Source organism: Streptomyces sp. NPDC001941 (genome assembly GCF_040296945.1).
GTDB lineage: Bacteria > Actinomycetota > Actinomycetes > Streptomycetales > Streptomycetaceae > Streptomyces.
On sequence record NZ_JBEOYE010000068.1, the window covers coordinates 1 to 52,585 of the forward strand.

Annotated in this window: 42 protein-coding genes; 25 read left to right on the plus strand and 17 right to left on the minus strand. The window is 74.1% G+C overall.

Translation table 11 applies throughout. The features are described from left to right. The 4 genes from ispG to ABT160_RS33555 form a co-directional block, all read left to right on the plus strand. A partial coding sequence (gene ispG, locus ABT160_RS33540; RefSeq protein ID WP_351651724.1) for a flavodoxin-dependent (E)-4-hydroxy-3-methylbut-2-enyl-diphosphate synthase occupies positions 1-772 on the plus strand: 772 nt, incomplete at its 5' end. Positions 773-890: 118 nt separating this feature from the next. Further along, the gene (locus ABT160_RS33545; RefSeq protein ID WP_351651725.1) at positions 891-1,736 is read left to right on the plus strand and encodes a GNAT family N-acetyltransferase; all 846 of its coding nucleotides are present in this window, start codon (positions 891-893) and stop codon (positions 1,734-1,736) included. Between the two features lie 56 nt (positions 1,737-1,792). Continuing rightward, positions 1,793-2,341, plus strand: a complete 549-nt coding sequence (locus ABT160_RS33550; RefSeq protein ID WP_351651726.1) for a GNAT family N-acetyltransferase — start codon at positions 1,793-1,795, stop codon at positions 2,339-2,341. Between the two features lie 73 nt (positions 2,342-2,414). Beyond that, the gene (locus ABT160_RS33555) at positions 2,415-4,115 is read left to right on the plus strand and encodes a proline--tRNA ligase (protein WP_351651727.1); all 1,701 of its coding nucleotides are present in this window, start codon (positions 2,415-2,417) and stop codon (positions 4,113-4,115) included. Positions 4,116-4,171: 56 nt separating this feature from the next. Here the strand turns inward: ABT160_RS33555 and ABT160_RS33560 are convergent, their stop codons facing one another. Genes ABT160_RS33560 through ABT160_RS33570 form a run of 3 tightly spaced genes read right to left on the minus strand, consistent with a single transcriptional unit; the run spans position 4,172 to position 6,026 of the window. Beyond that, positions 4,172-5,059, minus strand: coding sequence for an aminoglycoside phosphotransferase family protein (locus tag ABT160_RS33560; RefSeq protein ID WP_351651728.1), 888 nt, complete (start codon positions 5,057-5,059; stop codon positions 4,172-4,174). 35 nt (positions 5,060-5,094) lie between these two features. Beyond that, the gene (locus tag ABT160_RS33565) at positions 5,095-5,511 is read right to left on the minus strand and encodes a ferritin-like domain-containing protein (protein ID WP_351651729.1); all 417 of its coding nucleotides are present in this window, start codon (positions 5,509-5,511) and stop codon (positions 5,095-5,097) included. After that, positions 5,508-6,026, minus strand: coding sequence for a hypothetical protein (locus ABT160_RS33570; RefSeq protein WP_351651730.1), 519 nt, complete (start codon positions 6,024-6,026; stop codon positions 5,508-5,510). Before ABT160_RS33570 ends, ABT160_RS33565 begins: the two co-directional genes overlap by 4 nt. Positions 6,027-6,179: 153 nt before the next feature. Here ABT160_RS33570 and rimP point away from each other — a divergent pair, with 153 nt between their 5' ends. The 11 genes from rimP (at position 6,180) to ABT160_RS33625 (ending at position 21,570) form a co-directional block, all read left to right on the plus strand. Further along, positions 6,180-6,677, plus strand: a complete 498-nt coding sequence (rimP, locus tag ABT160_RS33575) for a ribosome maturation factor RimP (protein ID WP_351651731.1) — start codon at positions 6,180-6,182, stop codon at positions 6,675-6,677. A 2-nt stretch (positions 6,678-6,679) separates the two neighbouring features. Further along, positions 6,680-7,669 carry a transcription termination factor NusA gene (gene nusA, locus ABT160_RS33580; RefSeq protein ID WP_351651732.1) on the plus strand — a complete coding sequence of 330 codons (990 nt, stop codon included), beginning with the start codon at positions 6,680-6,682 and terminating at the stop codon, positions 7,667-7,669. Between the two features lie 126 nt (positions 7,670-7,795). Then, positions 7,796-8,083: a YlxR family protein gene (locus ABT160_RS33585; RefSeq protein WP_351651733.1), complete on the plus strand. Its 288-nt coding sequence runs from the start codon at positions 7,796-7,798 to the stop codon at positions 8,081-8,083. A 149-nt stretch (positions 8,084-8,232) separates the two neighbouring features. Next, positions 8,233-11,295, plus strand: a complete 3,063-nt coding sequence (infB, locus tag ABT160_RS33590; protein WP_351651734.1) for a translation initiation factor IF-2 — start codon at positions 8,233-8,235, stop codon at positions 11,293-11,295. A gap of 147 nt (positions 11,296-11,442) precedes the next feature. Beyond that, positions 11,443-11,736: a DUF503 domain-containing protein gene (locus tag ABT160_RS33595; protein ID WP_351651735.1), complete on the plus strand. Its 294-nt coding sequence runs from the start codon at positions 11,443-11,445 to the stop codon at positions 11,734-11,736. 46 nt (positions 11,737-11,782) lie between these two features. Beyond that, positions 11,783-12,238 (plus strand): 30S ribosome-binding factor RbfA, encoded by a 456-nt coding sequence (gene rbfA / locus ABT160_RS33600; RefSeq protein ID WP_351651736.1) that lies wholly within the window; start codon positions 11,783-11,785, stop codon positions 12,236-12,238. Next, positions 12,235-13,131, plus strand: a complete 897-nt coding sequence (gene truB, locus ABT160_RS33605) for a tRNA pseudouridine(55) synthase TruB (protein ID WP_351651737.1) — start codon at positions 12,235-12,237, stop codon at positions 13,129-13,131. Before rbfA ends, truB begins: the two co-directional genes overlap by 4 nt. A gap of 215 nt (positions 13,132-13,346) precedes the next feature. After that, on the plus strand, positions 13,347-16,880 hold the full coding sequence (locus tag ABT160_RS33610; protein WP_351651738.1) for a S1C family serine protease: 3,534 nt from the start codon (positions 13,347-13,349) through the stop codon (positions 16,878-16,880). Positions 16,881-16,925: 45 nt separating this feature from the next. Further along, positions 16,926-17,879 carry a bifunctional riboflavin kinase/FAD synthetase gene (locus ABT160_RS33615; RefSeq protein WP_351651739.1) on the plus strand — a complete coding sequence of 318 codons (954 nt, stop codon included), beginning with the start codon at positions 16,926-16,928 and terminating at the stop codon, positions 17,877-17,879. 137 nt (positions 17,880-18,016) lie between these two features. Next, positions 18,017-20,089: an ATP-binding protein gene (locus tag ABT160_RS33620; protein WP_351651740.1), complete on the plus strand. Its 2,073-nt coding sequence runs from the start codon at positions 18,017-18,019 to the stop codon at positions 20,087-20,089. After that, entirely contained in the window at positions 20,083-21,570 is a 1,488-nt protein-coding gene (locus ABT160_RS33625; RefSeq protein ID WP_351651741.1) for a type 1 periplasmic-binding domain-containing protein, read from the plus strand. Before ABT160_RS33620 ends, ABT160_RS33625 begins: the two co-directional genes overlap by 7 nt. A gap of 45 nt (positions 21,571-21,615) precedes the next feature. Here ABT160_RS33625 and ABT160_RS33630 read toward each other — a convergent pair whose 3' ends face one another. The 8 genes from ABT160_RS33630 to eccE all read right to left on the minus strand — a co-directional run bounded on the left by ABT160_RS33630 (position 21,616) and on the right by eccE (position 33,049). Further along, entirely contained in the window at positions 21,616-22,620 is a 1,005-nt protein-coding gene (locus ABT160_RS33630; protein ID WP_351651742.1) for an ABC transporter ATP-binding protein, read from the minus strand. Continuing rightward, positions 22,617-23,612: an ABC transporter ATP-binding protein gene (locus ABT160_RS33635; RefSeq protein ID WP_351651743.1), complete on the minus strand. Its 996-nt coding sequence runs from the start codon at positions 23,610-23,612 to the stop codon at positions 22,617-22,619. Before ABT160_RS33635 ends, ABT160_RS33630 begins: the two co-directional genes overlap by 4 nt. Continuing rightward, positions 23,609-24,496: an ABC transporter permease gene (locus ABT160_RS33640; RefSeq protein WP_351651744.1), complete on the minus strand. Its 888-nt coding sequence runs from the start codon at positions 24,494-24,496 to the stop codon at positions 23,609-23,611. Before ABT160_RS33640 ends, ABT160_RS33635 begins: the two co-directional genes overlap by 4 nt. Then, positions 24,493-25,545: an ABC transporter permease gene (locus ABT160_RS33645; protein WP_502984348.1), complete on the minus strand. Its 1,053-nt coding sequence runs from the start codon at positions 25,543-25,545 to the stop codon at positions 24,493-24,495. The genes ABT160_RS33640 and ABT160_RS33645 overlap by 4 nt, the downstream gene beginning before the upstream one ends. Positions 25,546-25,548: 3 nt before the next feature. Continuing rightward, complete coding sequence (locus ABT160_RS33650; protein ID WP_351651745.1) at positions 25,549-27,384, minus strand: ABC transporter substrate-binding protein; 1,836 nt, start codon at positions 27,382-27,384, stop codon at positions 25,549-25,551. 180 nt (positions 27,385-27,564) lie between these two features. After that, complete coding sequence (locus tag ABT160_RS33655) at positions 27,565-30,747, minus strand: SCO5717 family growth-regulating ATPase (RefSeq protein WP_351651746.1); 3,183 nt, start codon at positions 30,745-30,747, stop codon at positions 27,565-27,567. A gap of 242 nt (positions 30,748-30,989) precedes the next feature. Further along, complete coding sequence (locus ABT160_RS33660; protein WP_351651747.1) at positions 30,990-31,742, minus strand: hypothetical protein; 753 nt, start codon at positions 31,740-31,742, stop codon at positions 30,990-30,992. Beyond that, positions 31,742-33,049 carry a type VII secretion protein EccE gene (gene eccE / locus ABT160_RS33665; RefSeq protein WP_351651748.1) on the minus strand — a complete coding sequence of 436 codons (1,308 nt, stop codon included), beginning with the start codon at positions 33,047-33,049 and terminating at the stop codon, positions 31,742-31,744. The genes ABT160_RS33660 and eccE overlap by 1 nt, the downstream gene beginning before the upstream one ends. 190 nt (positions 33,050-33,239) lie before the next feature. On the opposite strand from eccE, the gene eccB reads away from it, so the two are divergent. From eccB to ABT160_RS33685, 4 genes are all read left to right on the plus strand, one after another. Continuing rightward, a complete protein-coding gene (gene eccB, locus ABT160_RS33670; protein WP_351651749.1) occupies positions 33,240-34,790 on the plus strand; it encodes a type VII secretion protein EccB in 1,551 nt (516 codons plus the stop codon). Further along, positions 34,790-36,028: a type VII secretion-associated serine protease mycosin gene (gene mycP / locus ABT160_RS33675; RefSeq protein WP_351651750.1), complete on the plus strand. Its 1,239-nt coding sequence runs from the start codon at positions 34,790-34,792 to the stop codon at positions 36,026-36,028. The genes eccB and mycP overlap by 1 nt, the downstream gene beginning before the upstream one ends. Positions 36,029-36,156: 128 nt before the next feature. Further along, a complete protein-coding gene (locus ABT160_RS33680; RefSeq protein ID WP_351651751.1) occupies positions 36,157-36,498 on the plus strand; it encodes a WXG100 family type VII secretion target in 342 nt (113 codons plus the stop codon). Between the two features lie 65 nt (positions 36,499-36,563). After that, positions 36,564-36,857, plus strand: coding sequence for a WXG100 family type VII secretion target (locus ABT160_RS33685; RefSeq protein WP_351651752.1), 294 nt, complete (start codon positions 36,564-36,566; stop codon positions 36,855-36,857). 55 nt (positions 36,858-36,912) lie between these two features. Here ABT160_RS33685 and ABT160_RS33690 read toward each other — a convergent pair whose 3' ends face one another. The 6 genes from ABT160_RS33690 to eccCa all read right to left on the minus strand — a co-directional run bounded on the left by ABT160_RS33690 (position 36,913) and on the right by eccCa (position 45,189). After that, positions 36,913-37,158 (minus strand): DUF397 domain-containing protein, encoded by a 246-nt coding sequence (locus ABT160_RS33690; protein WP_351651753.1) that lies wholly within the window; start codon positions 37,156-37,158, stop codon positions 36,913-36,915. Positions 37,159-37,296: 138 nt separating this feature from the next. Then, positions 37,297-38,328 (minus strand): type VII secretion system-associated protein, encoded by a 1,032-nt coding sequence (locus tag ABT160_RS33695; protein ID WP_351651754.1) that lies wholly within the window; start codon positions 38,326-38,328, stop codon positions 37,297-37,299. Then, positions 38,325-40,064: a WXG100 family type VII secretion target gene (locus ABT160_RS33700; RefSeq protein ID WP_351651755.1), complete on the minus strand. Its 1,740-nt coding sequence runs from the start codon at positions 40,062-40,064 to the stop codon at positions 38,325-38,327. Before ABT160_RS33700 ends, ABT160_RS33695 begins: the two co-directional genes overlap by 4 nt. Further along, positions 40,064-40,708 (minus strand): hypothetical protein, encoded by a 645-nt coding sequence (locus ABT160_RS33705; RefSeq protein ID WP_351651756.1) that lies wholly within the window; start codon positions 40,706-40,708, stop codon positions 40,064-40,066. Before ABT160_RS33705 ends, ABT160_RS33700 begins: the two co-directional genes overlap by 1 nt. Then, on the minus strand, positions 40,705-41,184 hold the full coding sequence (locus ABT160_RS33710) for a hypothetical protein (protein WP_351651757.1): 480 nt from the start codon (positions 41,182-41,184) through the stop codon (positions 40,705-40,707). Before ABT160_RS33710 ends, ABT160_RS33705 begins: the two co-directional genes overlap by 4 nt. A 48-nt stretch (positions 41,185-41,232) precedes the next feature. Beyond that, complete coding sequence (eccCa, locus tag ABT160_RS33715) at positions 41,233-45,189, minus strand: type VII secretion protein EccCa (RefSeq protein WP_351651758.1); 3,957 nt, start codon at positions 45,187-45,189, stop codon at positions 41,233-41,235. Between the two features lie 173 nt (positions 45,190-45,362). On the opposite strand from eccCa, the gene eccD reads away from it, so the two are divergent. The 6 genes from eccD to ABT160_RS33745 all read left to right on the plus strand — a co-directional run bounded on the left by eccD (position 45,363) and on the right by ABT160_RS33745 (position 52,481). Next, positions 45,363-46,850, plus strand: a complete 1,488-nt coding sequence (eccD, locus tag ABT160_RS33720) for a type VII secretion integral membrane protein EccD (protein WP_351651759.1) — start codon at positions 45,363-45,365, stop codon at positions 46,848-46,850. 212 nt (positions 46,851-47,062) lie between these two features. Continuing rightward, complete coding sequence (gene rpsO, locus ABT160_RS33725) at positions 47,063-47,353, plus strand: 30S ribosomal protein S15 (RefSeq protein ID WP_081219736.1); 291 nt, start codon at positions 47,063-47,065, stop codon at positions 47,351-47,353. Positions 47,354-47,626: 273 nt separating this feature from the next. After that, positions 47,627-49,846, plus strand: coding sequence for a polyribonucleotide nucleotidyltransferase (locus tag ABT160_RS33730; RefSeq protein ID WP_351651760.1), 2,220 nt, complete (start codon positions 47,627-47,629; stop codon positions 49,844-49,846). Beyond that, positions 49,843-51,222 (plus strand): M16 family metallopeptidase, encoded by a 1,380-nt coding sequence (locus ABT160_RS33735; protein WP_351651761.1) that lies wholly within the window; start codon positions 49,843-49,845, stop codon positions 51,220-51,222. Before ABT160_RS33730 ends, ABT160_RS33735 begins: the two co-directional genes overlap by 4 nt. 42 nt (positions 51,223-51,264) lie before the next feature. Continuing rightward, positions 51,265-52,017 (plus strand): 4-hydroxy-tetrahydrodipicolinate reductase, encoded by a 753-nt coding sequence (gene dapB / locus ABT160_RS33740; protein ID WP_351651762.1) that lies wholly within the window; start codon positions 51,265-51,267, stop codon positions 52,015-52,017. Positions 52,018-52,022: 5 nt separating this feature from the next. Next, positions 52,023-52,481 carry a hypothetical protein gene (locus ABT160_RS33745; protein WP_351651763.1) on the plus strand — a complete coding sequence of 153 codons (459 nt, stop codon included), beginning with the start codon at positions 52,023-52,025 and terminating at the stop codon, positions 52,479-52,481. Positions 52,482-52,585: the final 104 nt, after the last annotated feature.

Genomic DNA, 52,585 nt, shown 5'->3' on the forward strand with positions numbered 1-52,585 from the left:
GGAGATCGCGCGGGCCGCCAAGGACGCGGGCACCCCGATCCGCATCGGCGTGAACGCCGGCTCCCTGGACGCCCGGCTGCTGAAGAAGTACGGCAAGGCCACCCCCGAGGCGCTGGTGGAGTCCGCGCTGTGGGAGGCCTCCCTCTTCGAGGAGCACGACTTCCGCGACATCAAGATCTCGGTCAAGCACAACGACCCGGTCGTCATGGTCGAGGCCTACCGCCAGCTGGCCGCCCAGTGCGACTACCCGCTGCACCTGGGCGTCACCGAGGCGGGCCCGGCCTTCCAGGGCACCATCAAGTCCGCCGTGGCCTTCGGCGCACTCCTCTCCCAGGGCATCGGCGACACCATCCGGGTCTCCCTCTCCGCGCCCCCGGCCGAGGAGATCAAGGTCGGCATCTCCATCCTGGAGTCCCTGAACCTCCGCCAGCGCCGCCTGGAGATCGTCTCCTGCCCGTCCTGCGGACGCGCCCAGGTGGACGTCTACAAGCTCGCCGAGGAGGTCACCGCGGGCCTGGAGGGCATGGAGGTGCCGCTGCGGGTGGCCGTCATGGGCTGCGTCGTCAACGGGCCCGGCGAGGCCCGCGAGGCCGACCTGGGCGTCGCCTCCGGCAACGGCAAGGGCCAGATCTTCGTCAAGGGCGAGGTCATCAAGACCGTCCCCGAGTCCAAGATCGTGGAGACCCTGATCGAGGAGGCGCTGAAGATCGCCGAGCAGATGGAGAAGGACGGCATCGCCTCCGGCGAGCCCCAGGTCTCCGTCGCGGGCTGACACCCGCACCACGCGTCGAGGGCCCCGCCGCGAGGCGGGGCCCTCCGCCGTGTGCGGCGCCCGCCGGACGCGGCGGGTACAGTGCGGAGATCAGCAGACCGCATGGTGAGGCCCCCTCGTGTTGACGCAGACCACCACCCGGGTCCTCGACCCCGGCGACCTCGGCGCCGCGCTCGCCGTCCTGGAGAGCGCCCCCGTCGAGAACGCCTTCGTCACGTCCCGCGTCCAGGTCGCCGGACTCGACCCCTGGCGCCTGGGCGGCGAGATGTGGGGCTGGTACGAACACGGGCGACTGCGCTCCCTGTGCTACTCCGGCGCCAACCTGGTCCCCATCTGCGCCACCCCCGAGGCCGTCCGCGCCTTCGCCGAGCGGGCCCGCCGGGCCGGGCGCCGCTGCTCCTCCATCGTCGGGCCGGCCGGCCCGACCGCCCAGCTGTGGCGCCTGCTCGAACCCAGCTGGGGCCCCGCCCGCGACGTGCGCGCCCACCAGCCGCTGATGGTCACCCAGGAGCCGTCCGCCGACGTCGAGGCCGACCCGCTGGTGCGCCGGGTCCGCAAGGACGAGATGGACCTGATCATGCCCGCCTGCGTGGCCATGTTCACCGAGGAGGTCGGCGTCTCCCCGCTGGCCGGCGACGGCGGACTGCTCTACCAGGCCAGGGTCGCCGAACTGGTCGGCTCGGGACGCTCCTTCGCCCGCTTCGAGGACGGGCAGGTCGTCTTCAAGGCCGAGATCGGCGCCGCCACCGCGCAGGCCTGCCAGGTCCAGGGCGTCTGGGTGGCCCCCTCGCACCGCGGCCGCGGCCTGTCCGAGACCGGCATGGCCGCCGTGCTGCGCCACGCCCTCGCCGACGTCGCCCCGGTGGTCAGCCTGTACGTCAACGACTACAACGCCCCGGCCCGCGCGGCCTACCGCCGCGTCGGCTTCCGGGAGACCGGCGCCTTCATGAGCGTGCTGTTCTGAGGCGGCGTGCCGCTGCCGAGGTTCTGAAGCGCCCCCGCGAAAGCTAGGGTTCCGGCATGGATGACGTCGTGGTCGGCCCCCTTGACCTCGCGGCCCGGGTCGACGAGGCCCTCGCCGTACAGGCCCTCGCCTTCGGCCTGGGCGAGGACGAGGTCGCGGTGCGCCGCCACATCGTGGTCCGCCACCTGCTCAGCCCCGGCGCCCGGGCCTACGGCGCGACCACCGCGGACGGCCGCCTCGCCGGGTTCGTGTACGGGATGCCCAACGACCGCACCCACTGGTGGTCCACCGTCGTCGAGCCCTACCTGCGCAACACCGGCAGCACGTACTGGCTCCAGGACTCCTTCGTCATCACCGAGCTGCACGTCCACCCCGCCCACCAGAACCGGGGCGTGGGCCGGGCCCTGATCACCACCATCACCGACACCGCCGAGCAGCCGCGCTCGATCCTGTCCGCCATCGACACCGACAGCCCCGCCCGCGGCCTGTACCGCTCGCTCGGCTACACCGACCTGGCCCGCCAGGTGCTCTTCCCCAGCGCCCCCAAGCCGTACGCCGTGATGGGCGCGCCGCTGCCGCTGCTGCGGCGCGCGCACGGGAACTGATTTCCGCGCGCGGGGCCGCCCCGGCTAACCTCCTTGCACATCACCACACTTTCTTGCACGCAGGAGTACGCCCATGGCAGCCCAGGTCCAGCGCATGTCCCGGTTGATGGTCAAGACACTGCGCGACGACCCGGCGGACGCCGAGACGCTCAGCCACAAGCTGCTGGTCCGCGCCGGGTTCGTCCGCCGCAACGCCGCGGGCATCTGGTCCTGGCTGCCGCTGGGCATGCGGGTCCTGGAGAACGTGGCCCGGGTGGTGCGCGAGGAGATGGACGCCATCGGCGCCCAGGAGGTGCTGCTCCCGGCCCTGCTGCCCAAGGAGCCCTACGAGGCCACCGGCCGCTGGGAGGAGTACGGCGCCGAGCTGTTCCGCCTCCAGGACCGCAAGGGCGGCGACTACCTGCTCGGCCCGACGCACGAGGAGATCTTCACCCAGCTGGTCAAGGACCAGTGCACGTCCTACAAGGACCTGCCGGTGATCCTCTACCAGATCCAGACGAAGTACCGCGACGAGGCCCGCCCGCGCTCGGGCATCCTGCGCGGCCGCGAGTTCCAGATGAAGGACTCGTACTCCTTCGACACCACCGACGAGGGCCTCGCGCAGTCGTACGCGCTGCACCGCGAGGCGTACGTGCGGATCTTCGACCGGCTCGGCCTGCGCCACAAGGTGGTCTCCGCGGTCTCCGGCGCCATGGGCGGCTCGGCGTCCGAGGAGTTCCTGGCCCCGGCCGCGGCCGGCGAGGACACCTTCGTGTACTGCCCGTCCTGCGACTACGCGGCCAACACCGAGGCCGTCACCTTCGCGCTCGCGCCCGTCGACGGCGCGGAGCACCCGGCGGTGCGCGAGCTGGACACCCCCGACACCCCGACCATCGAGACGCTCGCCGCGCACCTGGGCGTGGACGCCTCGGCGACCCTGAAGAACCTGCTGGTCAAGGTGGACGGCGAGATCGTGGCCGTGGGCGTGCCCGGCGACCGCGAGGTGGACCTGGGCAAGCTGGGCGACCACCTGGCCCCCGCCACCGTGGAACTGGTCACCGCCGAGGACTTCGAGGGCCGCGACGACCTGGTGCGCGGCTACGTCGGCCCGCAGGGCCTGGACAAAGTCCGCTACCTCGCCGACCCGCGCGTCGCCCCCGGCACCGCCTGGATCACCGGCGCCAACCAGGCCGGCAAGCACGCGGAGAACGTGGTGGCGGGCCGCGACTTCGAGGTCGACGACTACCTGGACGTGGTGGTCGTCGAGGACGGCGACCCCTGCCCGTCCTGCGGCGCCGGCCTGAAGCTGGACCGCGCCATCGAGATCGGCCACATCTTCCAGCTGGGCCGCAAGTACGCCGACGCCTTCCAGCTCGACGTGCTCGGCCAGAACGGCAAGCCGGTCCGGGTCACCATGGGCTCGTACGGCATCGGCGTCTCCCGGGCCGTCGCGGCGCTCGCCGAGCAGACCGCCGACGAGCAGGGCCTGTGCTGGCCCGCCGAGGTCGCCCCGGCCGACGTGCACGTGGTGGCCGCGGGCAAGGCCGCCCAGACCGAGCTGGCCCTGTCGGTCGCGGAGCGGCTGGGCGCGGCCGGGCTGCGGGTCCTGGTGGACGACCGCGCGGGCGTCTCCCCGGGCGTGAAGTTCACCGACGCCGAGCTCATCGGCGTGCCCCGGATCCTGGTCGCCGGGCGCCGCTCGGCCGAGGGCGTCGTGGAGCTGAAGGACCGCCGCACCGGCGAGCGCGAGGAGCTCACGGTGGACGAGGCACTGGCCCGCCTCACCGCGAAGTAGCGGGTACGCGCAGGGGCCCGGGACGACTGCCGTCCCGGGCCCCTGCGCCGTACGCCCTACAGCCAGGCCGCGAACTCCAGCAGGACCTCCGCCTCCTGGGCGCGGCCCGCGGTCAGCGAGCGGGTCGCCGACTCCACCGCGCGGAACAGCGTCCAGCCCCGCAGCCGCTCCCGGTCCACCTCCAGGGAGTCCGCCAGCTTGTTCACCCTGCGGCGCGCCGCCGAGGACCCCGCCGACGCCGCGACCAGGTCCTCCACCCGGTCCCGCACCAGCCGCGCCAGGTCGTAGGCCCGCTCGCCCACCAGCGGGTCGGGGCCCACCGCGAGCCACGGCGCCCGGTCGCCCGCCAGCACCTTGCCCTGGCGGAAGTTGCCGTGCAGCAGGAACTCCTCGGACGCCGAGGCCACCAGCTCCGCACGGGCCGCCAGCGCCGCGTCGAGCAGCGCCGCCGCCTCACCGGCCCCGGCCCGCTCCATCGCCTCAGCCTGCCGTCCGGTGCGCCGCTCCACGGACTCGAAGCCGTGGCCCGCGGGCGGCTCCACCCACAGCCGCCGCACCGTCCCGGCCGCCTCCAGGAGCGCCTTGGCCTCCGGCAGCGAGCGCAGCGAGACCTCCGGGTGCAGCCGCTCCAGGAGCAGCCCGTCGTCGTCGAGCAGCCGGGCCGCCCCCCAGCCGTCCCAGCGCTCCAGCGCGGCCCGCTCCAGGTCCGGCGCGGCGAACCCGGGCGCCACCTTCAGGGCCGCCTGCTCACCGTCCGCACGGCGCACCAGCACCACCAGGCTGCTGCGGCCCCCGGGGGCCGTCACCCGTTCGACGTCGAGCCCGCGGCGCTCCACCTCGGCCCGGGCGAGCCCGGGCAGCGCGCCCAGCCACTCGTCCGCGGCGGCCTGCCCGTACGTCTGCCCGAGCGCCCGCACCAGTCGCTGTGGTGGTTCGAAAGCCATGCGCGCGTAGATCCCTCTCGTCCCTGATCGTCGGCTCAGCCCCGCTCGGCGAGCCCAGGAAAGGCTACGCCGCCGCCCCGCCAGCGGGCCGCCCGCACCGCTGCCTCGCGCAGCGCGCCCGCCGCGTCGCGCCGCAGCGGGCCCCGCGCGGCCCGCACCACGTCCGACCAGACGTCCGCGATCCGGTCCTCCAGGACCGCCGCCAGGCGCAGCGCGGCGGCCGCGTCCGCCACCTCGAACGGCAGCGCGTACGCCGCCGCCGACGCCACCGGCGCCCCGCCCAGGTCCCGCACCGTGCGCTCCAGCGCGTCCCGCCGGGCCCGGTGCGCGGCGTGCGCCGACTCCGCCTCGGCCCGCCGGGCGTCGCCGATCCGGGCGCCGACGACCCCGTACCCGTACACCGCCGCGTGCTCGGCCGCCAGGGCCGCCCGCACCGCCTCCAGCGCGCTCACGCCCGGCTCCCCGAGGTCAGCAGGTAGGCCTGGGCCGCGTTCGCCGCCGCCACCGAGGCCAGCAGCCTGGCCAGTTCGCCCGGCGCCTCGACCAGCGCCCGGGTCTGCGCGTCCGCGCTGCGCCGGGCGTGCGCCGCGAGCTCGGCCAGCGCCGCACCCGGTTCGGCGGCCACCGGCGGCGCGGGGGAGGGGGCCTTCGCAGCGGTGGGGGGCGCGGAGGGCGACGGGGAGGTGCCCGGTCCGGCGGGGGACAGGGCGCTCACGTGGGCGGCGGCCGCGTCCCGCAGCGGGCCCACCCGGGCCGCCAGCGAGGGGTGGGCGGCCAGCACCGCGTCGTACCGCGCCAGCAGCTCGCGCCCGGTGGCGCTCGCCCCGCGCCGCACCCGCAGCTCGGGCGGCTCCTCCTCCCGCGGGCGCGCGCCGGGGCGCCCGGCCGGCGCCGCGCACCCGGCGGCCAGGCCCGCCGCGGCACCCGTCAGCAGTGCGCGTCTCCGAATCCGCCCCGTGCGTCCCACGCGCCGCTCCTCACCACAGCTCGCCAAGATCACCGCAGGCGAGCGTACCCGTGGGCACCCCGGGGTGGACGGCAACACCCTCCGGGACCGGATACCCTTTGAACGAACACGCGACGAACCCACAACAGCACACGCGGCCGAGGAGTCACCCGGATGAGCACCACCCAGAGCGAGAGGCTGCGCGGTCTCGTCGAGCCCCTCGCCGGCACCAGGGGCCTGGATGTCGAGGAGATCGAGGTGTCCCGGGCAGGCCGCCGCAGGATGCTGAGGATCGTCGTGGACTCGGACGAGGGCGTCGAGCTCGACGCCTGCGCCGACCTGAGCCGCGAGATCTCCGCCGCGCTGGACGAGAGCGACCTGATGGGCGAGGACGAGTACGTCCTCGAAGTCAGCTCCCCCGGCGCCGACCGCCCCCTCACCCAGCACCGCCACTACGTGCGCGCCACCGGCCGCCTGGTGAAGTTCCAGCTCGCCGAGGGCGGCGAGCTGGTCGCCCGGATCCTGGCCGCGGACGAGGACGGGCTCGACGTGGAGGTGCCCGGCCTCAAGGGCCGCAAGCCCACCTCCCGGCGCCTGCCGTTCGCCGAGGTGGCCAAGGCGCGCGTGGAGATCGAGTTCAACCGCAAGGACAAGAAGGAAGAGGAGGCGTAGCCGTGGACATCGACGTGAAGCTCCTGAAGGGCTTGGCACAAGAGAAGGAGATCCCCTTCGACCTGCTGGTCGAGGCGATCGAGTCGGCCCTCCTCATCGCGTACCACCGCACCGACGGCAGCCGCCGCCACGCGCGCGCCGTGCTCGACCGGCAGACCGGTCACGTCACGGTGTGGGCGAAGGAGGAGGCGCACGACCTGGAGGAGGGCCAGGAGCCCAAGGAGTTCGACGACACCCCGTCGGACTTCGGCCGGATCGCGGCGACCACCGCCCGCCAGGTCATCCAGCAGCGGCTGCGCGACGCCGAGAACGACGTCACCTTCGGCGAGTACGCCCGCCGTGAGGGCGACGTGGTGGCCGGTCAGGTGCAGCAGGGCAAGGACCCCAAGAACGTCCTGGTGAAGCTGGACGACAAGCTGGAGGCCATCCTGCCGGTGCAGGAGCAGGTCCCGGGCGAGGAGTACACGCACGGGCTGCGCCTGCGCACGTACGTCGTGCGGGTGGCCAAGGGCGTGCGCGGTCCGTCCGTCACCCTTTCGCGCACCCACCCCAATCTGGTGAAGAAGCTCTTCGCCCTGGAGGTGCCGGAGATCGCGGACGGCTCGGTGGAGATCGCCGCCATCGCCCGCGAGGCCGGCCACCGCACCAAGATCGCGGTGCGCTCCACGCGCAGCGGCCTGAACGCCAAGGGCGCCTGCATCGGCCCGATGGGCGGCCGTGTGCGCAACGTCATGGCCGAGCTGCTCGGCGAGAAGATCGACATCGTCGACTGGTCGGACGACCCGGCCGAGATGGTGGCCAACGCCCTCTCGCCGGCCCGGGTCTCCAAGGTCGAGGTCGTCGACCTGGCCGCCCGCTCGGCCCGGGTCACCGTGCCCGACTACCAGCTCTCGCTGGCGATCGGCAAGGAGGGGCAGAACGCCCGCCTGGCCGCCCGCCTGACCGGCTGGCGCATCGACATCCGTCCGGACACCGAGCAGCCGGCCGAGTAGGTCCGGCCGGGCGGATTCGGGAATGGATCGCGCCGTCGTCACGTTGTGCGATGGCGAGATCACGACAACAGCCGTTCGATTCTTGCCCCGAAGGGGTGAGGTCGCCGCGGGGAGGTAGACTTCATCGTGTCTGGCCGGACGCACGCCCGCGCCTGCCCCGAGCGCACCTGCGTGGGGTGCCGGGAGCGAGCGGCCAAGGACGATCTGCTGCGCATCGTGGCGGAAGGGGACGCCTGCGTCCCCGACCCTCGCGGTACGCTGCCCGGCCGGGGCGCCTATGTGCACCCCGTTCCGGTCTGCCTCGACCTCGCGGTCCGCCGCCGGGCGTTCTCCCGGGCCTTCAAGGCCCAGGGGCCGTTCGACACCGTGGCCCTCCGCGGCTGGGTCGAGCACGCTGCGCAGGCAGCACCGTAAGAAGAGACGTACGCACGGAACACCGTGCGGTCAGGTACCTCGCGAGTTGGAAGTAGGTCGAGATTGCGATGAGCACTCGATGAGTACGCGATGAGTACGCCCATGAAGTAGCGACGGTCCGGCGGTAACCCGGACCTAAAAGGAGCGAAGTGGCTAAGGTCCGGGTATACGAACTCGCCAAGGAGTTCGGTGTGGAGAGCAAGGTCGTCATGGCCAAGCTCCAGGAACTCGGTGAATTCGTCCGTTCGGCGTCCTCGACGATCGAGGCGCCGGTTGTACGCAAGCTGACCGACGCGCTGCAGGGACCCGGTGGCAACGCCGGCAAGTCCGCAGCCAAGCCGGCCGCGCCCCGCAAGGCGGCGCCGGCCAAGCCCGCGGCACCGGCCCCCCAGGGCCAGGCCGCACGTCCCGCCGCGCCCAGGCCGGCGGCTCCCGCCCCGGCCCCCCGGCCCGCGGCGGCAGAGAAGCCCGAGGCGTCCGCCGCCCCGGGTCCCCGTCCCACCCCGGGTCCGAAGCCCGCGCCCGCGCCCAAGCCGGCGCCCGCGGCTCCGGCCGTCCCGGAGTTCACCGCGCCCCCGTCGGCCCCGGCCGCCGGCAACAAGCCGGCCGGTGGCGCGCCGGCCCCCGGTCCGCGTCCCGCGGCCCGTCCGGGCCAGCAGGCTCCGCGTCCCGGTGGCCAGCAGGCCCCGCGGTCCGGTGGCCAGGGTGGTGCCCCGCGCCCCGGCGGTCGTCCCGCCGGCCCGCGTCCGGGCAACAACCCCTTCACGTCCGGCGGCTCCACCGGCATGGCGCGCCCGCAGGCGCCCCGTCCCGGCGGCGCCCCGCGTCCCGGCGGTCCCGGTGCCCCCGGCCCGCGCCCGCAGGGCGCCGGCGGCGGCCAGGGCGGTCCCCGCCCGCAGTCTCCCGGCGGCCAGCGCCCCACCCCCGGTGGGATGCCCCGTCCGCAGGCCCCGCGTCCCGGTGGCGCTCCCGGCGGCAACCGCCCCAACCCGGGCATGATGCCGCAGCGTCCCGCTGCCGGCCCGCGTCCGGGCGGCGGCCCCGGCGGTCGTCCCGGTGGCGGCCCCGGCGGTCGTCCCGGCGGTGGCGGCGGCGGTCGTCCCGGTGGTGGCGGCGGCTTCGCCGGCCGTCCCGGTGGCGGTGGCGGCGGCGGCTTCGCCGGTCGTCCGGGTGGTCCCGGTGGCGGCGGCGGTGCCGGTCGTCCCGGTGGTGGCGGCGGCTTCGGCGGCGGCGGTGGCCGTCCCGGCTTCGGCGGCCGTCCCGGCGGCCCCGGTGGCCGTGGTGGCACGCAGGGCGCCTTCGGCCGTCCCGGCGGTCCCGCGCGTCGCGGTCGCAAGTCGAAGCGTCAGAGGCGCCAGGAGTACGAGGCCATGCAGGCCCCGTCCGTGGGCGGCGTGATGCTCCCTCGCGGCAACGGCGAGACCATTCGCCTGTCGCGCGGTGCGTCCCTCACCGACTTCGCGGAGAAGATCAACGCCAACCCGGCGTCGCTCGTCGCGGTCATGATGAACCTCGGCGAGATGGTCACGGCCACGCAGTCCGTGTCCGACGAGACGCTGCACCTCCTCGGCGGCGAGATGAACTACACGGTTCAGATCGTCTCCCCGGAGGAGGAGGACCGCGAGCTGCTCGAGTCCTTCGACATCGAGTTCGGCGAGGACGAGGGTGGCGAGGAGTTCCTCGCGCCGCGTCCGCCGGTCGTGACCGTCATGGGTCACGTCGACCACGGAAAGACCCGACTCCTCGACGCGATCCGCAAGACCAACGTGGTCGCGGGCGAGGCCGGTGGCATCACCCAGCACATCGGTGCCTACCAGGTCGCGACCGAGGTCAACGAGGAAGAGCGCCGCATCACCTTCATCGACACCCCGGGTCACGAGGCGTTCACCGCCATGCGTGCCCGCGGTGCGAAGTCGACCGACATCGCGATCCTCGTGGTGGCGGCCAACGACGGTGTGATGCCCCAGACGATCGAGGCGCTGAACCACGCCAAGGCGGCCGACGTGCCGATCGTGGTCGCGGTCAACAAGATCGACGTCGAGGGCGCGGACCCGACCAAGGTGCGCGGTCAGCTGACCGAGTTCGGCCTGGTGGCCGAGGAGTACGGCGGCGACACCATGTTCGTCGACATCTCCGCCAAGCAGGGTCTGAACATCGACAAGCTGCTGGAGGCCGTGGTCCTGACCGCGGACGCCGCGCTCGACCTGCGGGCCAACCCGGAGCAGGACGCGCAGGGCATCGCGATCGAGTCCCACCTCGACCGCGGCCGTGGTGCCGTCTCCACCGTCCTGGTGCAGCGCGGTACCCTCCGCATCGGCGACACGATGGTCGTGGGCGACGCCTACGGCCGCGTGCGGGCCATGCTCGACGACAAGGGCAACAACGTCGACGAGGCGGGTCCGTCGACCCCCGTCCTGGTCCTGGGTCTCACCAACGTCCCGGGCGCCGGCGACAACTTCCTCGTCGTCGACGAGGACCGCACGGCCCGCCAGATCGCCGAGAAGCGCGCGGCGCGCGAGCGCAACGCCGCCTTCGCCAAGCGCACCCGCCGGGTGTCCCTCGAGGACCTCGACAAGGTGCTCAAGGCCGGTCTGGTCCAGGAACTCAACCTCATCATCAAGGGCGACGCGTCCGGTGCGGTCGAGGCCCTGGAGTCGTCCCTGCTCCAGCTGGACGTCGGCGAAGAGGTCGACATCCGCGTCCTGCACCGCGGCGTCGGTGCGGTCACGGAGTCGGACATCGACCTGGCCATGGGCTCGGACGCCATCGTCATCGGCTACAACGTCCGTGCGGCCGGCCGTGCCGCGCAGATGGCGGAGCGCGAGGGCGTCGACGTCCGGTACTACTCGGTGATCTACCAGGCCATCGAGGAGATCGAGGCGGCCCTCAAGGGCATGCTCAAGCCCGAGTACGAGGAGGTCGAGCTCGGCACGGCGGAGATCCGCGAGGTCTTCAAGTCGTCCAAGCTCGGCAACATCGCCGGTGTCCTCATCCGCTCCGGCGAGGTCAAGCGCAACACCAAGGCGCGCCTCGTCCGTGACGGCAAGGTCATCGCCGAGAGCCTCAACATCGAGGGCCTGCGTCGCTTCAAGGACGACGTCACCGAGATCCGTGAGGGCTTCGAGGGTGGTATCAACCTCGGAAACTTCAACGACATCAAGGTCGACGACGTCATCGCGACGTACGAGATGCGCGAGAAGCCGCGCGTCTGATCGCAGCGCCGGTCCGGGGCCGGTCGGCCGGATTCCCTGCGGGGAATTCCGGTCGATCGGCCCCGGCCGTTGCGTGTACGGTTCTGATGTCCCTGCCAAGACCCGGCGGGGCCCTCTAACCCGTACCGGCGGGACATCCGGACACAGATGTATGTGGGGACGCTGTCCTTCGACCTGCTCCTGGGCGACGTGCACTCGCTGAAGGAGAAACGCTCCGCCGTCCGGCCCATCGTGGCCGAGCTCCAGCGCAAGTTCGCGGTGAGCGCGGCGGAGACCGGAAACCAGGACCTGCACCGCCGCGCCGAGATCGGCGTGGCCGTGGTGGCCGGGGACACCGGACACCTCACCGACGTACTGGACCGGTGCGAGCGCCTCGTCGCCGCCCGGCCCGAGGTGGAGCTGCTTGCCGTGCGGCGGCGGCTGCACACCGACGAAGATTGACCGTGCAAGACCGAATTGCACAGCGCAAGAAAGAGGAGACGGACCAGTGGCCGACAACGCGCGGGCGAAGAAGCTGGCGGACCTCATCCGGGAGGTGGTGGCGCAGAAGCTGCAACGCGGGATCAAGGACCCCCGCCTGGGCACGCACGTGACCATCACCGACACCCGGGTCACCGGGGACCTGCGGGAGGCGACCGTCTTCTACACGGTGTACGGCGACGACGAGGACCGCAAGGCCGCCGCGGCGGGCCTGGAGAGCGCCAAGGGCATCCTGCGCTCGGCGGTCGGCGCCGCGGCGGGGACGAAGTTCACCCCGACGCTGGCGTTCGTCGCGGACGCCCTGCCGGAGAACGCCAAGACGATCGAGGGCCTCCTCGACAAGGCGCGGGCCTCCGACGCCAAGGTGCGCGAGGCGTCCTCGGGCGCCGCGTACGCCGGTGACGCCGACCCGTACAAGAAGCCCGGCGAAGACGACACCGACGAGGACTCCGCTTCCGAATGAGTCAGAACAAGACGCCCGACGGGCTTGTCATCGTGGACAAGCCGTCGGGCTTCACCTCGCACGACGTCGTCGCGAAGATGCGCGGGATCGCCAGGACCCGCCGCGTCGGCCACGCGGGGACGCTGGACCCGATGGCGACCGGCGTGCTGGTGCTGGGCGTGGAGCGGGCCACCAAGCTGCTCGGCCACCTGGCGCTGACCGAGAAGGAGTACCTGGGCACCATCCGCCTGGGGCAGGACACGGTCACCGACGACGCCGAGGGCGAGTTCACCTCGTCCACCGACGCCTCCGGGGTGACCCGCGAGGCCGTCGACGCGGGCGTGGCCAAGCTGACCGGCGCCATCATGCAGGTGCCGTCCAAGGTCAGCGCCATCAAGATCGACGGCAAGCGGTCGTACGCGCGGGTGCGCGGCGGCGAGGAGTTCGAGATCCCGGCCCGCCCGGTGACCGTCTCCTCCTTCCGCGTCTACGACGTGCGCGAGGCCGTGGCCGAGGACGGCACCCCGGTGGTCGACCTGGTCGTCTCGGTGGTCTGCTCCTCCGGTACGTACATCCGCGCCCTCGCCCGTGACCTGGGCGCCGACCTGGGCGTCGGCGGGCACCTCACGGCGCTGCGCCGCACCCGGGTGGGCCCCTACGGCCTGGACGCGGCCAGGACCCTGGAGCAGCTCCAGGAGGACCTCGCCGTGATGCCGGTGGCCGAGGCCGCCGCCGCCGCGTTCCCGCGCTGGGACGTGGACGCGCGCCGCGCCGGGCTGCTGCTGAACGGGGTGCGCCTGGACATGCCGGCGTACGAGAAGTCCCCGGTGGCCGTCTTCGGCCCCGAGGAGCGCTTCCTGGCCCTGGTGGAGGAGCAGCGCGGCAAGGCCAAGAGCCTCGCCGTGTTCGGCTAGTCCGCCGGTTCACCGGCCCGTGTGACGGGTGCGCGGGGTGGTGCGTCCGCCCCGCGCCGCCCCGTCGCCGCTGCCCCGTCCGGGGCTCCGTCATCCGCCGCGCCCCCGGGGTTCACCCCCACGGGCGGGCGCTCGGAGCGAACCGGGGGAGTACAGGGGGGCGCTTTCGTCCGGCGTCCTTCTGCCGCTGATCAGCGCCGACCTACCGTCGAGTCATGGGACGCGGGGACCGGACGACGCTGGTGCGGATCTGCGATCTCGCGGGGCGGCCGCGCGGCACCGGCTTCCTCGCGGACGACCGGGGCACGGTCCTCACCAGCCACGAGGCGGTGGACGGGCTGGCCCGGGTGGTGCTGCACGCGCCGGGCGAGCGCACCTGCCTGGCCGGGGCCGACGCGGTCACCGCGCTGCCCGGCTGCGGGCTCGCGCTGGTGCGCACCGAGGGCCTGGGCGGCCGGGCGCTGCCGGTGGCGGCGCGCACCGAGGTGGCCGCCGGGGCGTACGTACGGCTGCCCGCCCGCGGCTGGCGCGAGGCGCGGGTGCTCGGGCCCGCCCAGGTGACCTACACCGCCACCGACCGCTTCCACCTGCTGCCCGACGCCCTGGAGCTGGCGATCGGCACCGACGGGGCGGAGGCGCTGCGCCTCGGCGGCGACGCGGCCGGCGGCCCCGTCGTGGACGCCGCCACCGGAGCCGTCATCGCGGTCCTCGGCACCGCCTTCCACGGCGACCGGCACGCGGCGGGCTTCGCCGTCCCGCTGGCCGCCGCGGCCGCCCGGGACCCGGACGGGCCGCTCGCCGAGCTCCTGCGGCACAACGCCGCGACCGTGCCCGCCTACGGCGAGGACCTCAACCTGGCCGGCGTCCTGGAGCTCACCGCCACCACCACCGGCGCCGTCGGCGGTCCGAGCCCCTGGCCCGATCCGGTCGAACGGCCCGACACGGCCCGGGAGTTCGCCTCCTTCACCGGATCCGGGGCACTGGTCTGCGCGCTCGCCGGGGAACCCGGCACCGGCCGCACCACCGAACTGACCGCGCTGGCCGCCCGCCGCGCCCGGGGCCCCGCCCCCGCCCCGACCCTCTGGCTGCGCGGGGCCGACCTGCGCCCCGCCGACGCCTCGCTGGCCTGCGCGGTGGCCCGGGCGCTCGGCCAGGCGGGCCGGATCATCGCCGCCTCCGGGGCGCGCGGCGACATGGCGTACGCCGGGCCCGAGCGGGTCGCCCGGCTCGCTCGGCAGGCCGGGCGCCCGCTGCTGGTCCTGCTCGACGGGCCCGAGGAGATGCCGCCGGTGCTGGCCCACCGGCTGCCGTCCTGGACCGCCGGGACCGAGCGCTGGCTGCGGGCCTGCGGGGCGAAGCTGGTGGTGGCCTGCCGCCCCGAGCACTGGGAGCAGGCCGGGGCCCTCTACCCCGCCGACGTACTGCACCGGCCCGGGCGCGGGGCGCCCCGGCTGCCGCCCGCGCTGGCCGTCGGCGACCTGCCCGCGGACGCCGCGGAGCGGGCCCGCGCGCGCTACGGGCTGCCCGAGGACGCCCTGGCCCGGGCGGACGCCCGCCACCCGCTGGCGCTGCGGCTGCTGGCCGAGGTGCGCGAGGCGCTGCCGGAGCGGGTGCCGGGCAGGCCCACCCGCGAGGAGGTGTTCGCCGCGCACCTGGACCTGGTGTGCCTGCGGGTGGCGGTACGGGTCGCGGCCGCCTCCCGGCCCGCCGTGCGCGGCACCGCGGTGCGCCGCCTCGCCGCCCGGGTGGCCGGGCAGGTCCACGAGGCGGCCCGCCGCTGCCTGGGGCCCGGCCAGGGCGAACTGGACCGGGAGTCCTTCGAGGAGGTCTTCCCCTGGCGCACCGGCTGGGCCCCGGCCGTGCTCACCGAGGGCCTGCTGGTCCCGGCCGGCACCGGCTACCGGTTCGCGCACGAGGAGCTGGCCGACTGGGTGCAGGGCGCCCACCTGGACCTGGACGCGGCCCTGCACGCGCTGGTGCACCGCTGGCACGAGGGCGCCCCGGTGCGGCTGCCCTCCCGGCCCGGCGCGCCCCGCCCGGCCGGCGGGCACGTGCCGCCGCCCCCGGGTGCCCACGCGGCGCCGGGCGGGGACGGCGCGGGGCGGGGCGCCCTGCCGGTGCCCCGGCACCGGGTCGGGCCCGTCCTGCAGGCCCTGCTGCTCCTGGAGCGCGAGAGCGGCCCGTCCGCCCTGGCGCGCCGGCTGACCGGCCTGGTGGAGGGCCTGGACCGGCTGCACGACCGGTGCGACGACGCGGCCTGGTGGGGTGCCCGGCTGCTCGGCGGGACACTGCTGCGGCTGCCCGAGCCGCGCACCCAGCTGCCGGTGCTACGGCTGCTCGCCGACCGGGTCGCGGTGCGCGGCCCCGAGCCGGGGCCCTACCGCCCGTTCGGCCCGTGGTTCTGGCGGGAGCTGCGCCTGGGCGAGGACGACCGCCTCGACCTGCTGCGCCGCCTGGTGCCCGCGGACGCCGCGCCCGGCGAGGGGGAGGGGCCGCGCTACCTGGACCTGGTGGCCGAGCTGCTCGCCGGGGCGCCGCGCGGGGTGCAGCCGCTGCTGTGCCGCTGGTTCGGCGACGCCCGGCCGCTGCCCGCGACGCCCGACGCCACGGTCGCCGCCGCCGCGCAGGCGCTGCTGTACGCCCGCAGGGGCCTGGCGGTGGACGACCTGTGCGAGGCGCTGGTGGCCACCGCGCACCCGCGCGCCGACGAACTGCTCGCCGCGCTCGCCGAGGACGAGCCGTCCGCGCTGTGCCGGGCCGTGGACCGCTGGGCGCACGACGACGGCCGCCCCGAGCGCCGGGTCGCCGCCGCCGCGTACGGCCCGCTGGTCGCCCGGCACGTCACCACCGACGCCGACCGGGAGCTGCTGCGCTACGCGGCCCTGGCGCTGCTGTCCCGGCCCGGCGACCCGGCCCTGCACGGCCCCGCCCTGGCCCTGCTGGTGCGCGACCCGGCCACCCGCTCGCGCCACCTGCCCCGCGCCCTGGCCGGGCTGCGCACCGGCGAGGTGCCCGCCACCGCGCTGGCCGCCGCGCTCACCACCCACCCCGAGCCGGTGCTCGCCGCCTTCCACGCCCGGCTGCGGGTGTCGCGCGCGGCCGGGGCGCAGGTCCTGGACGCCCTCGCCGAGGTGCGCACGCCCGCGCTGGCCCGGCGGGCGGCGGCGCTGGTGCGCGAGTACGTCGAGGTGTGCCCGGAGGGCGCCGAGCACGCCGCCGGCTACGTCGACCGCCGCCTCGAACACGGCCCGTCCGCCCGCGCCGTGCTCTTCCCGCTGGTCACTGGGCTGCTGCGGGGCAGTCCGGTGGAGGTGCGGCGGTCGCTGGCCCCGGTCCTCGCGGCGCCCGGCACGCGCGCCTCGCGGCCGCTGCGGGCCGAGCTGCTCGACGTACTCCTGGAGCACGAGCAGTACGAGTCGCGGGACCTGGCGGTCCTGGACGCGCTGCTGCGGGCCGCCGCGCTGGGCTGTGAGCGGCGCGCCGAGGCCCGCACCCGCGACCTGGTGCACCGCACCGGGGTGCTGCTCGTGCGCACCCCGGAGGGCGCCGGCTGCTTCGACCGGCGCCTGGTGGAGCTGGCCGGGGAGCTGCCCGCGTTCGCCGCGCTGCTGCTGCGCTGGCTGGACCTGGCGCCCCAGGAGTGGGCCGCGCTGGTCGGCCCGGGCGCGCGGCGGACCGTCGAGACGCTCGTCACCCCCATGCCGATGCGAGCGGCCGGGCGCGGGCATGGCAGTCTTAGACCTGCGTAAGCAGGCAGACGGAAAACCAGGGAAACGGTTCGAGGAGCGGACACAGTGCAGCGCTGGCGTGGCTTGGAGGACATCCCCGAGGACTGGGGACGCAGCGTCGTCACCATCGGGTCCTACGACGGCGTGCACCGCGGTCACCAGCTGATCGTCGGGCGGGCCGTGGAGCGCGCCCGCGAGCTGGGCGTCCCCGCGGTCGTCGTCACCTTCGACCCGCACCCCAGCGAGGTGGTGCGCCCCGGCAGCCACCCGCCGCTGCTCGCCCCGCACCACCGGCGCGCGGAGCTGATGGCCGGGCTCGGCGTGGACGCCGTCCTGGTGCTGCCCTTCACCGCGGAGTTCTCCCAGCTGTCCCCGGCGGACTTCATCGTGAAGGTCCTCGTCGACAAGCTGCACGCGCGGGCCGTCATCGAGGGCCCCAACTTCCGCTTCGGCCACCGGGCCGCGGGCAACGTCGCCTTCCTGTCCGAGCTGGGCGCCACCTACGACTACGAGGTCGAGGTCATCGACCTCTCGGTGAGCGGCGAGGCGGGCGGCGGCGAGCCGTTCTCCTCCACCCTCACCCGCCGCCTCGTCGCCGAGGGCGACATGGCGGGCGCCGCCGAGATCCTGGGCCGCCCGCACCGGGTCGAGGGCGTGGTGGTGCGCGGCGCGCAGCGCGGCCGCGAACTGGGCTTCCCCACCGCCAACGTGGAGACCCTGGCGCACACCGCGATCCCCGCCGACGGCGTGTACGCGGGCTGGCTGACCGCCGACGGCGAGCGGATGCCCGCCGCGATCTCGGTCGGCACCAACCCCACGTTCGACGGCACCAGCCGCACCGTCGAGGCGTACGCCATCGACCGCGTCGGCCTGGACCTGTACGGGCTGCACGTGAGCGTCGACTTCCTCGCGTTCGTGCGCGGCATGGCGAAGTTCGACTCCATCGAGGCGCTGCTGGAGGCCATGGCGGACGACGTCAAGCGCTGCCGCGAGCTGACCGAGGCGTACGACAACCGCTGACCCCCGCCCCGCACACACGGCCGGATCCGGTCCACGACCGCTCCATGGATGACCCAATCCGCTTGCGGGACGGGGTATTTCACGCATCCTTGTGAGTGGTGCTACCGGTTTTCCGGCAGTGGGCTTCGGGGGGTGCTGTGCCGGGGGAGACAGCGAGGGCGTCCCACCGCGACGTCGCGGTGCGGGAGTTCGTCAGGGAGCGGCTCGACCGCGCCCCGGGCACGCGCGTCGACGTGCCCGTCACCCTGCTGCTCGGCGCCCGCGGCAGCGGCAAGACCGTGCTCCTGGACCACCTCGCGCACTGGGCCCGCCGGGTGCCCGTCGCCCATCTGGACCTGGAGCTGCGCGGCCGGCGCAGCAGCCGGGTCCTCGAGGTCCTCGCCGAGGTCGCCTTCGGCCTGAACGCGCAGAAGCAGGGCATACCGCGCGTCGACTTCCCCTCCTTCGGCCTGCTGCTGATCGCGGTCGGGCTGCGGGTGGACGCGGCCGACCGGGAGCGGGCCGTGCACCAGATGCGCGAGGGCCTGGCCGAGGGCACCGGCTCGCCGGGCTTCCAGCGCTTCCTGGAGGAGACCCTGGACAGCGTCGCCAACGCCCTGGCGGTGCCCAGCTGGGTCTCGGCGGCGCTGCGGCTGCTGCCCACCTGGGAGCGCGGCTGGGGGCGGCTGCGCACCCGGCTGCGGCTCAACCGGCTGCGCGAGGGCGCCGGTTCGCGCTCCACCGCCGACTTCCTGGTCGGCCTGCACCGGCACTACAACGAGCACGGCACCGACCGCGAGCGCCAGCAGGCCGAGCAGGTCCTCTTCGACGCGTTCCTCGCCGACCTGCGCCTCGCCTACACCAGCCGGGGCGGCAACCGGCGCCGCACCACCCGCTGCGCCGTCTTCCTCGACAACGTCGACGGCCCGCTCGGCAGCGCCTTCCTGGAAGGGCTCCTGGAGGCCCGCGAGCGCACCGGGCTGCCCGATCCGCTGCTCGTCGTCGCCACCGCCCGGGCCCGCCCCGACGCGCTGGCTCGCCGCGAGGAGCAGGGCCGGCCCATCGGCGGCTACCTGGCCAGCTGGCCGCAGCCGCGCCAGTTCGCGCCCGTGCGGGTCGGCGGGCTCGCCGTGGGCCTGCTGCGCGACCTGGACCGCGACGAGGTGACCCGGCGGGCCGAGGACGCGCTGCCGCCGCCCGGGCCCGGCGTGGGCGCGGCGGTCGTGCTGCCGCCGGTGGAGGACAGCGAGCGCTGGCTGGGCTGGCTGGCCCAGGAGCTGACCGGCGGCCACAGCGCCGGGACCGCCGCCGTGCTGGACGCGCTGGGCCGATACGCGCCCGACACGCCCTGGGAGGAGCGGCTGCGCAGCCTCTTCGAGCCGCCCGGCACCCTCGCCGAGGACCTGCTGGCCCGACTGCTGCCCGGTGGCCTCGCCCCCGAGCTGGCCGACGCGCTGATGCGCGCCTCGGCCGCCGTGGACCTGGGGCAGGCCGCCGCGGCCGAGGGGTTCGTCGGCCACCCGGGCACCGCGCTGCGCTCGGCGTTCACCGACTTCTCCTCCGACGTGCTGCGCACCCAGTACGTGGGGGCCGGGACGGGCGGACCGGACGCGGTGGCCGGGGAGGCCCGGGGCCTGGGCCCGCTGCACCCGCTGCTGCGCTTCCTGCTGCTGCGCTCGCTGGCCCGCGAGCGCACGCCCGGCGGCGACTGGGACGCCGCGCACGGCGCGCTGGCCGCCCGCGCCCGCAGCAGGCCCGGCGAGGAGTGGCTGGTGGCCTACCACCAACTGGCCGCCGGGGACCTGGAGTCGGCCGCCGCCTGGCTCTACGCCAGCATGCGCGAGGGCGGCGCGCGGGCCTGGTGCGCGGACCTGTGCCGGATCCGCCGGGCGCCGGTGCGCACCCCGGGCGGCGCCTTCGTGGGCGCGCCGCGCGCCATGTACGACGCGATGGTGCGGCCGGTGCTGCGCTCCCACGCGGTGCGCGAGGAGCGCGAGAAGGCGGTGGTGCGGCTGCTCGCGGCCAGCTGGATCAGCGCCGAGCCGCGCGACGACCCGGCGACGGACCGGGTGGGCGACCCGTACCGCAATCCGCTGTGCGACCCCTTCGCGCAGCTCTACCCGGACATCAGCGCCCAGTTCCTCAACCTGCACGGCCTGGTGGACGATCCGCGCGACCAGTTCGTGTTCCTGCAGAAGGCGGAGCAGTACAGGAGGAAGCCCTGGTGGTGAACGACGACGACTACCGGCCGCCCCGGCGGCGCAGGCCCGCCTGGCTGCTCGCGCTCCTCGCTCTGGTGCTGGTGGCGGGGGCCGCGGTGGGGGTGCCGTACTTCCTGGACCGCGCCGACGTGTGCGGGGAGGGGGTGCGCAAGGAGGGCCCCAAGGACGAGTGCGTCGGCGTCACCGACGGCCGCTACGTCTTCGACCCGGCGCTCGCCGGGATCAGCGGCAAGATCGCGAAGGCGAACAAGGACGTGAAGGACTCCGGCAAGCCCTGGGTCTCCGTCGCCTACCTCCAGCCGCTCACCTTCGGCCCCGACGACAAGGGCAAGGACAGCGTCCGCGAGGAGCTGGAGGGCGCCTACCTCGCCCAGCGCGCCCTCAACTCCCACCGCGAGGGCGGCGAGGGCGACGTCCCGCAGATCCGGCTGCTGCTCGCCAGCCCCGGCGCGGGCGCCGCCCAGTGGCAGCCGCTGGTGAAGCGGATCCTGGACATGCGCGGCGGCGACGACCGCGTGGTGGCGGTGGCCGGGCTCGGGCAGAGCCTGGACACCACGCTGGCCGCCGTGGGGGCGCTGCGCGCGGCCCGGATGCCGATGATCGGCTCCACCGTGACGGCGGACAGCCTCAGCGACCCCGCGGTGGCGGGCTTCTTCCGCATCGTGCCGCCCAACGCGCAGGAGGCGTCCGCCGCGGCGAAGTACCTCAAGGGGGGCCAGCGGCCGGGGCAGCGGGTGCAGATCATCAAGGACCGCAACGCCTCCAACATCTACGCCCGTTCGCTGTACGACGGGTTCGTGAAGGCCGCCGACCGGCTCGGACTGGCCCGGGACAGCCGCGAGTTCCCCTTCGAGTCGGGCACCGACGGCGTGGAGAACGCCATGGCCTCCATCGCCGACAAGGTGTGCGACCAGCAGGTGAAGCCGCAGGCGGTGTTCTTCGCCGCGCGCGGCCGGGAGCTGCGCACCTTCATCGAGGCGGCCCAGGCCGGCGGCCGCGTCTGCCCGGTCACGCTGCTGACCGGGGACGACGCGATCGGCATGTTCTACGACATCCCGCTGGACACCGAGCGCGCCGCCCGCGACCTGTTCGACCGGCGCTGGAAGGCCAGCGGGGTGACGGTGCTCAACACCGCGATGGCGCACCCGGCGATGATCCCGCTCACCAGCTCCTTCGTCGCGGACTACCGCAAGGCGTTCGGCGGCGAGCAGGAGCTGCAGAACGGCCTGGCCATGCTCGGCCACGACGCGCTGCTCACCGCGGGCAGTGCCATCCGGGACGCGGCCGGCGACGGCAAGAGCCGGGTGACCCCGGAGAGCGTCATCAACATGCTGCTCCAGCTGAGCGACACGGACGCGGTGGCCGGCCTGACCGGGACGATCCGGTTCGGCCAGGACTCCGGCGACCCGACCGACAAGACGCTCGCGCTGGTGCAGCTGACGTCCGACCCGAAGCAGACCTACCACCACGTCAGGGTGATCACCCCGTAGCGGTCACCCGCCAGTGATCACCCCGTGGCGGTCACCCGGCGGTGATCACCCGGTGGGCGCCCGCACCGCCGCCCAGTGGCAGGCCGCCCCGCGCACCCCGGCGGCCAGCACCGGCAGGTCCTTGGTGCGGCAGTCCCCGGCCACCCCGGCCCGCTCCGCCTCGCCCGACGCCAGCACCTGGCAGCGGGCGTGGAAGCGGCAGCCGGGGGGCACGCGGGACGGGTCCGGCGGCTCGCCGCCCAGCACCACCGGCTCCCCGGGCGACTCCGGAAGGACCGACAACATGGCCTGGGTGTAAGGGTGCTGAGGATTCGTCAGGACCTCCTCGACGGTGCCGCTCTCCACGATCCGGCCCAGGTACATCACCGCCACCCGGTCCGCGATGTTCCACGCCAGGCCCAGGTCGTGGGTGACCACCAGCGCGGCCAGGCCCAGCTCGTCGCGCAGCCGCAGCAGCAGCGCCAGGATCTCGCCGCGCACCGAGGCGTCCAGCGAGGCGACCGGCTCGTCCGCGACGATCAGCTCCGGCTCCAGGACCAGTGCGCCCGCGATCACCACGCGCTGGCGCTGCCCGCCGGACAGCTCGTGCGGGTAGCGCAGGAAGAACCGCTCGGGCGGCCGCAGCCCGGCCCGGGCCAGGGCGCCCGCGACCGCCTCGCGCTCGTCGCCCCGGTAGCCGTGCACCCGCAGGCCCTCGGCCACGGCGTCGTACACCGTGTGCCGGGGGTTGAGCGACCCGCTGGGGTCCTGGAGCACCAGCTGCACGCGCTTGCGGTACGCCTTGAGGGCCCGGGAGGTGTACGCGAGCGGCTCGCCGCCGAAGCGGACCTCGCCCCCGGTCGGCCGGACCAGGCCCAGCAGGGCCCGCGCCAGCGTCGTCTTGCCGCACCCCGACTCGCCGACCAGGGCGGTGATCTCGCCCGCGGCGACGGTCAGGTCGACGCCGTCCACCGCGCGGGCCGACGGGCCGCCGCGCCGCCCGGGGAAGTCGACGCGCAGCCCGCGCGCCGCGAGCAGGGCCTGCGGGAGGTCCCCGATGTCCTCGGTCATGCGCCGCTCCTGGAGTTCGGTACGGGAAGGCCCGCGTGCACGCAGGCCGCGCGGTGGCGGTCCGCCTCGGGGCCGGTCAGCCGCGGCTGCGGGTCCTGGTCCGCGCAGACGTCCAGGGCGACCGGGCAGCGCGGGTGGAACGGGCAGCCGCCGGGCAGCGCCGCCGGGTCGGGCGGGTCGCCGGGCAGGCCGCGCGGGGCGCGCCGGGAGGCGGGGTCGCCGATGCGCGGGAAGGCCCCGGACAGGGCCCGGGCGTAGGGGTGCTGGGCCCGCTCGTGCACGGTGCGGGCCGGGCCCTCCTCGACGATCCGGCCCGCGTACATCACCGCGAGCCGGTCGCAGGTGTCGGCGAGCACCGACAGGTCGTGGCTGATCATCAGCAGGCCGATGTCCTGCTCGGCCACCAGCCGCTCGATCAGCCGCAGGATCTGCGCCTGGACCATCACGTCCAGCGCGGTGGTCGGCTCGTCGGCGACGATCAGCCGAGGGTCGCAGGCCAGCGCCATCGCGATCATCACGCGCTGGCGCTGGCCGCCGGACAGCTCGTGCGGGTAGGCGCCCGCCCGCGCGGCCGGCAGGCCGACCTGTTCGAGCAGCTCCCCGGTGCGCCTGCGGGCGGCGGCCGGGGTGGCCGTGGAGTGCACCAGCATCGGCTCGGCGATCTGCTCGCCCACCCGGTGCACCGCGTTCAGCGAGTGCATGGCGCCCTGGAAGACCAGCGAGGCACCGGCCCAGCGCACCGCGCGCAGCCGCCCCCAGCGCATCGACAGCACGTCCTCGCCCTCCAGCAGGACCTCGCCCTCGATGCGCGCGGTGGGCGGCAGCAGCCGCAGCAGGGCCAGCGCGAGGGTGGACTTGCCGCAGCCGGACTCGCCCGCCACGCCGAGCTTCTGCCCGGCCGCCAGGCTCAGGTCGACACCGCGCACGGCGGGCACGGCCGCGGCCCCCGTCCCGTACGTCACCTTCAGGTCCCTGACCTCCAGCAGGCTCATCGGGCCACCCCCAGCTTCGGGTTGAGGACGCTCTCCACGGCGCGCCCGCACAGCGTGAACGCGAGCGCCACCAGCGCGATCGCGATCCCGGGCGGCGCCAGGTACCACCAGTGGCCCGAGGAGACGGCGCCCGCCTCGCGGGCGTCCTGGAGCATGCCGCCCCAGGAGACCACCGTCGGGTCGCCCAGGCCGAGGAAGGCCAGGGTCGCCTCGGTGAGGATCGCGGTGGAGATGCCGAGCGTGGTCTGGGCGAGCACCAGCGGCAGCACGTTGGGCAGCACGTGGCGCGTCATCACGTGCGCGTCGCCGCCGCCGAGCGCCCGGGCCCGCTCGATGTACGGACGGGACTCCACGGCGATCGTCTGGGCCCGCACCAGCCGGGCCGTGGTGGGCCAGGAGGTGACGCCGATCGCCAGCACCACCGTCCACATCGAGCGGGACATCACGGTGGCCAGCACGATCGCGAGCACCAGCGTCGGCATCACCAGGAACCAGTCGGTGATCCGCATGACGACGGTGGCGAACCAGCCGCCGTAGTGCCCGGCGAGGATGCCCACCAGGGTGCCGATGGCCACCGAGAGCGCGGCCGCGAGCAGGCCGACGAGCAGGGAGACCCGGGCGCCCCAGACCAGCAGGGCGAGCAGTGAGCGGCCGAACTGGTCGGTGCCCAGCGGGAACCGCGCGCTGGGCGGTTCCAGGGCGGTGCCCGGGGCGCGGGTGACGCTGTCCGCGTCGGCGCCCACGAGCAGCGGCGCGGCGAGCGCGACCAGGGCGATCGCGGCCAGGCCGAGCAGGCCGTAGAGCCCGGCCCGGTGGGAGCGGTAGTGCTGCCAGAAGCGCACCAGCGCGGCGCGCCTGCGCCGGGCCGCGAGCGAGGTCGTCATCGGCCCACCCGGGGGTCGAGCAGCGGGTAGAGCAGGTCGGCGATCAGGTTCATCAGGATCATGGCTCCGGCGAAGACGACGAACAGGCCCTGCACCAGCGGCAGGTCGGGCACGCTGAGCGCCTGGTAGAACAGCCCGCCCAGGCCGGGCCAGGAGAAGACCGTCTCGACCAGGATCGAACCGCCCAGCACGTGGCCGAGGTTGATGAAGACCATGGTCACGGTCGGCAGCAGCGCGTTGGGCACCGCGTGCCTGCGGCGCACCAGGTCGTCGCGCAGGCCCTTGGCGCGGGCGGTGGTCAGGTAGTCGTTGCCCATCTCGTCGAGCAGCGCGGAGCGGGTGACCAGCAGCGTCTGCGCGTACCCGACGGCGACCAGGGTGAGGACCGGCAGCACCATGTGGTGGACGACGTCCAGGACGTGCGCGAAGCCGGTGGAGTGGCCGTCCTCCATGCCGCCGGTGGGGAAGAGCCCGGGGACCGGCCCCAGGCCCACCGAGAAGACGATGATCAGCAGCAGGCCGAGCCAGAAGGACGGCACCGACCACAGGGTGAGCGCGATTCCGGTGTTGATCCGGTCGCCGAGCCCGCCGTGCCGCCAGGCGGAGCGGGTGCCCAGCCACAGTCCGAGCGCGGAGTACAGGACCACGGCGGTGCCGGTGAGCAGCAGCGTCGCGGGGACCTTCTGCGCGATCAGCTCGCCCACCGGGGCGTGGAACTGGTACGAGGTGCCCAGGTCGCCGCGGAGCGCGTGCGCGCAGTAGTCGGTGAACTGCTGCCACAGCGGCTGGTCGAGGCCGAACTGGGCGCGCAGGGTCGCCAGTTGCTCGGCCGAGGTGGGCATGCCGTGGGTCATCGCCCGGACCGGGTCGCCGGGGATGATCCGGAAGAGGAAGAAGCTGGTGACGAGGACGGCGAGCAGCGAGACGGCGGCGCCGCCCAGCTTGCCCGCCCCGTAGCGCAGGTACGCGACCGTGGTGCCGGAGCCGCCGCGGGCGGCGCGGACCCCGGGGGGCCGCACCGCCTCGGCGGGAGTGCTTGCCGTGGTCACCGGCTACTCGCGGTCGTCGGCGGAGGAGCGGCGGCGCACCGCGGCGAACAGGCCGAGCGCGGCGAGGGCGACCACGGCCGCGCCGATGCCGATCAGTACGCCGGAGGAGGAGCCGGAGCCCGAGGAGGAGCCCCCGCCGTCCGCGGGCACGGCCGACCACCAGCTCCAGTAGCCGTCCTGGCCCCACAGGTTCCCGGCGGCCTCGGGCATGGTGGTGATGGACTTGATCTGGTCGGTGCGGTACGCCTCGACCGCGTTGGGGTACGCCATGACGTTCATGTACCCGGTGTCGTACAGCCGGGACTGCAGCTGCTTGACCAGGTCCGCCCGCTTGGCGGGGTCGTACTCCACCGCTTGGCGGGCGTACAGCTCGTCGTACTCCTTGTCGCAGATGAAGTTGTCGGTGGAGGCGGTGTCCTTCGGGGTGGCGGGCCGGGCCGCGCAGGTGTGGATGGACAGCACGAAGTCGGGGTCGGGGTTGACCGACCAGCCGTCGAAGGCCAGGTCGTAGTCGCCCTTGAGCCAGGGGTCGGAGACGTTGTCCAGGCACTCGACCTTCAGGCCGACGCCGAGCTTGCCCCACCACTCCTGGAGGTACTTGCCGACCGCCTTGTCGTTGGGGTCGGTGGCGTGGCACAGGATGCGCAGGTCCAGCGGCTTGCCGTCCTTGGCGCGCTTGCCGTCGGCGCCCGCCCTGTACCCGGCCTGGTCGAGCAGGCCCGCCGCCTTCGCGGGGTCGTACGCCAGCTCCTGGGCGCCGGAGGGCTTCCAGTGGTACGCGGAGAAGCGTGGCGGGACGTAGCCCTCGCCCTGGGCCGCGTGGCCCTGGAACACCTTGTCCACGATGGTCTTGCGGTCCACGGCCAGGAACAGGGCCTTGCGCACGGCCGGGTCCAGGAGCGCGGGGTTGCCGCTGCCGAACTTCCGGCCGTCCTGCGCGGCGGCCCCCGGGTTGACCGCCAGGGCGAAGAAGCGGCGCCCGGGCGCGTCGTTGACCTTGATGTCGGGGGTGCTCTTCAGGGCGTTCGCCTGGGCGGGGGTCAGCCCCTGGACGAAGGAGACCTCGCCCTTCTGCAGGGCGGCCACCGCGGCGTCGGCGTCCTTGTAGTACTTGAGCACCAGCTCGTCGAACTTGGGCGCCCCGCGCCAGAAGTCCTTGTTGGGCTTGAGCTTGAGGTACTGGTCGACCTTGAAGTCGGTGAGCACGAACGGGCCGTTGCCGACGACCGGGAACCGCTGGTCGTTGTTGAACTTGGAGAAGTCGGTGACCTTCTCCCAGACGTGCTTGGGCACGATCGGCACGTCCAGCGCGGTCATCGTGGCCTGCGGCTTCTTCAGCTCGATGACGAGGGTGCGCGGGTCGGGCGCGCTGACCTTCCTGAAGTTGGCGGTGAAGCTGCCGTTGGCGGTGGCCGCGTTGCGGTCGGTCATCATCTTGGTGAAGGTCCAGGCCGCGTCCTCGGCGGTGGCCGGCTTCCCGTCGGACCACCTGGAGTCGTCCCGGATCGTGTACGTCCAGGTGAGCTTGTCCGCCGAGGACTTCCAGGACGTGGCGAACCCGGGGACCGGGTGCGCGTCCTTGACGTCGTAGTTCGTCAGGTACTCGTAGGTGAGCCGGTGGACCGTGGTGGAGACCAGCTTCTGCGCCAGGAACGGGCTCAGCGAGTCGACGCTCTGCGAGACCGCGACGGTGAGGACCTTCTTGCCGTCCTCGGCGTGCGCGGGCTGCTGCGGGACGGCCGCGAGCGCGGTGGCCGCGACGGCGGCGGCCGTCAGCAGCCGCAGCGCGCGGGCGGCGGTGGAGCGGGGTGCGGTGCGGGGTGGTGCCGTTGCTTCCATGGAACGTCGACCTCGCGTCGTCTTCGTGGATCTTGGGGCGCCAGTGGTGAAGCGATGGTTTACCAAGAGTGGTCTAGACGTGTCAACGACGGTTCAAACCAGCCATGGGCTGCGGGAACGCCAAGAGGGCCCGTACCACCGCGGTGGTACGGGCCCTCATTGGTCTAGTCCGCTGAAGCCCTACTGCTGAGGGGTTGGCGGTGCCTGCGGGGGCTGCTGGCCCCAGCCGGCGGGGGGCACCGGGCCCTGAAGTTCTGACGGAGCGTCATTTTCGGGCTGCGCCGGGTGTCCGGGCTGTCCCGGCTGGTGCGGCGGGAGCTGCGGCGGCTGCGGCTGGCCGGGCACCGGCTGGGGCTGCTGCTGCCAGGCCGCCGGGGGCTGCCCGGGGAAACCGGGGTGGGCCTGCGGGGGCTGCCCCTGCTGCCCGGGCTGGCCCGGGTACGGCGGGTACGGCTGCTGCGGCTCCTGCTGCCAGGCGGCCGGGGGCTGCCCCGGTGCGGGCTGCTGACCGGGGTACGGCTGCCCCGCGAACGGCTGGTTCTCGCCTCCCGCGGGCCGCCCGGCCGGTCCCGGGTACGGCGGCGCCGGCTGCTGCTGCCAGCCCTGCGGGAAGCCGGGCTGCTCGCCCTGGTGCGGCTGGGGCTGCTGCTGCGCGGCGAACGGCTGTCCCGGCGCCGGCTGCTGGGGCACGGGCTGCTGTCCCGGCACCGGCTGACCCGGCCCGGCCTGCCCGGGGTACGGCTGCGCCTGCTGGCCCGGGTACGGCTGCTGCCCCGGCACCTGCTGCTGGCCCGGCATCGGCGGGGCCATGTGCGGCGGCATGGCGCCCTGGCCGTGCCCGGTCCACAGGCCCTGCGCCTGCTGGGCGCGGGCGAAGTCCTCGGCCACCATCGCCGAGAGGTGGAAGTACGCCTCGCGGGTCTTGGGCCGCATCATGTCCAGGTCGACCTCGGCGCCGGCCGCCAGGTGCTCGTCGAACGGCACCACGACCACGCCGCGGCAGCGCGTCTCGAAGTGCTGGACGATGTCGTCCACCTTGATCGTCTTCCCGGTCTCGCGGACCCCGGAGATGACCGTGATGGAGCGCTGCACCAGCTCCGCGTACCCGTGCGCCGACAGCCAGTCCAGCGTCGTGGAGGCGCTGGAGGCGCCGTCCACGGACGGGGTGGAGATGATGATCAGCTGGTCGGCGAGGTCCAGCACGCCGCGCATCGCGCTGTAGAGCAGGCCGGTGCCCGAGTCGGTCAGGATGATCGGGTACTGCTTGCCCAGCACGTCGATCGCGCGCCGGTAGTCCTCGTCGTTGAACGTCGTCGACACGGCCGGGTCCACGTCGTTGGCGATGATCTCCAGACCGGAGGGCGCCTGCGAGGTGAACCGGCGGATGTCCATGTACGAGTTGAGGTACGGGATCGCCTGGACCAGGTCCCGGATGGTGGCCCCGGTCTCGCGGCGCACCCGGCGGCCGAGCGTGCCGGCGTCCGGGTTGGCGTCGATCGCCAGGATCTTGTCCTGCCGCTCGGTGGCCAGCGTCGAGCCCAGCGCGGTCGTCGTGGTCGTCTTGCCCACGCCGCCCTTGAGGGAGATGACCGCGATCCGGTAGCAGGAGAGCACCGGCGTGCGGATCAGCTCCAGCTTGCGCTGCCGCTCGGCCTCCTCCTTCTTGCTGCCGAACTTGAAGCGCGCGGCCCCGCCCGGGTTCCGGCTGGACTTGGCCTTCTGCTTGCCGCCCCGCAGCAGCCGGTCGGAGGACAGCTCGACGGCCGCCGTGTAGCCCAGCGGCGCCCCCGGCACGGACCGCTCGCGCTGGTCGTGGGTGACCGCCGAGGGCCAGGAGGCCCCGGCCCTGGGGTCCACCGGACCGGCGGGCGGCTGCGGCTGGCCGGGCTGACCCGGCTGCGGGAACCCGTAACCGCCCTGCGGGGCGGGGGAATCGGGCGCGGGCTGCTGCTGCGCCGGGTGCGGGAACCCGTAACCGCCCTGCGGCGCCGGGGAGTCGGGCGCCTGCGGCCCGGTCTGCCGGGGCAGCGGCGCGGGCAGGTTCGGCGTCGCGGGCGCGGGCACCGGCTGCCCCTGGTCGGCGGCGGCCGGGTGCGGGAAGCCGTAACCGCCCTGCGGCGCGGGGAAACCGGGCGCGGGGGCCGACTGCGGGTGCGCGGGCTGCTGGTGCGGGTGCTGCTGGTGGGGAGGCTGGGGCTGCTGCGGCGCGGGCTGCTGGTGCGCCGGGAGCGGGAAGCCGTGGCCCTGGCCCTCGGCCGCCAGGGGCGCGGGGGCCTGCGGCGGCAGCGGGGCGGGCAGCGCGGGCGGCGGCGCCGACTGGTCGGCGGACTGCTGCGGCGCGGGCCACTGGGGCGCGGGCGCCGGTGCGGCGGGCTGGAACGCGGGCGGCAGCGGCGGCAGTCCGGGACCGTCCTGCGCCGGGGCGGCGGGCGGCGGGTTCCAGGACTGCGCGGGCGGCGCGTCCTGCGGGACGGCGTCGGCCGGGGGAGCGTCAGCGGGCACCGCGTCGCGCACCGGCGCGTCCTCGGCGCCGGAGTCGTCGTCCGCGTCCGCGCGCACCGCCTGCCCGGAGTCCTCCTCGTCACCGGCTTCGGTGTTCGCCACAGCGTCCGCGTCCGCGTCGGTCTCCCGGGCGTCCTGCGGCGTACCGTCCCGCTCCTCGTCCGCGGGCTCCTCGTCCGCGTCCGCGTCGGCACCGGGCGCGATGGCGTCCGTACCGTCCGGCGCGGGGGCGTCCTCCGGCTCGGCGGCGGGCTCGGCGGCGGACCGTACGACGGCCTCCTCCGCCTGCGCGGCGGCCTCGGCCTCCGCTTCCGCCTTCGCGGCCGCCTCGCGCTCCGCGATCTCGGCCATCTCGCGCTTCAGGGCCGCGGGCGAGAACCGCATGGTGGCCCCGCTCTCCACGTCCCCGCCGCCGAACGGCTGCCCGGACTCCGCAGCCGCGCCCTGCTGGTCCGCGGCGGACACGGGCGCGGGGGAGACGGGCGCGGGCGGCTGCGGCGCCACGGGCGCGGGGGCCTGGGGGGCCACCGGGCCGGGGGCCTGCGGCGGCACCGGCAGCGGGGCCGCGGGGCCCGGCTGGGGCGGCGCGGGGGCCCAGTTGGGCTCGAAGCCGCTGCCCGCGGGCAGCCCGGGCACGGCCACGGGGGCCGCGCCCTGCGGCGGCGGGGGCGGGGTGAAACCGCCGGAGGCGCCGGGCGCCGCACCCGTACCCGCGCCCCCCGGGGCGTTCTGCGTGTACCAGGCGGGCGGCGTGTAGTCGATGGTGAACTCACCCGTCACGTCGGCGGGATCCGCGTCGGACTGATCGTCGACGGGAGGCTGGTTCCAGCCCCCGCGGATCTCGCCCCGATCGCTGTTCACGTTGCCTCCTGGATTGGTCGAACACTCTCCCCCATGGGACGCCCCGCACCTGCCGAGAGGTTCTTGGAGCGCCTCACCCACCCTAATCGTCAGGTGTGTCAATACGGCAGGGCCGCTCATCCCCCAACGGCTGTCCCGTACGTCACGCGGCATCCCCAAGTGACGTGCCTACGCCACAGAGTGAGGCGCCCGAGGGGTCAAAAACGTACATAGGCGTACGTATTCCAAGGCCGCGCGGAGCCTCAGTCCATCCGGCGGGCGCTCCCCAACAATCCGGTCTCGGCGTCGGTCGCCTGGGTCATCACGAACTGCCGGTCCCGCGGCGTGCACCACAGGGTCACGCCGTCGGCGAGCGTGGAGAGCGCCTCCACCTCGGAGCCGGGGAGGTTCATGATCCGGCCGATCTGCGCGGCCTCGTCCGGCGACACCCGCTGGACGCCCACCAGGGCGGACTTCTCCATCAGGCGCGGCGCGACCGGGCTGAGGAACGGCAGCAGGGTGACGACCGACTGCCAGGCGCCGGAGACCACCCGGCCGCGCGGCGGGCGCATCCCGCAGTCGCGGATCACCACCACCGGGCTGACCGCCGAGGCGCCCTGCGGCGGCACCCGGCCCACGTCGTGCAGCGTGACGCACGGCTGGCCGCCGCCCGCCGCCCGGGCCAGCGCCGTCCAGGCCGGGGACCGGCCGGTCTCCACGGCCACCCGGGCGCCGGTCGCGGCGGCCCGCAGGGCCAGCACCTGGGCGGTCCACAGGCCGCCGATCAGCGTCACCTCGTACGGGGTGGGGCGGTTGATGCCGAGCACCGCGGGCACGCTGTGCGCGTCGACGCCGATGACCACGCCGTCGTCGCCGACCGGCAGGGCCAGCGCGTCGAGCTGCTCCGGGGCGAGCGCGTGCCGGTCGCGGCGCGGGCCGATCAGGCCGAAGCCGACGCGCGGGCGGCCGCGGCGCCCGGTGGGCACCGGCGCGGCGGGGGAGGCGGGCACGGACATCAGCGGGTCCCCCCGAGCGGAAGCGTGGCGAGCATGCCGGGCAGCTGCTCGCGGTCCAGCCGGACCAGGCCGGTGCGCACGCCGCGGGCGGCGCGCTCCAGCTCGTGCCGGGCGGCCAGCAGTTCCTCGTCGCTGCGCCCGGTGATGCGCACGTGGCCCGTGAGGGTGACCTCCTGGCGGTCGCCGCCCAGCGTCAGGCTGAAGGTCGTGGCCAGCGCGGGCAGCGAGGTGAGCAGCGCCACCAGCTGCGGCAGCGCGGCGCCGCCCCCGCCCAGCTGCGGCCAGCGGCCCACCCAGTAGGTGGTGTGCCGGCGGTCGTCCACCCGCCAGGTGCGCGAGGTCTCCTCGGTGCGCCGCACCGGGGCCTGTGCCCGGCCCGCCTGCGCTATGGCCATCGGGCTGGCGCAGGTGGAGGTGGCGAACGCCTGGGTGAGCTCCTGCTCGGTGAGCACGGTGGCGCCGAACCCGGCCCCGGCGAGCCGGCTGGCCAGCTGGTCGGCGACGCGGGCCACGCACTTCTGGGCGCCCTTGAGGCCGCCGCCGCGCGCGGTGACCGCCTCCGGGCACAGCTCGGGGTCGAGCTTGAGCGCGACCCAGGTGACGCGGAGCGCGGGCGAGCCGGTGCGGGCCTGCAGCGGCGCGTAGTTGCGGGCGGCCACCGACTGCTCGGGCAGGTGCGGCGCGGGGGCGGGCTGGGTGTGCTGGACGACCTGCGCGGACTCCAGGCGGATCCCGTCGACCTCCAGGACGTCCCGGACCAGCGACAGCGGCAGCGGGCGCGCGGTGCGCTCGGGGCGCAGCGCGGTGCCCTCGGACTCCACCCGGACCACGGCCGTCAGGAACGTGCCGTCGCCGATCATGCCGACGGGGCGGCGGTCGCGGTCGCCGTGGGTGTAGGTGCGCAGCGCAGGGTCGCACTCCACGACCGGGGCGAGGCCCGGCTCCGTACCGGCGGGCACGGTCAGCGAGGCGGCGCGGCGGGTGCGGGCGCGCAGGGCCAGGACGGTGGCGAGCCACTCGGGCAGCGAGCGGCGGTGCCTGCGCACCACGGCGAGCAGCACGAGCAGTACGGAGACGGCCCCGGCCGGGACCAGCAGCAGCGGCTGCACCACCCAGGCCGTGAGCAGCAGCGCGACGGCCACCTCGATCAGGACGAGTTGTTGCAATCGGAACGATCCGAAACTTCCCGGACGTGCCTTCGGGCGGGGTGCGAAGGACCCCTGCGCGGTCGTCGACCGGTCGTCACCGGCGGCCGGCGCGGCCGGGCGGACGGCGGCCGCGCGCCGTGTGCGCGTGGCGGAAGCCATGATGGAGAATTCCCCCAATTCGTCCCGATCACCCTGGCCCGCCAGGGCATTGGCGGCTGGATCACCCTACCCGCCCCGTCACCGCCCGCGGACAGCAGGCATAGTAGGGGGCCGGTCCGAGGGCCGGGGCCCGGGGAGCCGCCATGCCCCCGTCCCCGCGCGCGACTGTGCCAGACGAAGATGGGGACTCATGGCTTCACGGCGGGACGAGCTCAACGCGTACACCTTTGCGAAGAAACGCACGGTGGCCGCTTTTCTCCAACCCTCTCCGAGCGGTACGGAGGAGGGCGCCCCGCGTCCGCTGCGCGCCGTACTGCCCAGCGTGATCGTCGCCGCCCTGGTGCTCGCGGGCTTCGGGGCCTGGGGCATGTTCAAGCCCAACGCGCCCAAGGGGTGGAACGAGCCCGGCGCCATGGTGATCGTCGGCAAGGACTCCACCACCCGCTACGTGGTGCTCGACACCGGCACCGGCAAGGACCGCAGGACCCTGCTGCACCCGGTGCTCAACCTGGCCTCGGCACGGCTGCTGCTCGACCCGCAGAAGTTCAAGGTGATCCAGGTCAGCGACTCCCTGCTGGACTCCGGCAAGCCGCCGCGCGGCCCGATCCTCGGCATCCCGTACGCCCCCGACCGGCTGCCGGGCGAGAAGGAGGCCGGGACGGCCAAGCGCTGGGCGGTGTGCGAGCAGCCCGGCGGCGGCAAGGGCGCCAGCGTGCAGAAGGCCGCGTTCGTCCTCGCCGACCGCGACTTCGGGCGCACCGAGGGGAAGAACCGGCTGACCGGCGGCCAGGTGATGTACGTCAAGGGGCAGGACGGCTCCCGCTTCCTGGTCGACGCGGGCGGCACCAAGTACGCGGTCGGCGGCTCCGGCCGGGACGCGATCCTGCTGACCAACGCGCTGGTCGGGCTGAACAAGGAGCCGCAGGCCGTCACCGACGACTGGCTGGCCACCCTGCACGACGGCAGCCCGGTGGGCTTCCCCGCGCTGCCCGGCACGGTCGGCGCGGCGGCGGGCGCGGGCGACGGCCTGAGCCGCACCGAGGACCGGGTCGGCATGGTCCTGCAGGCGCAGACCGGTACGGGCATGCAGCAGTACGTCGTGCTGCCGGGCAAGGTCCAGCCGGTGTCCGACTTCACCGCCTGGCTGCTGATCAACTCCCCGGCCACCAGCAAGCTCAACATGAACGGCGAGCCCACCACGGTCGACGCCGCCTCCTTCACCCCGGACTCCGGGGTCTTCGGTGCCGGGTACCGCTGGCCGGAGGAGAAGGCCGTGCAGGTCAACTCGACCGGCGGCGAGGGGACCAGGGACACCGTGTGCAGCGTGCTGCGCTCGGTGGACGACAAGGGCCGGGCCACCGTGTCGACCTGGGCGGGCTCCGCGTACCCGGCGGAGATCACCGCGGGCGGCACCAGCACCTACGTCACCCCGGGCAGCGGGCTGCTCTACACCCAGGTGCAGGGCCGCCAGACGCAGCCGGACGGCTCGCTGTTCCTGGTGACCGACACCGGCCTGCGCTACGCGGTGCAGGCCAACGGCGACAGCGACGCGGCCCGTTCCGACATCGGCGCCGGCGACCGGGGCGAGCAGCAGGACGGCCGCCCCGAGCCCAGCCAGGCGCAGATCCGGCTCGGCTACGAGAAGGTGACGCCGGCCCTGGTGCCCAAGACCTGGTCGGAGTTCCTCTCCAAGGGCCCGCGCCTGGACACCAACGCCGCCCGACAGCCGCAGGGTTCGTGATGCGCGCCCGTGCCACGGCGGCGCTGCTCGGCGCCGCGGCCCTGACGGCGCTGACCGCGCTGCCGGGCACCGCGGTGGCGGCCGGGCGGCCGGCCCCGGTGGGCCTGGACGGCAGCGGTGAGTGCACCTTCCCGATGAAGGAGCAGATCCAGGGGATCCCCTGGCCGCTGCAGCGCGTCCTGCTGGACGAGCTGTGGCAGGACACCAAGGGCAAGGGCGTGCGGGTCGCGGTGATCGACACCGGGGTCGACGACGTCAACCCGCAGCTGAAGGACGCGGTGGACGCCAAGGCCGGCAAGGACCTGCTCAAGCCCGACAAGGAGGGCGGCGACCCGCAGCGCGGGAAGACCGACGGCACCGTCGACCTGGTCGGGCACGGCACCAAGGTCGCCGGGATCATCGCCGCCCGGCCGCGCAAGGGCACCGGCTTCGTCGGGCTCGCGCCCGAGGCGACGATCGTGCCGGTGCGCCAGAACGACGAGAAGAACAGCGGCAAGTCGGACTCCATGGCCACCGCGATCGACCACGCGATCGCGCAGAAGGCCCGGGTCATCAACATCTCGCAGGACACCACGCAGCCGCTGTCCGCCTCCTCGGACCTGGGGCGCGCGGTGGCCAGGGCGGTCGCGGCGGACGTCGTGGTGGTCGCCTCGGCGGGCAACGACGGCATGGACGGCAAGCTGAAGAACACCTACCCGGCGGCCTTCGACGGGGTGCTCGCGGTGGCGTCCTCGGACCGCAACAACGAGCGGGCCGCGTTCTCCCAGGCGGGCACCTTCGTCGGGGTGGCCGCGCCCGGCGTGGACATCGTCTCCACGGTGCCCGGCGGCGGCCAGTGCACGGACAACGGCACCAGCTTCTCGGCGCCGTACGTCTCCGGGGTGGCCGCGCTGCTGCGCGCCAAGTACCCGAAGTGGACGGCGCGTCAGGTGGTGGCGCAGATCGAGCAGACGGCCGAGCGCAGCGTCAACGGCCACGACGACTACGTGGGCTGGGGCGTCGTCGACCCGGTGCGGGCGCTCGACGGCGACGCGGGACCGCCGGACGCACCCCGCCCCGACCGGGCCCCGGCCCGGGCCGAGGCACCCGAACCGGCGCACCTGGCGCTGTCGGAGACGGCCCAGGAGCGGCACGAGCGGTACGCGACGTACGCCGTCGGGATCGGCGCGGTCCTGGTCGCCGTGGTGGCCGGGACGGCCGTCGTGCTGAGGGACGGCGGGCGTGCCCGGGGCCAATGAGCTCCGCCTGCTTTGCAGTTGGAACTGTCGTATCTAGTGACTAGAGTGACCGGCGGGATCACGGGAGTGATCATTCACGGGGGCGGCGAAGCAGTCCTTCCGTCCGCCGCAAAGGAAGAAGGGGCAAGATGTCGAAGAAAGACCTGAATGTAACCAGTTCCGACCAGACTGATCTGGCGAATCGGATCCAGGGCTTCCACGACGAACTGCAGGCGCGCGTCACCTCCCTGAACAGCGTGGTGGACCGCATCCAGGCGGGCTGGCAGGGCGCTGCCAGCAAGGAGTACGACCGGGTGCAGAACGAGCTGAACCTGCGCCTGCGCAGCATGCGCGTCGAGCTGGTCAAGCTCGAGGAGATCATGCGGATGAGCGCCGACGGCTTCACGCAGCAGGAGGACGACCGGATCCGGTCCTTCCGGCAGATGGACGACACGGCCGGTGGCCAGAGCGCCATCCTCGGCATGGCCTGAGCGCGGCCCCGCGCCACGCCCACCGCTGACCTTCCGCTGAACTTCCGCGACCAGGAGCAGATGACATGACGACTGCCGTCAACTACGACACCGTCACCCAGGCGGCGATCGACGTCCGCAAGACGTCCACGGACCTCAACACCAAGCTGGGCGACCTGATGCGCGAGGTCAACCGCGTCGCCGGCGCCTGGGACGGTGAGGCCAAGACCGCCTACGCCGAGATCCAGAGCCGCCTCACCAAGGACCAGACGAAGCTCAACGAGTCGCTGGGCCAGATCGCCCGCCTGCTCGACGAGTCCGTGATCGGCTACCAGGACACCGACAAGGGCAACGCCGCCCGCTTCCGCATGATGATGTGAGACGGCGTACGTGACGCGGGGGCCGCCCGGTCGACCGGGCGGCCCCCGCGTCGTCTCACGTGAGGTCGAACTCCCCGTCCCTGGCCCCCAGGACGAACGCGCGCCACTCGGCCTCCGTGTAGCGCAGCACCGTCCCCGGGTCGACCGAGGAGCGCATCGCGACGGCCCCGCCCGGCAGGTGCGCGATCTCCACCCGCTCCTCGTCGGGGCTGGTCCCCGGCGCGCCCTGCCACTCCACCCCGGAGATGTCCAGGGCGTAGAGCTCCGTCTTCTGCCGTTCCCTGTCGTCCGCGTCGGCCATGGCACGATCCCTTCCCCGGTGCTGTGAACGAGCCTGCCCGCCACCCTACTTGGCCCGGTCAGCCCCGGCGGCCCGATCACCCGTGCGGGTGATCAACCCCCGGAAACGGCCCCGGCGGGCGTCGTCACGGCCATCGGGTCAGCGGCCCTGCACCGCGGCCCGCACGTCGGGGACCGGGATCCGCACCGACACCCGGCTGCCCGGGTTCAGCTTGAGCAGCAGGTCGTCCGGGAGCAGCCGCAGCAGGTCCGCGCAGGCCACCTCGCGCAGGCCGGGCACGGTGGCGGGCGCGTGCGCCGGGTCGGTGAGCACCGGCACGAAGCGGCCCTGCTCGTCGGTGTAGACCGCGAGGTCCGGGCCCTCCTGGGGCAGGTACACGGTCGCCGTGGCCAGCGCCCGCACCACGTTGGCCTCCGGACCGTGGCCGGTGGCCGCCAGCTGCAGCGCCGCGTCCACCGCGTCGGTGGGCCGGGGCAGCCCGAGCGTCACCGGCGAGGGGCGGTAGTCGGGGTTGTGCCGGAACGGGCCCGGCTCGCCCCGGTCGTCGACCTGCCAGGCCCCGGCGATCGCGAACGGCGGGACCTCACCGGCCGGGTCGTACATCGGGTCGATCGAGTACAGCCAGGTCCCCGGCGCCTGCCGGGCCCGGGCCCGCAGCTCCTCGGTGAGCGGCGGCTCGGGCCGCGCCCCCTCCGGGGACGGCTCCCGCCGCGCCTCGGGCGCCGGCTGCGACGGTGCCCGGTCCGGCGTGCGGGGCGGGCCCCCCACCAGGGCCGCGTACGCCGCGTCCTGCTCGGCCAGCGGCAGCACGTCCTCCACGGGCGCGTCCGCGAACAGGCTCACCATGGAGTCCGCGTCGGCCGGCTCGCCCGGGCGCAGCACGTACGCCAGGTCCGTGCCGCTGCCCGCCACCATCCCGCTCTGGCGCACGTCGGGCCGTGCGCCGTTCACCGAGAGGAGCCAGCCCGACCCCTCCAACTGGCCGCGCACGTCGCGCAGCGCGGCCTGCAGGTCGCGGGCCAGCGCCCGGGCCGTGCCCCACGGCCCGGTGGCCTGCACGCCGTACGGCCCGCGGTCCGACTCCGTCCACCACCGCACCGCGCAGCGCGCCCGCTCCGTGCCGCGCACCGCCGTGACGTCGTCCCTGCTGCCCAGCAGCCGTTCGTTCATTGTGTCCATCCTGGGGGTAGCAGGCTCGTCGGGGGTGAGGGAGGTGCCGCCGCGCCCGGGGGAGCGGCGTGCGGGCTGTAGTGCGGATTGGGGATGTACCGGGTGGTGCCGTCGGGCAGCTGCTCGGTGACGCCCTTGATGTTCTCGGTGCGCACACCGCCCGGGAACGCGATCTCCTTCTCGTTGGCGAAGATGTTGTCCGGGATCGACTTGTTGACGTCGATGCCGCCCGGCGCGTCTACGTCGTACCGGTACCTGGTGCTCCACCCCAGGTCCGGGTCGCGGGTGGTGCCGACGTACACGGACTGCTCGTTGTGCCGGACGTAGCCGTCCAGGTCCGTGTTGTGGTTGTTCCACGGCTTGAAGCCGTCGCGGAAGATCTCGTCCGGGGGACGGTTGTCGTTGCGCCACAGCGGCTCGTCCGTGGTGCGCCACTGCGCGTGGTCGGGGATCTTCGACACGTCCACCGACCGGTCGGCCGCCGCGTGCAGCTTGTCGTGGACCGTCGGCGGATGGCTGGGCATGTCCGGCACCCGCTGGCCCGGCAGGTCGTGCGCGCCGCGCCGGGCCGCGCCCTCGACGGCCGCCTCGGCGCCCTCCTTGGTCGCCAGCCGGACGCCCGTGCGCACCGTGCCCATCCCCTTCGTGCCGATCAGCTCGGGCAGCAGCCGGCCCAGGCCCTCGCTGGGGTCCTTCTTGAAGGAGTCGATGAGCGCGCCCGGGATGCGCTCCGGGTGCGCGGCGGTGGAGACCAGGCCCGCCAGCGTCATGTTGACGTTCTGCATGTACTGCGCGGGGTGCGTCAGGTTGTACGGGTCCATCGGGTTCAGGCCCCGGGCGAAGTTCACGATGCCCGCCGTGCCCTTGACCACGCCGCCGACCACGTGCGCCGTCTCGACCTGCAGCGCGCCGTACCCGTCCAGCGCCGTCGAGGCCAGCCGGTTCGAGGCCGGCGGCTCCTTCGGCGCGTGCGCCATCGCCTTCTCCACGGCCTGCTGCGCGGTGCGCGCCGCGTCGTCGCGCTGGCGCCGGGCTTCCTTGAGGACCTCCTGGGCGTGGTCCCGGTCCGCCTTGCCCGGGTCGCTGAACGGCTCCGGCTTCGGCCCGGGGTCGCGGTCGGACTTCAGCGCCGCGTTGTAGGCGTCGACCTTCTTGTTGTACGCGCCCACCGCGTCCTCGGACGCCTTCTTGCCCTTCTTGTACAGCGCCACGGCCTCCTTGGCCCGGCCCTGCGCCCAGGTCACCGTCTCGGCGTACGACGTCAGCGCCTTGCCCGCGTCCTCGCAGGCGTCCGCCGCGTGCAGCCACTGCGGCGGGTGCATCGCGAACTTCTCCCGGAAGGCGTCGGCGCTCGCGCCCTTCCAGTGCGCCGAGTCCAGGCTCCGCATGCCGCCGCCGACCTTGTCGAAGGCCGCCCCGAAGTCCTTCAGGTGGCCCGCCACCTCGCGGATGCGCTCGGGCTTGCCGTGCACCAGCTCATCGGGCTCCTCGGTCTGCCCGAGCTGCTGCTCCTTGACGGAGGCGCCCAGTGAGGAGGCGGTGTCGTCGCCCCAGTCCTCGACCTTGTCGGCCCAGTCGTCGGCGCCCACGTACTCCAGGCCGTCGCCGATCCGGTCCGTCGTCCAGTCGATGCCCTCGCCCAGGGCCTTCTTCCCGGCGTCGATGCCGTCCTCGACCTTGTCCAGGCCCTTGTCCAGGAGGTCCTTGCCGCCGCTGAGCCAGTCGCCCACCCCCATCAGCGCGGACCCCCGCCCTGCTGCTCCGCGGCCTTGGCGCGCTCCTCGGGCGAGGGGCCGAACGTGTCGCGCATCCGGTCGTCCACGTCGTCGCGCAGCCCGGCCGCGTCGATGATCGCGGTGCCCGCGCCGGTGGCGGTGCTGACGTCCCAGGCGGTGTCCTTCCACGCCTGGAGCGAGTTCTGCCGCGCGGTCTCGAAGGACCCGGCGCTGTAGTCCGCGTCGCGGATGTGGGTGAAGGTGTTGCTGGACAGCACCTGGCCCCAGTCCTTGGACGTGATCTCGTCCTCGGTGGCGTACGGATTGCCCATCGCCGAGTTGGTGAGCACCTTGAAGCTGCCCTCCAGGTACTGCTCCTGCTCGTGGAAGACACCGGCCGACAGGCCGACCTGGAGCGCGAACACGTTGCCCTGCTGCACCAGCGCGCGCACCCCCCACTCCCAGCGCTCGCAGTACGACTTCAGCGTCGACGTCAGACCGTCGTGCCCGGTCTCCATCCCGGACAGCTGCAGGTCGGAGAAGCCCCGGCCCATGCTGGCCTCGCCGACCATCCCGAGCTCCTTGAGCTCGCCCAGCGCCCCGTTGATGCCCTGGGTGATCTGCCCCAGGGCCTCCTTGGACGCCGCGAGATCCGGATCCGTCACCGTGCTCCCCCTCCAGCGTTCTCCACGTCGACCGCCGCGCGGTCGGGCACGATGCCCCGCACCGGCGGGAAGACGGCCCCGTCCGGGCCCGCCGCGTCCAGCGCCACCCCGCACGGGAACTCCACGGCGGGCACCACCTCGTCCAGCAGCCGCGCGCCCAGCACCCGGCGGTAGGGCCACTCCCGCTCGCCGTCGCCGCGCGCCTCGGCGAACCGCGCCAGCTCCGGCTCGCCGGAGAACGCGCAGATCCAGGAGATCCCGCCCAGGTCCTCCGTCCACAGCCCGCCCGCCTCGTCGAGCGGGACCAGGACCGCCAGCGAGCGGAAGCGGGCGAGCCGTTCCAGGACGGCCTCGCGGGCCTCCTCGACGGCGTCGGGCGCGAGCGCGGGCTCGGGGGGAGCCGGGGCCGGGCCGCCGCCGCTCACGCGCGCGGTGGCATCGCCCCTGACCTGCCCCCACAGGTCGTCGAAACTCATGTGCCGTGCCTTTTCTGTGGGTGTGCTTCCGGTGGACCGTGCGGTACGTCAGTGCTGCTCGGGCAGCCAGCCCAGCTGGACCAGCGGCGCCCCCCGCTTGCGGGAGACGAAGGTGCCGCGGCCCGGCGGCATCGGACGGGCCCGGACGTTGCCCAGGATGTCGCCCTCGCCCGGGTCGCCGGAGAGGACCACGCCCTGCGCGCCCAGCTCCTTGATCCGCTGCAGGAACGACTCGTACATGCCCCGCGAGGCACCGGCGGCGCTGCGCGCCACGATGAAGCGGATGCCGACGTCCCGGGCGAAGGGCAGGTTCTCGACCAGGACCTGGAGCGGGTTGGCGGAGTTGGTGGACACCAGCTCGTAGTCGTCGATGATGACGAACAGCTGGGGCCCGCTCCACCAGCTGCGGTCGCGCAGCTGCTGCGGGGTGATGTCCGGCTTCGGGGCGCGCTTGGTCATCACCGTGTTGATGGCGTCCATGTGCATCTGCATGGCCGACGCCATCGGCGCGTACTCCAGCAGGTGCGAGGACGGCACCGCCTCCAGCATGGTGCGGCGGTAGTCGCCGACCACGATGCGCGCCTCGTCGGGCGTGTAGCGCTCGGCGATCTGCTTGGCGATCAGGCGCAGCAGCGCCGTCTTGCCCGACTCGCTCTCGCCGAACACCAGGAAGAACGGGTCCGTCTCGAAGTCGACGAACACCGGCTCCAGATTGGTCTCGTCGATGCCGATCGCCACGCCGTACCGCGGGAACTCGAAGCCCTTGGGCAGCTGGTCCGCCGGCAGCTTGCGCGGCAGCAGCCGCACGCCCGGCGCGGCCGGACCGCTCCAGGCGTCCGCGACCGCCGCGACGAACGCGGCCGTGCCCTCGGAGAGGTCCTCGGCCGAGCTGGAGGAGTCGACCCGCGGCAGCGCCCCCATGAAGTGCAGCTTCTCGGGGACCTGGCCGCGGCCGGGCACCCCGGTGGGCACGTTGGCCGCGACCTTGCGGTCGAACTCGGAGTCCATGACGTCGCCCAGGCGCAGCTCCAGGCGGCCGAGCACCTGGTCCTTCAGGGCCGCCCGGACCTCCATGTAGCGGGCCGCGGTCAGCACCACGTGCACGCCGTAGCCCAGGCCGCGCGCGGCGATGTCGGAGACGACCGGTTCGAGCATCTCGTACTCGTTGCGGAAGCCGCCCCAGCCGTCGATCACCAGGAACACGTCGCCCCAGGCCTCGCCCGGCAGCTCGCCGGCCGCCCGGCGGCGCCGGTAGGTGGACACCGAGTCGATGCCGTTGGCCCGGAAGAACTCCTCGCGCCGGTTGAGCACGCCCAGCACCTCGGCCACCGTGCGGCGCACCCGCTCCGGGTCCAGCCGGGACGCCACCCCGCCCACGTGCGGCAGCCCGGCGATCGCGGACAGGCCGCCACCGCCGAAGTCCAGCGCGTAGAACTGCACCTCGTGCGGGGTGTGGGTGAGCGCGAACGACGAGATCAGCGCGCGCATCAGGGTCGACTTGCCGGACTGCGGGCCGCCGACCACCATCATGTGGCCCGCCGCCCCCGAGAAGTCCCGGTACAGCACCTCGCGGCGCTGCTCGAAGGGCTTGTCGATCAGGCCGAGCGGCACCACGAGCCCGCCGGGGCGGGTGTACTCGGTCGCGGTCAGGCCCCGCTCCGCCGTCGGCGCCAGGCCCGGCAGCAGCTGGTCCAGGGTGGGCGCGCGGTCCAGCGGCGGCAGCCACACCTGGTGCGCGGGCACGCCCTGCCCCTCCAGCCGGCGCACGATCACGTCCAGCACGGTGTCCGCCAGCGCGTCGTCCGCCTCGTCCCGGCCCGCCGTCAGGTACGCCGGGTCGGGCGCCGCGTACACCACGGGCACCGGGGCCGCGGTGAAGACCGCGGGGCGCCGCTCCACCGGCATCCGGCCGCCGTCCAGGACCGGGCCGCCGGTGCGGTACGTACCGGAGACGTACGCCGCCTTGAAGCGGGTCATCTCCTCGGTGCCGAACTTCAGGTAGCCCGAGCCCGGCACGGACGGCAGGTGGTAGGCGTCGGGCACGCCGATCGCGGTGCGCGACTCCGCCGCCGAGAACGTCCGCAGGCCGATCCGGTACGAGAGGTAGGTGTCCAGGCCGCGCAGCTTGCCCTCCTCCAGGCGCTGCGAGGCCAGCAGCAGGTGCACGCCCAGCGAGCGGCCGATCCGGCCGATCTGGATGAACATGTCGATGAAGTCGGGCTTGGCGGTCAGCAGCTCGGAGAACTCGTCGAGCACCAGCACCAGCGAGGCCAGCGGCTCCAGCGGGGCGCCCGCCGCGCGCGCCTTCTCGTAGTCGTGGATGTTGGCGTAGTTGCCCGCCCGGTGCAGCAGCTCCTGGCGCCGCTGGAGCTCGCCGCGGATCGCGTCGCCCATCCGGTCCACCAGCGTCAGGTCGTCCGACAGGTTGGTGATCACGGCCGCCACGTGCGGCATCTGCGACATCCCGGCGAACGTCGCACCGCCCTTGAAGTCGGCGAGCACGAAGTTCAGCGTCTCCGAGGAGTGCGTCACCGCCAGGCCCAGCACCAGGGTGCGCAGCAGCTCCGACTTGCCCGAGCCGGTCGCGCCCACGCACAGGCCGTGCGGGCCCATGCCCTCCTGCGCGGCCTCCTTCAGGTCCAGCATCACCGGCTGGCCGTCCTCGCCCACGCCGATCGGCACCCGCAGCCGCTCCGCCGTCGAGCGCGGCCGCCAGGTGCGGGCCACGTCCACCCCGGCCGCGTCGCCCAGGTTCAGCAGGTCGGTGAAGTCCAGGTTCGCGAGGAGCGGCTCGTCGTCGTCCCCGCCGCCCGTCCGCAGCGGCGCCAGCTGGCGGGCCAGCGCCTCGGCGGCCGGCAGCGAGATCCCGTCGGGCACGCCCTCGTACCCGAAGCCGCCGCCCGACTGCAGCCACAGCCGCCCCGGCCGCACGACCACCGACAGACCGCCGCGCGGCTCGTCCAGCTCACCGGGGACCACCTCCACGATGGTCACGCCCTGCAGCCCCTCGGGCGCCGCGAACAGCGAGTCCGGCGGCACCATCCCGCCGTCCAGCACCACCACCACGTGCGGCTGGTCCAGGACCGGCTGGTTCTCCCGGGAGAACCTGGGCCGCCCGTCCAGGCGCGAGCGCAGCAGGTCCTCCAGCTCGGCCAGGTCGTCGCCGAACAGCCGCCGGCTCCCGGCCCCGTCCACCTGGCCCGGCACCTGGGCGTGCGGCAGCCACTTGGTCCAGTCCCAGCGCGGCACCGCGCCCGGCGCCGCCACCACGGCCAGCAGCAGGTCGTCGGGGGAGTGCAGGGTCACCAGCTGGGCCACCAGCGCCCGGGCCGCCGACTGTGCCGCCTCGGCCTCACCGGAGACCGTCACGTGGTAGAAGGCCCGCATCGACACGGCCATCGGCAGCCCGTCCAGCTGGCCGTGCACGGCCAGGAACCGCTGCATCGCGCCCGCGCACAGCGGCTCCAGCTCGTCCACCGGCGCGGTGTCCGGCGCCACCAGCGGCGTCGCCAGCTGCTGCGCGCCCAGGCCGATCCGCGCCTGCCCGAAGTCGTGGTCGCCGACCCGGCGCTCCCACAGCCGCGAGCCCTCCGCGACCACCGACCACAGCTGCTCGGGCGAGGGGTGCAGATAGAGCTGGGCGTCGCGCTGGCGGCGGGCGGTGCGGCGCACCGTGCGCCGCGTCTGCGCGAGGTATTTGAGGTAGTCGCGCCGGACATCGGCCATTTGCCCCTGCGTACCGCGACGGAACCGGACGATCTGCGCGATCACCATCGCGACCGTCGACACCAGCATCAGAACGCCCATGATCCGCATGAAGGGCGCGGCGCCCGGCATGAAGAAGAAGACCACCGACGAGCCCATGCCGAGCATCGGCAGGAACTGCATCACCAGGCTCTCCTGCTCGCCCCGCGGCAGCTCGGGAGGCGACTCCAGCCGCAGCTCCTCGGCGGGGACTTCCGGCGGCAGGGACCGCGGCGGGCGTTTGACGACGATCTGGCTCACCGGAACATCAATCCCTCGTGGTCGACGGAGGACGGCTGGCAGGCCCGCACCGGCGCCCCCGTGGCGCACGGCTCCCTCCGCGCGACGGTGATCCTACTTGCAGGTCCCTGTCACCCCTGCCGGTAGGGTGACGCGCGCACCGTGCGCAACCGCGAATCAGGGGGTCCAGACTCGTGAGCCAGACCGCAGCGACCGGCTTCTGCCGCGTCACCGTCGTGGCACCCGACAGCCGCATCGACGTCGCCCTGCCGGAGGACATCGCCGTCGCCGACGTCTACCCGGAGATCCTGCGGCTGACCGGCCAGGCCCAGGCGGCCGGCACCCCCACCGGCTACCACCTGGTCCGCCGGGACGGCACGGTCCTCGACGGCGCCCGCAGCCTGGCCGCCCAGCAGGTCCTGGACGGCGAGCTGCTCTCCCTGCGCCCCTTCGCCGAGTCGCTGCCCCCGGCCGTCTTCGACGACGTCTCGGACGCCGTCGCCTCCGCCGTCACCCGCGACCGCCACCTGTGGAGCGAGGACCTGCTGCGCGGCGCGGGACTGGCCGGCGGGGTGCTGCTGCTGGTCCTGATGGGCTTCGTGCTGTGGTTCGCCGACCCGGTCCGCCACGACATGCACGGCCTGCCCGGCGTCATCGCGGGCGCCGCCGGACTGCTGCTGACCGCGTTCGCCGGGGTGCGCGCCCGGGTGTACGGGGACCGGGGCACCGCCGTCGCCCTGGGCCTGGGCGCCCTGCCGCTGCTGCTCATCGCCGGCTCCGGGATCATCGGCCCGGACGCCGGGCAGGGCCCGGGCAAGCTCCAGTTCCTGCTCGGCTGCGTCACCGTGCTGGTCGCCTCGGTCGCCCTGGTCGCGCTCACCCCCAGCGGTGACGCCCCCTTCGTCGCCGCCACCTTCCTCGCCGTCACCGGCACCCTGGCCACCTTCACGGCCATCCTCACCGAGGCGTCCGCCACCGCCACCGCCTCGGTGTGCGCCCCGGCCGCCATCGGCCTGGTCGCCTTCCTGCCCGGCCTGTCCGCCCGCTTCGCCCGCCTCCCCATCGGCTACGCCTCGCCGCGCAGCGCCGCCGACTCCTTCGACGAGCACGGCGAGGGCCCCGAAGGCCCCGCCACGAGCGGCGACGACCGGCCCGTGGACGCCGAGCGCATCGCCCTGCAGGCCCGCCGGGGCCACGAGATGCTGCTCGGCCTGGTCGGCGGCTGCGCGGCCGTCGTGGTCGGCTCCGCCGCCGTCCTCGGCTTCTCCGACGACGTCTGGGGCCAGCTCCTGGCCCTCGCCGCCGGCCTGGCGATGCTGCTGCGCGCCCGGCTGTTCCGCTACACCGCCCAGGTCGCCTGCGTCCTGGTGGCCGGCCTGGCCGCCGTCGCCCTGCTGGTCCTCGGCCTCTCCCTGAACCCGCCCCTGGACCTGGTCCGCGAGCTGCTGCTGTACGGCGACCGGGGCGCCCTGGACGTCCGTACCACCTGGCTGGCCGCCGCCGTCGCCGCCGGCGCCGCGCTGCTCACCGCGATCGGCCTGGTCATCCCGCGCAAGGGCCTCTCGCCCTTCTGGGGCCGCCTGCTCGACCTGGCCGAGGGCGCCGTGCTGCTCTCCCTGGTCCCGCTCTGCCTGGCCGTCCTGGACGTCTACGCCTCGGCCCGCGCCCTGACCAGCAGCTGATCCCCGGCCCGCGCCCGGCCGGTCCGCCCGTCAGGACCACCCGGACGGACTGGTAGGCTGTCCTTCGGCCGTTTGTGTACGCGCCCCCGGATCCGCCCCCGCGGCGAGCTGGGAGCTGCGCCCATCGCGCCTTCGCCTCCGAGTCACGGAAGCTCCCCTGAGACCAAGACCAGGGGCACTCGTGGGCGCATCGAACACCCTGAGGAGTACGCGTGCCGCTCGACGCCGCTACGAAGAAGCAGCTCATTTCCGAGTTCGGTCAGAAGGAGGGCGACACCGGCTCCCCCGAGGTCCAGGTCGCCATGCTGTCGCGCCGGATCTCGGACCTGACCGAGCACCTCAAGACCCACAAGCACGACCACCACTCCCGTCGTGGTCTGCTCATCCTGGTCGGTCAGCGCCGCCGCCTGCTGCAGTACCTGGCCAAGAAGGACATCCAGCGCTTCCGTGCGCTGGTCGACCGCCTGGGCATCCGCCGCGGTGCGGCCGGCGGCGCCAAGTAAGCAGCGGTGAAGGGAGCGGTTCCCACTCTTGAGGGGGCCGCTCCCTTTGCTGTACGTGCGCGTTGTCACCCGCTGTTTGTAATCTGGTGAGGACGAGCACCACTCTTTCCAGGAGAGGCGCACCCAGCCGCCGCCGGTCCTCGGTAGTGGCCCCCGGGATCACCCCGGGTGCTTCGATCGAAGACCGGCCCGCACACGAGGCGCGCTCCTCCGCCCCGCTCCCCGGCCACACGGGCCCCGGAGCGAGAAGACGACACGTAGGAGAAACCGCTAGTGGAGAACGAGACCCACTACGCCGAGGCCGTCATCGACAACGGCTCCTTCGGCACCCGCACCATCCGCTTCGAGACGGGCCGCCTGGCCAAGCAGGCCGCCGGCTCCGCCGTGGCGTACCTGGACGACGACACCATGGTGCTGTCGGCCACCACCGCGTCCAAGCACCCCAAGGACCAGCTGGACTTCTTCCCCCTCACGGTCGACGTCGAGGAGCGGATGTACGCCGCGGGCAAGATCCCCGGCTCCTTCTTCCGCCGTGAGGGCCGGCCCTCCGAGGACGCGATCCTCACCTGCCGCCTGATCGACCGGCCGCTGCGCCCCTCCTTCAAGAAGGGCCTGCGCAACGAGATCCAGATCGTCGAGACGATCATGGCGCTCAACCCCGACCACCTGTACGACGTGGTCGCCATCAACGCCGCCTCCTGCTCCACGCAGCTGGCCGGCCTGCCCTTCTCCGGCCCGATCGGCGGCACCCGCGTCGCGCTGATCAACGGCCAGTGGGTGGCCTTCCCGACCCACACCGAGCTCGAGGACGCCGTCTTCGACATGGTGGTCGCGGGCCGCGTCCTGGAGGACGGCGACGTCGCGATCATGATGGTCGAGGCCGAGGCCACCGAGAAGACGATCGAGCTCGTCAAGGGCGGCGCCGAGGCGCCGACCGAGGAGGTCGTCGCCGCCGGTCTCGAGGCCGCGAAGCCCTTCATCAAGGTCCTCTGCAAGGCCCAGGCCGACCTCGCCGCCAAGGCCGCCAAGCCGACCGGCGACTTCCCGGTCTTCCTGGAGTACCAGGACGACGTGCTGGAGGCGCTCGCCGCCGCCGTCACGCCGGAGCTGACTCAGGCGCTGACCATCGCGGGCAAGCAGGACCGCGAGGCCGAGCTGGACCGCGTCAAGGGCCTGGCCGCCGAGAAGCTGCTCCCGAAGTTCGAGGGCCGCGAGAAGGAGATCTCCGCCGCGTACCGCTCGCTGACCAAGTCCCTGGTCCGCGAGCGCGTCATCAAGGAGAAGAAGCGCATCGACGGCCGCGGCGTCACGGACATCCGTACGCTCGCCGCCGAGGTCGAGGCCATCCCGCGCGTGCACGGCTCCGCCCTGTTCGAGCGTGGCGAGACCCAGATCCTGGGCGTCACCACGCTGAACATGCTGCGCATGGAGCAGCAGCTGGACACCCTCTCCCCGGTGACCCGCAAGCGCTACATGCACAACTACAACTTCCCGCCGTACTCCGTCGGCGAGACCGGCCGCGTGGGCTCGCCCAAGCGCCGCGAGATCGGCCACGGCGCCCTCGCCGAGCGCGCCATCGTGCCGGTGCTGCCGACCCGCGAGGAGTTCCCCTACGCGATCCGCCAGGTGTCCGAGGCCCTCGGCTCCAACGGCTCGACGTCGATGGGCTCGGTCTGCGCCTCCACCATGTCGCTGCTGAACGCCGGTGTGCCGCTGAAGGCCCCCGTCGCCGGCATCGCCATGGGCCTGATCTCCGAGGAGATCGACGGCAAGACGCATTACGTCGCCCTCACCGACATCCTCGGTGCGGAGGACGCCTTCGGCGACATGGACTTCAAGGTCGCCGGCACCAAGGAGTTCGTCACCGCCCTCCAGCTCGACACCAAGCTGGACGGCATCCCGGCCTCCGTCCTGGCCGCGGCCCTCAAGCAGGCCCGCGACGCGCGCTTCCACATCCTCGACGTGATGATGGAGGCCATCGACACGCCGGACGAGATGTCCCCGAACGCCCCGCGGATCATCACCGTCAAGATCCCCGTGGACAAGATCGGCGAGGTCATCGGCCCCAAGGGCAAGATGATCAACCAGATCCAGGAGGACACCGGCGCCGAGATCACGATCGAGGACGACGGCACCATCTACATCGGTGCCGCCGACGGCCCGGCCGCCGAGGCCGCCCGCGCCACGATCAACGGCATCGCCAACCCGACCATGCCGGAGGTCGGCGAGCGCTACCTGGGCACGGTCGTCAAGACCACGACCTTCGGCGCGTTCGTCTCGCTGCTCCCGGGCAAGGACGGCCTGCTGCACATCTCGCAGATCCGCAAGCTCGCCGGTGGCAAGCGCGTGGAGAACGTCGAGGACGTGCTCGCGGTCGGCTCCAAGGTCCAGGTCGAGATCGCCGAGATCGACCAGCGCGGCAAGCTCTCGCTGATCCCCGTGGTCGCCGAGGACGAGGCCGCCGAGGGCGAGAAGGACGACGCCGCCAAGTGACGTCCCGTAGTTCCCGCGCGACGGCCCGCACCTCCTCGGAGGCGCGGGCCGTCGCCCGTACCCAAACGCTCCTCAAGGGCAGGGACGGCATCGGCACCGTCCGCAGGACCACCCTCCCGGGCGGCCTGCGCGTCGTGACCGAGACCCTGCCCTCCGTCCGCTCCGCGACCTTCGGCATCTGGGCCAACGTCGGCTCCCGCGACGAGACCCCGACGCTGAACGGCGCCACCCACTACCTGGAGCACCTGCTCTTCAAGGGCACCAAGCGGCGCAGCGCGCTCGACATCTCCGCCGCCCTCGACGCGGTCGGCGGCGAGATGAACGCCTTCACCGCCAAGGAGTACACGTGCTACTACGCGCGCGTGCTCGACACCGACCTGCCGCTGGCCATCGACGTGGTCTGCGACATGCTCACCGGCTCCCTGATCCTCGACGAGGACGTCGACGCCGAGCGCGGCGTGATCCTCGAGGAGATCGCCATGACGGAGGACGACCCGGGCGACTGCGTGCACGACCTGTTCGCGCACACCATGCTCGGCGACACCCCGCTGGGCCGCCCGGTCCTGGGCACGGTCGACACCATCAACGCCCTCGACCGCGGCCGGATCGCCCGCTTCTACAAGAAGCACTACGACCCCACCCACCTGGTCGTCGCCGCCGCGGGCAACGTCGACCACGCCACGGTGGTGCGCCAGGTCCGCCGCGCCTTCGAGCGCGCCGGGGCCCTGGGCCGCACCGACGCCGTCCCGGTCGGCCCCCGCACCGGCACGCGCACCCTGCGCACGGCGGGCCGGGTGGAGCTGCTGAACCGCAAGACCGAGCAGGCCCACGTGGTCCTCGGCATGCCGGGCCTGCCCCGCACCGACGAGAACCGCTGGGCGCTGGGCGTGCTCAACACCGCACTGGGCGGCGGGATGTCCTCCCGGCTGTTCCAGGAGGTGCGCGAGAAGCGCGGCCTGGCCTACAGCGTCTACTCGTACACCTCGGGCTTCGCCGACTGCGGCCTGTTCGGCGTGTACGCGGGCTGCCGCCCGAACCAGGTGCACGACGTGCTGAAGATCTGCCGCGACGAACTGGACCGCGTCGCCTCGGACGGCCTCACCGACGAGGAGATCGGCCGCGCGATCGGGCAGCTCTCCGGCTCCACGGTGCTGGGCCTCGAGGACACCGGCGCGCTGATGAACCGGATCGGCAAGAGCGAGCTGTGCTGGGGCGCCCAGATGTCGGTCGACGACATGCTGGCCCGGATCGCGGCGGTCACCCCGGACGACGTCCGGGCGGTCGCGGCGGACCTCCTCGGACACCGCCCGTCCCTGTCGGTCATCGGCCCGCTGAAGGACAAGCAGGCCGACCGCCTCCACGAAGCGGTCGCCTAGAACGCCTTCGCGCACCTTCGCGCACAACCTAAGGAAGAGCTGATGAGCAAGCTGCGTGTGGCGGTCCTCGGTGCGAAGGGCCGCATCGGCTCCGAGGCCGTCAGGGCCGTGGAGTCCGCCGACGACATGGAACTGGTCGCGGCGCTGGGCCGGGGCGACGACCTCGAGGTGCTCGGCGCGGCGCGCGCCGACGTCGCGATCGAGCTGACCACCCCGGACTCGGTGATGGCCAACCTCGACTACTGCCTGCACCACGGCATCCACGCCGTGGTCGGCACCACGGGCTGGACCGAGGACCGCCTCGCGCAGCTGAACACCTGGCTGGAGGAGTCGCCGGAGACCGGCGTCCTGATCGCCCCGAACTTCTCCATCGGCGCCGTGCTGACGATGCTGTTCGCGCAGATCGCCGCGCCGTACTTCGAGTCGGTCGAGGTGGTCGAGCTGCACCACCCGAACAAGGTGGACGCCCCCTCCGGCACCGCCGCCCGCACCGCCCAGCTGATCGCCCGGGCCCGCGCCGAGGCGGGCGTCGGCCCGGCCCCGGACGCCACCGCCAAGGCCCTCGACGGCGCCCGCGGCGCCGACGTCGACGGCATCCCGGTGCACGCGATCCGGCTGCGCGGCCTGCTCGCCCACCAGGAGGTGCTGCTGGGCGGCGAGGGGGAGACCCTGACGGTGCGCCACGACTCGCTGCACCACAGCAGCTTCATGCCGGGCATCCTGCTCGGCACCCGCCGGGTGGTGGACACCCCGGGGCTGACCTTCGGCCTCGAACACTTCCTGGACCTGAACTGACGGCCATGCGCGCGAAGATCACGTACTTCATCACGGCCGCCGTCCTGGTCTTCTACTTCGTCCTGGTCGGCAGCCGGGGCGTCCTGCTCATCAAGCACGGCACGCCCCTGACGGTCACCTTCGGCCTCGCGGTGCTCGTCCTGCCGCTCATCGGCATCTGGTTCCTGTGGAAGAACACCCGGTTCGTCACGGACGCCAACCGCCTGGCGGCCCTCCTGGAGGCCGAGGGCGGCCTGCCGGTGGACGAGCTGCGGCGCAACGAGGCGGGCCGCGTCGACCGCGACTCGGCGGACGAGGTCTTCGCCCGCCGCAAGGCGGAGACGGAGGACGCCCCGGGGGACTGGCGCTGCTGGTTCCGCCTCGCGGTGGCCTACCAGGACGCCAGGGACACCCCGAGGGCCCGCAAGGCCATGCAGCGGGCGATCGCCCTGCACAAGGCGGCCGCGGTCCCGGCCGCTGCCTGACGCGCACGAGCGAGGGGTGGGGGGGCGGGGCGGGAGCGCCGGAGCCCCCGCCCCCCCACCACACACGAACAGAACCATAAACTATGGGCGGGGCCGCCAGAAAC

Coding starts and splice junctions, on each gene's coding strand:
- ABT160_RS33650 (WP_351651745.1), bottom strand. CDS start 27,384: ATGGAAGCAACGGCACCACCCCGCACCGCACCCCGCTCCACCGCCGCC.
- ABT160_RS33555 (WP_351651727.1), top strand. CDS start 2,415: ATGGCAGCCCAGGTCCAGCGCATGTCCCGGTTGATGGTCAAGACACTG.
- ABT160_RS33700 (WP_351651755.1), bottom strand. CDS start 40,064: ATGGGGGTGGGCGACTGGCTCAGCGGCGGCAAGGACCTCCTGGACAAG.
- truB (WP_351651737.1), top strand. CDS start 12,235: ATGAGTCAGAACAAGACGCCCGACGGGCTTGTCATCGTGGACAAGCCG.
- ABT160_RS33695 (WP_351651754.1), bottom strand. CDS start 38,328: ATGAACGAACGGCTGCTGGGCAGCAGGGACGACGTCACGGCGGTGCGC.
- dapB (WP_351651762.1), top strand. CDS start 51,265: ATGAGCAAGCTGCGTGTGGCGGTCCTCGGTGCGAAGGGCCGCATCGGC.
- ABT160_RS33745 (WP_351651763.1), top strand. CDS start 52,023: ATGCGCGCGAAGATCACGTACTTCATCACGGCCGCCGTCCTGGTCTTC.
- ABT160_RS33610 (WP_351651738.1), top strand. CDS start 13,347: ATGGGACGCGGGGACCGGACGACGCTGGTGCGGATCTGCGATCTCGCG.
- ABT160_RS33640 (WP_351651744.1), bottom strand. CDS start 24,496: ATGACGACCTCGCTCGCGGCCCGGCGCAGGCGCGCCGCGCTGGTGCGC.
- eccE (WP_351651748.1), bottom strand. CDS start 33,049: ATGGCTTCCGCCACGCGCACACGGCGCGCGGCCGCCGTCCGCCCGGCC.
- ABT160_RS33550 (WP_351651726.1), top strand. CDS start 1,793: ATGGATGACGTCGTGGTCGGCCCCCTTGACCTCGCGGCCCGGGTCGAC.
- ABT160_RS33630 (WP_351651742.1), bottom strand. CDS start 22,620: ATGACCGAGGACATCGGGGACCTCCCGCAGGCCCTGCTCGCGGCGCGC.
- ABT160_RS33635 (WP_351651743.1), bottom strand. CDS start 23,612: ATGAGCCTGCTGGAGGTCAGGGACCTGAAGGTGACGTACGGGACGGGG.
- rimP (WP_351651731.1), top strand. CDS start 6,180: ATGAGCACCACCCAGAGCGAGAGGCTGCGCGGTCTCGTCGAGCCCCTC.
- mycP (WP_351651750.1), top strand. CDS start 34,790: ATGCGCGCCCGTGCCACGGCGGCGCTGCTCGGCGCCGCGGCCCTGACG.
- ABT160_RS33660 (WP_351651747.1), bottom strand. CDS start 31,742: ATGTCCGTGCCCGCCTCCCCCGCCGCGCCGGTGCCCACCGGGCGCCGC.
- ABT160_RS33595 (WP_351651735.1), top strand. CDS start 11,443: ATGTATGTGGGGACGCTGTCCTTCGACCTGCTCCTGGGCGACGTGCAC.
- ABT160_RS33685 (WP_351651752.1), top strand. CDS start 36,564: ATGACGACTGCCGTCAACTACGACACCGTCACCCAGGCGGCGATCGAC.
- ABT160_RS33680 (WP_351651751.1), top strand. CDS start 36,157: ATGTCGAAGAAAGACCTGAATGTAACCAGTTCCGACCAGACTGATCTG.
- ABT160_RS33710 (WP_351651757.1), bottom strand. CDS start 41,184: ATGAGTTTCGACGACCTGTGGGGGCAGGTCAGGGGCGATGCCACCGCG.
- ABT160_RS33690 (WP_351651753.1), bottom strand. CDS start 37,158: ATGGCCGACGCGGACGACAGGGAACGGCAGAAGACGGAGCTCTACGCC.
- eccB (WP_351651749.1), top strand. CDS start 33,240: ATGGCTTCACGGCGGGACGAGCTCAACGCGTACACCTTTGCGAAGAAA.
- ABT160_RS33560 (WP_351651728.1), bottom strand. CDS start 5,059: ATGGCTTTCGAACCACCACAGCGACTGGTGCGGGCGCTCGGGCAGACG.